General features: G+C 32.0%; 49 protein-coding genes (2 of these 49 only partly in view). 27 read left to right on the top strand and 22 right to left on the bottom strand.

All coding sequences use genetic code 11. The features are described 5' to 3' along the window. The 13 genes from U0D62_RS08620 to U0D62_RS08560 all read right to left on the bottom strand — a co-directional run. Window positions 1–334: the 5' portion of a DinB family protein gene (locus U0D62_RS08620; RefSeq protein ID WP_322286862.1), read on the bottom strand. The gene continues 179 nt to the left of window position 1, outside the view; the window shows 334 of its 513 coding nt (coding positions 1–334); it begins with the start codon at window positions 332–334; its stop codon lies beyond the left edge, outside the window. Between the two features lie 105 nt (window positions 335–439). Further along, window positions 440–793 (bottom strand): DUF1801 domain-containing protein, encoded by a 354-nt coding sequence (locus U0D62_RS08615; RefSeq protein WP_322286861.1) that lies wholly within the window; start codon window positions 791–793, stop codon window positions 440–442. Window positions 794–819: 26 nt separating this feature from the next. Continuing rightward, window positions 820–1560 carry a class I SAM-dependent DNA methyltransferase gene (locus tag U0D62_RS08610; RefSeq protein ID WP_322286860.1) on the bottom strand — a complete coding sequence of 247 codons (741 nt, stop codon included), beginning with the start codon at window positions 1558–1560 and terminating at the stop codon, window positions 820–822. Window positions 1561–1715: 155 nt separating this feature from the next. Further along, window positions 1716–2066, bottom strand: coding sequence for a BP74-related protein (locus U0D62_RS08605; protein ID WP_322286859.1), 351 nt, complete (start codon window positions 2064–2066; stop codon window positions 1716–1718). A gap of 120 nt (window positions 2067–2186) precedes the next feature. After that, on the bottom strand, window positions 2187–2612 hold the full coding sequence (locus U0D62_RS08600) for a hypothetical protein (RefSeq protein ID WP_322286858.1): 426 nt from the start codon (window positions 2610–2612) through the stop codon (window positions 2187–2189). Window positions 2613–2623: 11 nt separating this feature from the next. Beyond that, window positions 2624–3883, bottom strand: coding sequence for an MFS transporter (locus U0D62_RS08595; protein WP_322286857.1), 1260 nt, complete (start codon window positions 3881–3883; stop codon window positions 2624–2626). A 116-nt stretch (window positions 3884–3999) separates the two neighbouring features. Next, on the bottom strand, window positions 4000–4935 hold the full coding sequence (locus U0D62_RS08590; protein ID WP_322286856.1) for an adenylate/guanylate cyclase domain-containing protein: 936 nt from the start codon (window positions 4933–4935) through the stop codon (window positions 4000–4002). A 215-nt stretch (window positions 4936–5150) separates the two neighbouring features. After that, window positions 5151–5711 (bottom strand): carboxymuconolactone decarboxylase family protein, encoded by a 561-nt coding sequence (locus tag U0D62_RS08585; protein WP_322286855.1) that lies wholly within the window; start codon window positions 5709–5711, stop codon window positions 5151–5153. Window positions 5712–5784: 73 nt separating this feature from the next. After that, window positions 5785–6345 (bottom strand): TetR/AcrR family transcriptional regulator, encoded by a 561-nt coding sequence (locus tag U0D62_RS08580; protein ID WP_322286854.1) that lies wholly within the window; start codon window positions 6343–6345, stop codon window positions 5785–5787. Between the two features lie 158 nt (window positions 6346–6503). After that, on the bottom strand, window positions 6504–7223 hold the full coding sequence (locus U0D62_RS08575; protein WP_322286853.1) for a PA3715 family protein: 720 nt from the start codon (window positions 7221–7223) through the stop codon (window positions 6504–6506). Between the two features lie 100 nt (window positions 7224–7323). Beyond that, window positions 7324–9909: a phosphoenolpyruvate carboxylase gene (locus U0D62_RS08570; protein ID WP_322287604.1), complete on the bottom strand. Its 2586-nt coding sequence runs from the start codon at window positions 9907–9909 to the stop codon at window positions 7324–7326. Between the two features lie 154 nt (window positions 9910–10063). Further along, a complete protein-coding gene (locus U0D62_RS08565) occupies window positions 10064–10543 on the bottom strand; it encodes an Lrp/AsnC family transcriptional regulator (protein WP_322286852.1) in 480 nt (159 codons plus the stop codon). An 83-nt stretch (window positions 10544–10626) separates the two neighbouring features. After that, window positions 10627–11784, bottom strand: coding sequence for a M14 family zinc carboxypeptidase (locus U0D62_RS08560; RefSeq protein WP_322286851.1), 1158 nt, complete (start codon window positions 11782–11784; stop codon window positions 10627–10629). A 382-nt stretch (window positions 11785–12166) separates the two neighbouring features. On the opposite strand from U0D62_RS08560, the gene U0D62_RS08555 reads away from it, so the two are divergent. The 19 genes from U0D62_RS08555 (at window position 12167) to U0D62_RS08465 (ending at window position 29115) form a co-directional block, all read left to right on the top strand. Continuing rightward, window positions 12167–12658, top strand: coding sequence for a helix-turn-helix domain-containing protein (locus U0D62_RS08555; RefSeq protein WP_322286850.1), 492 nt, complete (start codon window positions 12167–12169; stop codon window positions 12656–12658). Window positions 12659–12740: 82 nt separating this feature from the next. Continuing rightward, the gene (locus U0D62_RS08550) at window positions 12741–13112 is read left to right on the top strand and encodes a DNA topoisomerase IV (RefSeq protein WP_322286849.1); all 372 of its coding nucleotides are present in this window, start codon (window positions 12741–12743) and stop codon (window positions 13110–13112) included. Further along, complete coding sequence (locus U0D62_RS08545; RefSeq protein ID WP_322286848.1) at window positions 13112–13912, top strand: TerC family protein; 801 nt, start codon at window positions 13112–13114, stop codon at window positions 13910–13912. Before U0D62_RS08550 ends, U0D62_RS08545 begins: the two co-directional genes overlap by 1 nt. Window positions 13913–14024: 112 nt before the next feature. Beyond that, a complete protein-coding gene (locus U0D62_RS08540; protein ID WP_322286847.1) occupies window positions 14025–15119 on the top strand; it encodes a helix-turn-helix domain-containing protein in 1095 nt (364 codons plus the stop codon). Window positions 15120–15220: 101 nt separating this feature from the next. Continuing rightward, complete coding sequence (locus U0D62_RS08535) at window positions 15221–16414, top strand: serine hydrolase domain-containing protein (protein ID WP_322286846.1); 1194 nt, start codon at window positions 15221–15223, stop codon at window positions 16412–16414. Window positions 16415–16538: 124 nt separating this feature from the next. Beyond that, entirely contained in the window at window positions 16539–17513 is a 975-nt protein-coding gene (locus U0D62_RS08530; protein ID WP_322286845.1) for an NAD(P)-dependent alcohol dehydrogenase, read from the top strand. A gap of 153 nt (window positions 17514–17666) precedes the next feature. Further along, entirely contained in the window at window positions 17667–18518 is an 852-nt protein-coding gene (locus U0D62_RS08525; RefSeq protein ID WP_322286844.1) for an ABC transporter ATP-binding protein, read from the top strand. Then, window positions 18502–19251, top strand: a complete 750-nt coding sequence (locus U0D62_RS08520) for a hypothetical protein (RefSeq protein WP_322286843.1) — start codon at window positions 18502–18504, stop codon at window positions 19249–19251. Before U0D62_RS08525 ends, U0D62_RS08520 begins: the two co-directional genes overlap by 17 nt. A 2-nt stretch (window positions 19252–19253) precedes the next feature. Beyond that, window positions 19254–19634: a GntR family transcriptional regulator gene (locus U0D62_RS08515; RefSeq protein ID WP_322286842.1), complete on the top strand. Its 381-nt coding sequence runs from the start codon at window positions 19254–19256 to the stop codon at window positions 19632–19634. Next, a complete protein-coding gene (locus tag U0D62_RS08510; RefSeq protein WP_322286841.1) occupies window positions 19621–20166 on the top strand; it encodes a GIN domain-containing protein in 546 nt (181 codons plus the stop codon). Before U0D62_RS08515 ends, U0D62_RS08510 begins: the two co-directional genes overlap by 14 nt. Before the next feature lie 95 nt (window positions 20167–20261). After that, window positions 20262–20744 carry a hypothetical protein gene (locus tag U0D62_RS08505; RefSeq protein WP_322286840.1) on the top strand — a complete coding sequence of 161 codons (483 nt, stop codon included), beginning with the start codon at window positions 20262–20264 and terminating at the stop codon, window positions 20742–20744. An 81-nt stretch (window positions 20745–20825) separates the two neighbouring features. Further along, window positions 20826–21527 (top strand): DUF4386 domain-containing protein, encoded by a 702-nt coding sequence (locus U0D62_RS08500; RefSeq protein ID WP_322286839.1) that lies wholly within the window; start codon window positions 20826–20828, stop codon window positions 21525–21527. Between the two features lie 28 nt (window positions 21528–21555). Then, entirely contained in the window at window positions 21556–22242 is a 687-nt protein-coding gene (locus U0D62_RS08495) for a DUF4386 domain-containing protein (RefSeq protein WP_322286838.1), read from the top strand. 76 nt (window positions 22243–22318) lie between these two features. After that, the gene (locus tag U0D62_RS08490) at window positions 22319–23155 is read left to right on the top strand and encodes a DUF2306 domain-containing protein (RefSeq protein ID WP_322286837.1); all 837 of its coding nucleotides are present in this window, start codon (window positions 22319–22321) and stop codon (window positions 23153–23155) included. Between the two features lie 350 nt (window positions 23156–23505). Continuing rightward, window positions 23506–26499 (top strand): GEVED domain-containing protein, encoded by a 2994-nt coding sequence (locus U0D62_RS08485; RefSeq protein WP_322286836.1) that lies wholly within the window; start codon window positions 23506–23508, stop codon window positions 26497–26499. Between the two features lie 224 nt (window positions 26500–26723). Continuing rightward, the gene (locus tag U0D62_RS08480) at window positions 26724–27146 is read left to right on the top strand and encodes a GNAT family N-acetyltransferase (RefSeq protein WP_322287603.1); all 423 of its coding nucleotides are present in this window, start codon (window positions 26724–26726) and stop codon (window positions 27144–27146) included. A gap of 247 nt (window positions 27147–27393) precedes the next feature. Further along, window positions 27394–27945 (top strand): hypothetical protein, encoded by a 552-nt coding sequence (locus tag U0D62_RS08475; protein ID WP_322286835.1) that lies wholly within the window; start codon window positions 27394–27396, stop codon window positions 27943–27945. A 47-nt stretch (window positions 27946–27992) separates the two neighbouring features. Continuing rightward, on the top strand, window positions 27993–28436 hold the full coding sequence (locus U0D62_RS08470; protein WP_322286834.1) for an SRPBCC family protein: 444 nt from the start codon (window positions 27993–27995) through the stop codon (window positions 28434–28436). Between the two features lie 100 nt (window positions 28437–28536). Continuing rightward, window positions 28537–29115: a PhnA domain-containing protein gene (locus tag U0D62_RS08465; RefSeq protein WP_322286833.1), complete on the top strand. Its 579-nt coding sequence runs from the start codon at window positions 28537–28539 to the stop codon at window positions 29113–29115. Between the two features lie 58 nt (window positions 29116–29173). On the opposite strand, the gene U0D62_RS08460 is transcribed toward U0D62_RS08465, so the two are convergent. Both U0D62_RS08460 and U0D62_RS08455 read right to left on the bottom strand, forming a co-directional pair. After that, the gene (locus U0D62_RS08460; RefSeq protein WP_322286832.1) at window positions 29174–31858 is read right to left on the bottom strand and encodes a DNA gyrase/topoisomerase IV subunit A; all 2685 of its coding nucleotides are present in this window, start codon (window positions 31856–31858) and stop codon (window positions 29174–29176) included. Between the two features lie 26 nt (window positions 31859–31884). Continuing rightward, window positions 31885–33744 carry a DNA topoisomerase IV subunit B gene (locus U0D62_RS08455; RefSeq protein ID WP_322286831.1) on the bottom strand — a complete coding sequence of 620 codons (1860 nt, stop codon included), beginning with the start codon at window positions 33742–33744 and terminating at the stop codon, window positions 31885–31887. A 340-nt stretch (window positions 33745–34084) separates the two neighbouring features. Here U0D62_RS08455 and U0D62_RS08450 point away from each other — a divergent pair, with 340 nt between their 5' ends. The 3 genes from U0D62_RS08450 to U0D62_RS08440 all read left to right on the top strand — a co-directional run bounded on the left by U0D62_RS08450 (window position 34085) and on the right by U0D62_RS08440 (window position 38580). After that, window positions 34085–34816, top strand: coding sequence for a carboxypeptidase-like regulatory domain-containing protein (locus U0D62_RS08450; protein WP_322286830.1), 732 nt, complete (start codon window positions 34085–34087; stop codon window positions 34814–34816). A 322-nt stretch (window positions 34817–35138) separates the two neighbouring features. Then, window positions 35139–37397, top strand: coding sequence for a glycoside hydrolase family 31 protein (locus U0D62_RS08445; protein ID WP_322286829.1), 2259 nt, complete (start codon window positions 35139–35141; stop codon window positions 37395–37397). A gap of 277 nt (window positions 37398–37674) precedes the next feature. Then, on the top strand, window positions 37675–38580 hold the full coding sequence (locus U0D62_RS08440; protein WP_322286828.1) for an SPL family radical SAM protein: 906 nt from the start codon (window positions 37675–37677) through the stop codon (window positions 38578–38580). Window positions 38581–38585: 5 nt separating this feature from the next. On the opposite strand, the gene U0D62_RS08435 is transcribed toward U0D62_RS08440, so the two are convergent. Both U0D62_RS08435 and U0D62_RS08430 read right to left on the bottom strand, forming a co-directional pair. Continuing rightward, window positions 38586–39437: a hypothetical protein gene (locus U0D62_RS08435; RefSeq protein ID WP_322286827.1), complete on the bottom strand. Its 852-nt coding sequence runs from the start codon at window positions 39435–39437 to the stop codon at window positions 38586–38588. 189 nt (window positions 39438–39626) lie between these two features. Next, window positions 39627–41519: a M61 family metallopeptidase gene (locus U0D62_RS08430; RefSeq protein WP_322286826.1), complete on the bottom strand. Its 1893-nt coding sequence runs from the start codon at window positions 41517–41519 to the stop codon at window positions 39627–39629. Between the two features lie 132 nt (window positions 41520–41651). On the opposite strand from U0D62_RS08430, the gene U0D62_RS08425 reads away from it, so the two are divergent. Together U0D62_RS08425 and U0D62_RS08420 are read left to right on the top strand one after the other, a co-directional pair. Beyond that, window positions 41652–42416 (top strand): alpha/beta fold hydrolase, encoded by a 765-nt coding sequence (locus U0D62_RS08425; protein ID WP_322286825.1) that lies wholly within the window; start codon window positions 41652–41654, stop codon window positions 42414–42416. Window positions 42417–42555: 139 nt separating this feature from the next. After that, window positions 42556–45009 carry an alpha/beta hydrolase family protein gene (locus U0D62_RS08420; RefSeq protein ID WP_322286824.1) on the top strand — a complete coding sequence of 818 codons (2454 nt, stop codon included), beginning with the start codon at window positions 42556–42558 and terminating at the stop codon, window positions 45007–45009. Window positions 45010–45078: 69 nt separating this feature from the next. On the opposite strand, the gene U0D62_RS08415 is transcribed toward U0D62_RS08420, so the two are convergent. From U0D62_RS08415 to ychF, 3 genes are all read right to left on the bottom strand, one after another. Continuing rightward, a complete protein-coding gene (locus tag U0D62_RS08415) occupies window positions 45079–47265 on the bottom strand; it encodes a response regulator (RefSeq protein WP_322286823.1) in 2187 nt (728 codons plus the stop codon). Between the two features lie 180 nt (window positions 47266–47445). Beyond that, window positions 47446–48339 carry a DMT family transporter gene (locus tag U0D62_RS08410; RefSeq protein ID WP_322286822.1) on the bottom strand — a complete coding sequence of 298 codons (894 nt, stop codon included), beginning with the start codon at window positions 48337–48339 and terminating at the stop codon, window positions 47446–47448. Window positions 48340–48462: 123 nt separating this feature from the next. Continuing rightward, window positions 48463–49557 (bottom strand): redox-regulated ATPase YchF, encoded by a 1095-nt coding sequence (gene ychF, locus U0D62_RS08405; protein ID WP_322286821.1) that lies wholly within the window; start codon window positions 49555–49557, stop codon window positions 48463–48465. Window positions 49558–49781: 224 nt separating this feature from the next. On the opposite strand from ychF, the gene U0D62_RS08400 reads away from it, so the two are divergent. The 3 genes from U0D62_RS08400 (at window position 49782) to U0D62_RS08390 (ending at window position 56156) form a co-directional block, all read left to right on the top strand. Beyond that, window positions 49782–50321 carry a hypothetical protein gene (locus tag U0D62_RS08400; RefSeq protein WP_322286820.1) on the top strand — a complete coding sequence of 180 codons (540 nt, stop codon included), beginning with the start codon at window positions 49782–49784 and terminating at the stop codon, window positions 50319–50321. A 157-nt stretch (window positions 50322–50478) separates the two neighbouring features. Further along, window positions 50479–53301 carry a TonB-dependent receptor gene (locus U0D62_RS08395; RefSeq protein ID WP_322286819.1) on the top strand — a complete coding sequence of 941 codons (2823 nt, stop codon included), beginning with the start codon at window positions 50479–50481 and terminating at the stop codon, window positions 53299–53301. Between the two features lie 230 nt (window positions 53302–53531). Beyond that, window positions 53532–56156 carry a TonB-dependent receptor gene (locus U0D62_RS08390; RefSeq protein WP_322286818.1) on the top strand — a complete coding sequence of 875 codons (2625 nt, stop codon included), beginning with the start codon at window positions 53532–53534 and terminating at the stop codon, window positions 56154–56156. A gap of 59 nt (window positions 56157–56215) precedes the next feature. Here U0D62_RS08390 and U0D62_RS08385 read toward each other — a convergent pair whose 3' ends face one another. After that, window positions 56216–57019: an alpha/beta hydrolase gene (locus U0D62_RS08385; protein WP_322286817.1), complete on the bottom strand. Its 804-nt coding sequence runs from the start codon at window positions 57017–57019 to the stop codon at window positions 56216–56218. After that, window positions 57006–57671 carry the 3' portion of an alpha/beta hydrolase gene (locus U0D62_RS08380; protein ID WP_322286816.1) on the bottom strand. 210 nt of this gene lie beyond the right edge of the window, so only the last 666 of its 876 coding nucleotides appear in the window; the start codon falls outside the window, past its right edge; it ends in the stop codon at window positions 57006–57008. The genes U0D62_RS08385 and U0D62_RS08380 overlap by 14 nt, the downstream gene beginning before the upstream one ends.

Below are 57671 nucleotides of genomic sequence, written 5' to 3'. Positions count from 1 at the left end.
TAAGTTCTTGCTTACTATAATTATTTGCATTAGAATTAGGAACAAACTGATCTTGATCAAACCCCATAATTGCAGTTTTATCATTTCTGGCAAATCGAAGTGCACGATATGAAAAAATACGTTCGGTATCAATAATATGCTGCAAAACTTCTGCCACTGTCCATTTTTCCTCTGCATACGCATGAGTTAACTTTTCTTCTGGCAAATTATTTACAAAATCAATAAAGTGCTGCCTTCCTATCGTCAAGGCTTCCTGAATATTTTGATTTTCAGCTTTACTAATATAAGTACCATAATAGGCATTGTATTCTTCTGGAGTAACTTGAGATAGCATACTATTAATTGTTGAAATGAAATCGAAATTTAATCATTCTTATGTCATTAAGTAAAATTCTTAACAGTTCTTTATCATCTATACTATTAACTATGTTAATGAGTACTATAGATTTACTTGTTTTATAAAAAAGATAGCTTGTTTTATTTCAATTTCATCAAATTCTTGAAATTTCAAGTGACGACGAAATTTCCCACTTCCTTCTAACATACTTTGAGGATCCTCAAATTTATATCCATTACTGAATTCAAAAGAAACATGGTTTTTATATACAAAAACACCTCCAAAATCCTCTGATAATGAGAATAAAATCCCGCCATACATCATTCTTTCTTTTACTTCTGGATAAGTCTCAAACACAATTTTACGCAGCTTCTCTAATATCTTATATTGAGTATCATTCAAAATCATTATTTTATTTATGAAACTCTGAACTTTTTCATCTTTAGAGGATATCATTATTTTTTAAATTTATGTGCTAGTTTTTAATTTACTTTTTCTGCTATTACTACATATGTTGAGAAAGCATATGCTTTTCTTGGGATACACTCAATTATTCTAAAACCATTAATAGAAAGAAAAATTTCTATTTCATTTTTTGTGAATGCCCTTACAACCGATGAATCCTCTCCTATTTTAATTAATTTATTTTCTTCTTCTTTATAAAAAACGGCGTCCCACCTAAAATCCATTGCATATTCAAGGTTGACATTCCAGATGCTTTTTCTAACATATTTTACATCATTATGAGTAGCTTCATGGATAACCTTTTTCTCTTTTGCAATTAATGGTATAAACTCATTAGCATCAATAAAATCAAAACACAAAATTCCTTTGGTTTTTAAATTGTCATAAATACTAGACATAGCTAAATTAACATCCATATTTTTAACCAGATAACTTACCGATCTACCGGTAATTATAACACTCTCTACAGATTGATGTAACTTAAAGTCTCGCATATCCCCTTTAATAAATCGTCCATTAGGAGTTTTACTTTTGGCAATAGAAAGCATTTTATCACTAAAATCTAATCCTATATAATCTAGTTTGTCTTTTATAAAACATCCAGCAAGATTTCCTGTACCACAACCTATCTCTAAAACATTTTTTTTATTATATCGTGTGATGATATTGTTATAATATTCATACTCTTCTTTATAGTCAATAAAAGTATAATACATAGCTTCATAAATATCTGCAAGATCTTTATATATGGTATTCATTGATTCTTTTTAAATGACATATTACTATATGTTTGATTAGGTTTGCGTTAAAGAAAAGATAATCTTCTATGCAACAAATCAAAATTAACCGATACTCTCTTAAAAGCTTGAAATATTAAAAATAAGTGTATTTTCTCTTCTCAACCATTAACTGTTTATATAAATACCTCTTTAACAAAACGTGAAGACCAAGGACACCAATGACAATCAGGTAACGTTGCTCCACACACTTCTTTTAAGTTATCTTCAATAAATTGTATAGAGGCATCGCACACTTCTATGCTCACTTGGAAGAACTCAATGGACTTAGGGTCCAGATGATAACTCCATTCTCTGTTATAATATGCCTGTTTTTTGACTATTGTTCCTTGTACATGTATAAATTGAGTTTCTTCACCACTAAGGATACGTCTTACATGTCTAATTTTTGATTCTTCTTCTAATTTTATAACGAATTTAGAATCATGGTTATCTCTAATTTCGAAGTAAGCTGTTTGTGTCTTCATAATACTATCATTAAATGTTTTTATGATGATGAAGGTACACCTGTTCTTTTCACAAAAATCTGATAAAAACACTTTGTTTAATAAGTAAAAACACTTGATTATCGTGATACAAAGACCTCGCTATAATCTATTTCTTCGAGATTTTTTCATCTTGAACCGAGTTGCTGCTTTCAATTCTGCTATTACCAAGATCAGTATAATTATAATCTCACAAAAAATATATGCCCAACCTAAATCGGTAATTTGTTGATAGTGATAAGAGATTAAACCTATAGAAATTAAACAATATAAAAAGTTAAGTACAGCAATTATTTTCAAAAAATAGTCGAGGTTTTTATTTACAAAGAAATAGCACAAAAGATCATAGACAAGAAAAAAACAAGGTAAGAGTGCAAGAAAATGGAGAATTTTAATGGGTATCCCAAATACATCTTCATACTGTACTAAAACGATGCCCAATAAAAATGCAGATAATAATGCTCCAGCACCATCTACTAAAAAGAGTTTTTTAGGATATACTAGTATATTGATTATTATCTTTTTCAAAACGATTAAATCTATTTCTTTTTTCTATACCAACAATAATAATACCAAGCTGCAATACCTCCAATAAAAGAAAATAATGCTAGCATCCAAAAAACATGTCGATGTCCTTCTATTCCTGGTGAATTTTCTAACAGATATCCCATTGCTGGACCGGCAAATATGTCTGGGGTATATCCAATAAGAGAAATAAGCCCTACTGCAGTTCCCGTAAGTATTAACGGAATCCGACCTCTTTGCATAACAGCAAAATAGAGAGAGCGCGCAGCATATACTCCCGTAGCGACCACCAATATTGACATAAAGAACAAGAACGTCTCAGAATCAGTAACCAAACCAAGTGCAAATAACAATGCTCCCAGAAATGAAACTATAAAACCAATTACCAACCAGAAGGTGGTTTGAGAACGATCTGCCAATATCCCTATTAAAATACCTACAACTGGTCGAACAAATAACAGAAAGGTACCAACCTGCGCAGATTCAACCTTATCATACAACATCACATCTGTAGCATATAGCGAAAAAACATCCGTTATCTTGTATCCTACATATGCACATAAAATAATAATCATTAACAACCAAACCGAGGGTAAACGTAAAACCTCTTTAATTTGTGAAGTTGTTATTCTTTCTAATGTAATTTCTCTTTCAGTTTTTTCATCCAATTTCATAAAAAACCAAACTAAAAGACCAACAAAAGCAACAATTCCAGAAGATACCAATATTACCTGCTTAAAGGCTTCTCTACTTTCAGTCACTGTTGCCTCAGAAACCTCTGAAGTAATAAATATGGAGAAGATAAAAACGCCCAATGCTCCAAACAGTGCTCCTACTAATCCACGACCACCATCTAAAAAACCAAATGCTTTTCCTTGTGAGCCTGCTCCACCCCAAACTCGAGTCGCTTTGATCATTGGAGCCCAGAATAAAAAAATAGTAGTAAACCCCCAATACCCATATAATATTTTTAATACCGTATACCCAGGAAAAGTAGCATATAACAATCCTCCTATTGCTGTCATCCACAATGCTACCGCAATTAATTTTCTTGGAGGAAATTTATCTGCCAAAGGACCACCAATAAGGTAAGATAATAACGCCACAACTCCATATACAGAGAAGCAGTAACCAAGTTCAAGATTATTCAGGTTAAAAGCTTCTAGAACTGTTGGTCTAAAAACCCGTGATAAAACAAAGGGAAGAATAAACACTGATTCTCCGGCCAGAATAAGTAGCAAAAGAAAATACCAAGGAGTCTTTTTTTGATTCATAAAGCTTACTAGAGATTATACTTATGAACATAAAAGTAAAGATTCTTATTTAAAAGAAGCCTTTTCCATTGGTTTTGGAGTAAGAAACCTTAATGACCTATACTCCCTATTCTTATTTATTTACCTGTACAACTGCTAATATCATACAATTTATATTTACCAGTTTTTCCTTTTAATTGGGTTTCAAAAACATCACATTTGGGATATATTGTTGCAACTTCTTGGTATGCTTCTTGAGAAAGTAACAATTGAGTTCCAAATTCTTTATTTGCAGATTCAATTCGACTAGCATAATTTACATTATCTCCTATAATCGCCATTTTTTTCATAGCTCCGGTATCAAAAGGCCCTATAATTACGCTTCCGTAATGAATTCCTGCACGTATTCCGAAATTCGTATTAAAATTCTCTTCGAGGTATTTATTAAACCTTTTTAATCTTTTATTCATTCCTTCAATAGTATGAATAGCATCTAAAACCGAGTTCTCACTAGTTTTATCGGTTCCAAAAACAGCTAAAATACCATCTCCTGCCACATCACTTATAACACCTCTATTTTCTGTAATAATTGTATTCATTATCCTATAATATCGATTTAACACATGAACGATATCATAGGGAGGAAATTTTTCTGCAAAAGATGTATAATTAACAATATCTACAAAAACAATAGTTAATTCTTGTTGTCTGCCAAGAGCAATTCCCGAATTTTCTGAAAACTGTTCTGAAATAAGGTCCATATCTAATTTATCAGATACCATTCTGCGAATTGAGATATCTCCTTTTATTCTTGTTTGACAAGCTAATCGAATTTCTAACGGAAAACTTAATTTATTAGCAATTTGCTGTTCTGCTTCATTTCTTGGGTTGCAGTTATCAATCCCCTTCATAACACTAACTCTACAGGTAGAGCATTTCCCTTGTCCTCCGCAAGCATGAGTATGATGTATATCTGCACTTAGAGTTGCATCTAAAATGGTACTATCTTCTGGACAATCAATTTGTAACTCTTCTTTAAATAAATGAATTTTGTTAGAAGTATTATGTTTCATTATTTTCTTTTTTAAAGATCACATCAGTATACAATCTTACTATAACAATTTTATTTTTATACTTATGAATCGTTTAAAATCCCTTATTAATTTATCAATCTACAATTAATTTTCCTCACAACATTGCACTATAGCATAAAATCCTATCAAAAAACCACAACAGTAATTGTTGTGGTTTTTTAACTCTATGAATCTAAGATAAATATGTTATAATCCTAAAATTCTACTTGTTTTACCCAAGAAAATTTTTGAAAAGGTTCATCAACAGGGGTTTTGGCTATATGATTTGTATAGTTACTAATTACCTTTTGAGATAATCCCAAAATTATCTCTAGCACCTGTTGCTGTCCGTATCCTGCGCTATAAAAAGCTTCTAATTCTGCTTCACTGATCTTTCCTCGGTTTCTTACTATACTAAGTGTAGTATCATGTAAAACCTGGAGTTTATCATTTGGCATTGCTGCTTTATTTCTTAATGCTTCTGTCAAAACAGGATCAACTTTCATCATATTTGCAATTGCGGTATGAGCTGGAACGCAGTAGTGACACTCATGCTCGACATTAATTGTTTGCCATACCACGGTTAACTCTTCTGCATTAAATGACGTTTTTTGAAATAAATCGTGTAATGATTTATACGCTTCTAATAAAACCGGTGATTCTGCTAAGACTCCATGAAGATTTGGGAGCATCCCAAAACTTTTAACAGAGTCTTCTAATAAGGGTTTACTGTTTTGTGGAGCAGAATTTATGCTGTGAATTTTTAAAGTACTCATAATTTTATATATTAAATTGAATGTTTATAATCACAATAACTAAACGATCATTTAGTTATTATATAAAAAAAAGTCAAAGACTTTTAAATACGTTTTCTATATAGTTTTTTAGCTGTTCCTTGTTAAACACTCTAGAGGCAGAAGCTAGTCCAAACATTGATATAAGCAAATAATCAGCTTGTTTTTCTAATACTAACGAATCCTTATTCTCTTGTTTTAAGTTATCAGCAAATACATTTCTAATATCGTTTGTGAATTTGTTTAAAGCTTCTTTTATAGCTGGATCAGCATCTTCTCCTATTTCATTTGCTGTATTAGTGATTAAACACCCTTTCCCATACCTCATTTCTTTAGAAAATTCAATAAAATCATAGAAATATTGTTTTAATCCTACAATACCATTTTGAGATGCTTTTAATTTGTTTATAATTTGTCCTAATTTCTGTTTGTAGCATTTAATACTCTCAAGAAAAACTCCATTTTTATTACCGAAACTAGCATATATTGAGAATTTATTGATCTCCATTTCTTTTTCGAGCATTTGCATTGATGTCGTTTGATATCCATTGCGCCAAAACAATTCCATAGCCTTTTCTATAACCTCTTCTTCTATGTATTCTTTTTTTCTTGCCATCAATTAAAAATCGAGATTCAAAACTAAACAACCGTTTAGAAATAAAAAAATAATTGTGTTTTTTTTAATATTTTAAGGAAGTAATTCTAATAATATTAAATAAAATAACGAATATAGGTTACCATCTAACATCTCGTGTTTAAGGCTATAAGACACTTTTATTTATAGTATCCATTTTCATATTTCAAAGTTTGGTTTTCTTTAGACAACACTTCTTCTTCTTCACATTGATTATTCTTATCAATAAAAGAAGTTGCCTTTGAAATAGAATTTTTCACAAGTATATTGTAGTAACCATTGGTAAGGTTTTCGGTAACGATTAAAGTTTTATTTTGTTCACTAAATTTTCCAGCACAATTTGTATCCCACTCTCCATTATATTGTGAGATAGGATAATTTTTTAATACTTGTTTTAGTGAATCTTCCTTCTTTATATACATTGTAATTGTTTCTTGTTCAAAAGGATTTGCATGAGAACTTCCTACATATCTCACTCTAATTCCAAATGCTCTATCGGTTTTGGTTATATTATAGGGAGCCGTATCAATTGAAATTCCTGCTAATCTAACGGCATCTGAATTCCATTTATTAGTTGTAGAGCTCTCAAAATACTTATGCTTTATTTCTCCTGTAGCACTATCCACAATCAAAATATAACTATTAAGATCAAAAAAACGTTCTCCTTCATTGACTATTTCAGGAATGACCACAATTGTCTCTTCAGGGTTATCAGGAACCGTTTTAGAGATCATCAAATCTGTTTTACATTTTGACTCTTCTATACTAAGTTGTGCCAAAATTTCATTTATATGTGATACTTTTTGGGCAAAAGAATTTAAACTCAATATAAAAAGCGATATAAGTATTCTATGTTTCATTTTATTTTTTATTTCATTAACTAAAGTAAAAGAAAATCCTTTAAATAAAAAAAAGAGGCTTTGTATAAAACCTCTTTAAAATTATGCTCCTTTTTCTATTTTAAGCAGAATTACGGCTAGCATTGATGTTACCAAACAATGAACGTGTTACCATCTTTTCATAAATCTCAAGTTCTGCCGGATCAGGATCTTCTGATCGATGTAAATCCTGAATTTTTTTCAATGCGTATTGCTGAATTGTTAATAGTGGTAATACAATGTTTTCTCGTATATCAATAGATGCTTTACCAGCTGGTTCATTTTGCATCAACTCTGAATATCCTGTTAGCTTAAACAATAATCGTTTGGTTAACATATATTCTTCATAAATAATTTCCCAAAACGCTCCATATTCAACATCTTCTTTCATATACGCTGTTAGTTCAAAGAAAGATTTGGTTAAACTCATCATACTATTACCGATCAAGGTTCTAAAAAAAGCTGAATCTTTATATAAAGCAACTACTTTTTCAAACTCATTCTGGTCTTCATAGGTTTTTAAAGCAGTACCTACTCCATAAAATCCTGGAACATTCTGTTTTAGCTGACTCCAACTTCCTACAAACGGTATGGCTCTTAAATCACCAAAATCCAATGTAGCACTTTGACTTCGCTTAGATGGGCGACTACCAATATTAGCTTTTCCGTAATACTTTAAAGTACTCATATGCTCCAAATATGGTAAAAATTTGGGGTGACTCTTAAAATCAACATATGTCTGATAGCTAATATCTGCTAATCGCTGCATAGTTTCTTTATTTTCTATAGAAAACAGATTACTTTCATTATTAGTTAATTCATTTTCTACACCTGCTCCTAATAACTGTTCTAAGTTATATTGACAAGAATCTAATGTTCCGAAATTAGAACTAATTGTTTGTCCTTGTACTGTTAATTGAATCTCTTCATCCTCTACGGTTGGTCCTAGTGAGGCATAAAATTGATTTGTATTTCCTCCACCTCTTGCTGGTGGTCCTCCACGTCCATCAAAAAATACTACTTTCACATCATATTTTCGAGAAATCTCGGTAAGAGCTTCTTTAGCCTTAAAAATCCCCCAATTAGCCATTAGATATCCTCCATCTTTAGTTCCATCAGAAAATCCTAGCATTATCGTCTGTTTCATCCCACGGCGTTTCAGGTGTTCCATATATACCGGATTGCTATATAAAGATTCCATCACTTTATGAGAAACCTGTAAATCAGGTACCGTTTCGAATAAAGGAATTACATCTACTGTAGGAGACTCCCAGTCACAAAGTCTGATTAGCGCAAAAGTTTCCAGAACATTTAGTTCGTTTCCATTATTACTAATGATATAGCGGTTTGCTGCTCGCTCTCCATTCTTTTCCTGGATTGTTTTGATTGCATATACTGATTCTAAAGTAGCTCTTACAATATCTTCTTCAAAAACAGAAGGGTCTAATTTGCCCGTTATTCCCGAAAGCACGTTAGTTTGTTCTGTTTCTGAAAGAGACTCATATCCTTCTGGAAAGATATTAAGTCCTAATTCATTGGTTTTACGAACTACTTCTGTAAGGACTTTATGGTGCACTCTTGAATCCTGACGTATATCGAGAGTACCAAAATGAAATCCAAAGATTTTTACTTTATTTATCAAGTCCTGGAGGTCTTCCAAAAATAATGATTGGTGCTCTGTTATAAGTTCTTCTTTGATCTCTAATAAGCCATTCATTAAGGTTTCTACAGATAAAGGTTCTGCGGTCTTCGCATAATAAAAGTTATCGTACAAAGCATTTTCTAATACAGTTATCTTTTCCTGGAGATTTCCAAAAGTGATTCTTCTTTTTAATTCTCGTATATCCCGATAATAATTGATCAATATTGTTTTACGTAGTCTTTTAGCTACCTTAAGTGTTGTTTCTGTAGTTACAAAAGGATTTCCATCTCTGTCTCCTCCAGGCCAGAAACCAAGATTTATTAGATCGTTATCAAGATCTTCACCTTCAAAGATATTTTGCTGAACATAGTTATAGATCGTACTTGCCGAGTGATAAAATACATTTTCAAGATACCAGATCAAACTTACTGCTTCGTCATAGGGTGTTGGTTTTTCTTTTTTAAAGAAAGCCGTTTTCCCTAATTGTGCCAATAACTTTTTGATACTTGACATATCGTTTTCTCGAATCGCGGCATCAAGATCATGAATGATTCCTAAAACTGTTCCCGGATAAAACTGTGTAGGATGCGCTGTTAAAGTAGGACGGATTTTAAAACGTCTTAAATATTCTTTAAGCTCTTCTAACTGCCCTTTTGCTTGGGCTTCTTCTTTGATACTTCTTAGTGTACCACGACCGTCCATATTATTTACGACAGGAAAAGCTGCATCTTCGATTGCATCAAACAATACTACTTGTCGTTCGATATACTGAATAAATCGAAATAAAAGATCATGTCGTTCTTTTTTTGATGGATTATCCTGATACAACTTAAAAAAGTCTTCTACAATCTCTGTTGGATTTTTGTGTTCATCATACCCTTTTTCGCATATTTCTTGAAAAAGTGGTAATAAAACCCCTGTATTTGTAATTGTATCAAAAGGTAGGGTCATAAATATACTATTGTATATCTGATACTTTGCTAGAACGTTATCATTGAAACGCTCGATTTTTGGTTTTCTAGCCATTGTGGTGGTGGTAAAAAAAGTTGTGGTTAATAATTTTAATATCAACAACGTTGACATTTCTGATGTTGAACTCATTGGTATTTTGATTGAGTTCAATAAAAAACCCTCTAAGAAGTTCTTAAAGGGTTTATATTACTTAATAAGAGAAATCCCTTTACATATCTTGAAAAATAGAATGCATCAAACGTTTCTTATCATTAATGCTTTCTTCTAAGGAGATCATAGTTTCAGTACGATATACTCCATCAATATCATCTAGTTTAAAGATAATATCTTTTGCGTGGTTAGTATCTCGTGCTCTTACTTTACAGAAAATATTAAACTTACCTGTAGTGATGTGTGCAACAGTCACAAAAGGTATTTCATTAATTCTCTGTAATACAAATTTTGTTTGTGATGTGTTCTGAAGGTAAATACCTACATAAGCGATAAACGAATACCCTAACTTCTGGTAATCTAAGGTAAGCGAAGACCCTTCAATAATACCGGCTTCCTCCATTTTTTTAACACGTACATGAACAGTACCTGCTGAAATCAAAAGTTTTTTAGCAATATCCGTAAAAGGAGTACGCGTATTTTCAATCAACATATCCAAAATTTGGTGATCTACTTCATCTAATTTAAACTTTGCCATAGTTTTTTTGTTAATTTTCTTATTTTTCCCGATTATTTACATTGCAAATTTAGCAGAAAATTGCAGTTTTCACATATTTTATTTTAAGTTTTTATCGAATATGTTAAGAATAATTCAGAATCTAGGTAAAATTTTAACAACTCTACCTCTGGAACTATCTGTACTATATCGTTATAGGGGCGAATTACTCTTTTTTTGCCAATAATTTCTTTATGTCCATGAAATTTTCTCAAATCTTCAATTTTAACAACCTTTGGCAAAAAATTCACATAATTTTTAGTCAATTCTTCAGTGTATTGGATGGCTATATCGACATTTCTGTCATTTAAAATAACATCTCTAATGATAATATCATAAAAGCACTTTCCATTTTCAGGAATCTCTAAATATGTCTTATACCCATCTTCTGTTATTTCATTTGTTGCGATATAATGTATAGAAACTAATAACGAATAAAATATATATTCTCTTGTTTTCTCACGATCATAATCACCAGGATAGTGTCCTGCTTCAAACAATATAGTTGGTATTTCTTGATTAGCCAAAGTATCCCCTATACAATTAATATTAAACCCATCATCATAACGTCCTACTTGATTGGGAATACATTTTTGAAGCATCGTATTCATCTCTGCAATGATTTTCATTGCTATTTTACGACTACTTGTTATTGTTCGATCTTTATCGCCTGCAGGTGATAAAAAAGACACTGTAGCTGGATAATTGGTTTCTCCTGCACTAAAAATAGTACGTTGTCCATGTAAATTAAAAGCTACATCTGGTTTTATTTGTTCTATAAGATTATTAAGTATCCGGCTTTCTCGTTGTGTTTTATCTTGAGCATCCCTATTAAGATCTACTTGATTATAATTAAGTCTTGTATAGGCTTTTGCTCCATCAGGACTTAAAATAGGTACTATAAACAGGGTACAATGTTTTAAAATATCTTTTACCAAATCATCTGTTGTATCAACCAAAAGGTTTAAAAGATCAAAAATAGCTTTGGTAGTTGTACTTTCATTACCATGCATTTGAGACCATAACAACAACTTCTTTTCACCATCACCAATCTTTATAAGATGTATAGGAGCATTATTTTCTGAAACTCCTATTTGTCGAACATCAAGTTTCTTAGACAAGTCATCTAATAAAGGATTAATATGCTCTGCATGAATATAACGGCCTAGTAGCGTAGCCTCTTTATAAGTAGTAAAGTAATTATGAAGTGTATTTATATCCATAGGTCATCCTTTAAGAGGCGAAATTACTATAGTTTACTGAAGATTCATAGTAAATGATTCTAATATTTACATATGTAAACTTAAGCAATGTTTACAAGTGTAACAACGGTTCTTTTACAAATGTAAACACTCTATATTCACCTTGCTGTTTACAATAATAAACAGTATTTAAGGTATCGTTTCCATTTGTATCCAAACTATTAATAGTTAAACCTATAATTAAAGTAATTAATTTGCAATTATCTTATTATCAATAGTTAAAGTATACTTATCTAATCTATTAGTTTATCATTAATTGTTTTATTGTTACAATTGTAAACTATGTTTTTTATATATTTTGTTTACCTTTGTAATCAATCTTAACTTGTAAATTGGTTTACAAATGGTAAACAGTAAAGACTTTGGTGGAAGGTTACAAAAACTGATGGACTACTATGGTTTATCTGCATCTGCATTTGCAGATTCTATGAGTGTAGGGCGATCTTCTATTTCTCATATTCTGTCAGGAAGAAATAAACCCAGTCTGGATTTTGTAATGAAAATTGAAGAAGCATTTCCTGAAGTGGAATTGCATTGGCTATTATATGGCCAAGGAACTTTTCCCAATTCTAAAAATGATACGACTCCAGAAAAAGATATTCCTAGCACGCAATCTCCTTCTACTCTTCCGGATACATCTGTAGTACAAGAAGAAGAAAAAGATTTATTCTCATTACCTATATCTGAAACAAAAATTACGACTGATGAAGATTCTCCTATTTCAAAGAGCACCACACCTATACCTTCTAGGATTACTAATGACAATGAAATAGATCGTATCGTTATTTTTTATGCCGATGGCACGTTTCATAGCTATCAAATCAAAAAATCTTGACAACTCCTTAAAAACTTTTCTTCTTGTTATTGCATACTTTCTCTAAATAGATTTATTTTCGCTCTATCATTTACACATTTCCATGAAGCGCATTGCTTTTTTATTACTCAGCATCACAATAGTCAGTTGTTATCAGCAAGAAAGGGACTGTAACAATTTTCATACTGGCACTTTTGAATTCGAAACTTTATTAAACGGAGAACTTGTTAAAACTACTTTTGTTAGAAATGATACTATAGAGATCGATTTTTTTCAAGGCAAGAGTGATACAGCCAGTATACGCTGGATTAATGATTGTGAATATATACTTCGTGAACTACACCCCAAAAGTATAGCCGAAAAGAAAGCTATACATATGAAAATCCTAACTACCGATAAAAACATCTATACTTTTGAATACGGATTGGTAGGTGCAACCAATAAACAACGTGGAACCGCTAAAAAAATAAAATAATGTTAGAAATTTTTACATCTGCAGATGCCTGGGTCGCTTTATTAACCTTAACTTTTCTAGAAATTGTTCTGGGTATAGATAATATTATATTTATTTCAATTGCGTCTAGCAAATTACCAGAGAATCAACAAAAAAAAGCAACTAATATCGGACTTGTTCTAGCAATGGCTATGCGTATTGTGTTACTTTTTGGTATTTCGCTCTTAGTAGCTATGAATGCTCCTTTTTGGCATTTTAATTTACCTTGGATCGAAGGAGGAATCAGCGGTCAGGCCTTGATATTGTTTGGAGGAGGGATTTTTCTTCTTTACAAAAGTGTACACGAAATACACGAAAAAGTTGATGAAGCTGGTGAAGAAGAAAAAGAAATTAAAGAAAAGAGCTCTTCTTCTCTATCAAATGCCATTGTACAGATTACACTAATCAATGTAGTTTTTTCTTTTGATTCTATTCTTACAGCGGTAGGTATGACCAATGGTATAAGTGATAATCCGAATGATGCACTAATTATTATGATTATAGCGGTAGTAATCTCTGTACTAATTATGATGATATTTGCTGCACCCGTTGGGAAATTTATTAGCCGCCATCCTTCTGTACAGATTTTAGGGCTTTCTTTTCTTATCCTTATAGGATTTATGTTGATTGCAGAAGCTGCACATTTATCACATTTAAAAATATTTGATTCTGAAATTGGAGCAATCCCAAAAGGATATTTATACTTTACAATTGCCTTTTCTTTGTTTATAGAATTCTTAAATTTCAAATTAAGAAAGAAGAAAAACAAAGCTAAACAATAGCTTGAGGTGACAGATGTAAACAACTAAAAAACAAATTAATACATAAAAAACATCTTATCTCACATAAGATGTTTTTTTATACCATTAATTATATAACGCAAAGATGGTAATATTGGATTTTATAATTATTGCAAGTTTACTTCTAGGGCTTTTTATAAGCGTATCGTTGTTTACAACTTCGTTTTATAAAAGTAAAGCAAATGATTATTTATCATTATCCCTATTCTTATTAGTTTCTATTGCTTTTTTAGGATGGTATGATGCAGAAAAAGGTGTTCTTGAATTTTTACAAGGTATAATGTGGGAATTTCTGGTTCCAGTTACCTTATTTACATATTTCTTAATTCAAATTCAACACCCATATCTTAAGAAACCCTGGCTACCTTACCTTTATACTTTCTTTTTCGTTACCCTACTCCTTGATGTTTTTTTAGATCTGGATTTTGTTTTTAACCTCTATCATTCATCTTTTGATGAAGAAGATCTTATCGTCGAAATTTTTTATACGCTAGAAGACAACTTATCTTTTTGGTACAATGTGATCTTAATTATTTGGTCAAGACGATTGATTCTAAAATCATCTATCATTTCTAGAGAGAAAAGAAACTGGTTATTACATCTTAACCTATTTATCATATTAATCCTTGCTATCTGGTTTATATATAACCTAGAGGATACATTTTTTGATTCAGAAAACTTCAGGAGTTTATTATGGACTACTCTATCGTTCTTTTGTTGGTGGTTGCTTTATTATGGAGTCTTTAAACTTCAAATCGTAATACAAAAAGATGAGATACATCGATACTTAAGTATACAACCACAAAAAAATAAAATAAAAAATGATAAAAATACTGAAACGATTGGTTCAAAACATATCGTCACATTATACACTTTAATGGATCAGGATGAATTATACAAAAATCCATTGTTGAGCAGGTTAGATCTTGCAGAGCGATTAGGCATCAGTGAAGGTTACTTATCTCAAATAATAAATCAGGAAATTGGAAAAAGCGTAATTCAATTTGTTAATGAATATCGTATTCAGTTTTCTAAACAATTGTTGCATAATCCCGATTTTAATAAATACTCCATCGAAGCTATTGGTATGGAATCTGGCTTTAAATCCAAGAGTACCTTTTATGATACTTTTAAAAATTACACAAAAATGTCACCTGGTGCTTATAGAAAGCTTCAGAAAAAGTCCTAATTCATCCACTTCTATCGTTTCCGGAATTCTCGAACTCAAAATATACCTTCTTTAGACTCAACCGTATATACTTTTACATCATTAATCTTAAAACAATAATGATGAAACAGTTAATGAATGTATTACTAATTTTCTTGATTACCTTTTCAAGTTGCTCAAATGATGATGACTCTATAGTTAATGTGACCAATGAAGAAAGTTTAACAAAAAGACTTAACCAGATTCTGGTGAACTCTAATTTTCCTGGTTTTACCATCGGTGTAATAAAAGACGGAGAGAACACGTATCAAGAAAGTTTTGGTTTTCAGAATTTGGAAAACAAAGACTCTTACTCAAATCAAACTTTACAACCCATTGGCTCAATCAGTAAAACCTTTATTGGTGTTGCTACGGTAAAAGCAATTCAATTAGGATATTTTACTTTGGACACCCCTATTAACAATATCTTATCAGAACCAATTTTAAATCCCAAAAATCCATCTTCTATAATACGGATAAAACATTTAGTAAATCATACCTCTGGATTAATTGACGAAGATCAAACTTATTTAGAATCTTATTATATTCTAGAAAACCAAACTATTTCTCCTGACGCAAATCAACTAATGCAAAATTTTGGGATTACTCAAAGAACTCCAAAAACATTAGAAGAATTTATAAAAGCTTATTACTATGAAAATGGAGATTATTATAGTACTGATAATTTTATAGGTAATGAACCTGGAAGTTTAGAAAGTTACACCAATGTTGGTGCTTCTTTAATGGCTTTTTTAATTGAGCAAACTTCAGGTATACCATATCAAGAATTTGTAAAAACTCATATTCTTGATCCTTTAGAAATGAACAACACTTCTTTTACATATCAATTACCTTCGGATAACTATGCAATTTTATATTTTAACAAAAACCTTCCTCTACCCTTATATAATTTAGAATCATTCCCTGATGGAGCATTAAAAACTTCTAATGAGGATATTATGAAGTACTTTATAAATATGCTTAAAGGACAACAAGGCAAATCTACTGTTCTGTTTCCAAAAAGTTATTATGAACTTTTGTTTGAAGCAACATCTTCCAATTACACAATATTTTGGGATATTGATCCAGGAGTTGATGCGTTTGGTCATTCTGGAGGCGATCCTGGTTTAACAACAGAACTTCATTTTAGTGGAGCTTTTAATGCAGGTTTCTTCATGCTTAGTAATTATGATACTTCTACTGATGAACACGAAGAACATTACGAAGAAATAATTAGTCAAATTAATGAGAGTATCAATAAATATTTATCTAATTAATATTTATTGACATTATAAATCGAATACCTATAGCCTTCTTTAAAAGAGAAGGCTATATTCTTTGTAACAATAAAACTCTCTATTCGTCATATATGTATAACCAATTTAAACACAACTATTCTGAATGAAAGCTGTAATATGGACAAAATATGGTTCTCCGGATCTTCTAGAATACACAGAAATTGAAAAACCTAATCCAAAGGATGACGAAATACTGGTTAAAATATATGCAGCAACAGTAACTGCCGGAGATTGCGAACTACGAAGATTTGATTTGGCTCCTTGGATATGGTTACCTGTACGACTTTATGTGGGTATAAGAAAACCTAGAATCAAATTACTTGGACAGGAGTTAGCTGGAGAAATCGAATCTGTTGGAAAAAATGTTACTGAACTCAAAAAAGGAGATCAGATTTTTGCAGAAGTTGGAATGACTGGAGCTTATAAAGAGTATACCTGTCTATCTGCTAATAAGCGTGTAATATCTATAAAGCCCAAAAACATGAGTTTTGAGGAAGCTGCAACTATTCCTACAGGAGGTATTAATGCTTTACATTTTCTAAGAAAAGGAAATATTAGTGCAGGACAACAGGTATTAATCAATGGCGCTGGAGGAAGTATCGGAACCTACGCGGTACAAATAGCAAAATCATATGGTGCAGAAGTAACATGTGTTGATAGTACAAGAAAATTAGATATGTTAACAGATATTGGTGCTGACTATGTAATTGATTATACTAAAAATGATTTTACAAAAAATGGTCAAACCTATGATTTAATTATCGATGTTGTAGGAACCAGTTCATATGCTCGTAGCATAAAATCTTTAAATAAAAATGGTCATTACGTCTTAGGTAACCCTAGGTTTTTAGGTATGATTCGTGGATTATGGACTTCTATGACAAGTACTAAAAAAGTTATTTCTCAACTAGCGAGTCCTAAAATAGGAGATTTTTTGTTTCTCAAAGAACTTATTGAAGAAGGAAAACTAAAATCTGTAATTGATAAACGCTACTCTCTGAAACAGGTTGCAGAAGCACATCACTATGTAGAAAAAGGGCATAAAACCGGTAACGTAGTGATAAACATAAACTCATAAACAACTACTAAACAGAGCCTTGTATCTAATCTATTAGTGACGATATATACTCTACTCTTTTTATCTAAATCCAAAAAAAAAAATCAAAAATCTTTGTTTTATTAATTTTACTTGATTAGTTTTGAGGTGTACTAGATAACTAATACACTAGATATGATTGCAATTGAAAACTTACAATTTAACTATCCTAAGAGTAAAACTATTCTTAACAATATTTCTTTAGATCTTACTCCTGGGAACATTTATGGGTTGTTTGGAAAAAACGGGGAAGGTAAAAGTACGTTGCTCAAAATCATGAGTGGTTTATTATATCCTAAAACCGGATTTTGTCGTTTTTTAAACCATGACATTTCTAAAAGAGCAGCAACTTGTCTTCAAGATATTTTTATTATACCTGAGGATTTTGAATTACCAGGACTCAAAATCTCAACTTACGAGCAAATAAATTCGGTATTCTACCCTACTTTTTCAAAAGATCAATTTTATCAATTACTCAAAGAATTCAATCTTTCTTCTAATGAGAAAATATCAACTTTATCTTTTGGTCAAAAGAAAAAGGTTCTTATTGCCTTTGGAATAGCAACCAACACCAAGTTATTACTGATGGATGAACCAACTAATGGTCTCGACATACCATCAAAAAGTCAATTTAGAAAAATAATGGCCGCTACAGTCGACCAAGGAAAGTGTATAGTAATTTCAACTCATCAAGTAAGAGATTTACACAGTCTAATAAATCACGTAATCATATTAGACCAATCAAAACTGGCTTTTAATTATTCACTATCAATGGTTTCTGAACATTTATGGTTTGGTAAACCTACACACGCTTCTGCAGAATCCATCATATATTCTGAAACCTCATTTGGAGGAAAAGCTGTTCTAATGCGACGTGGAAAAAACGAAACCGAAGTAGATTTAGAACTACTTTTTAATACTGTATTACACGAACCAGAGAGAATTAATTATGCACTAAATAAAAAATATAATGATACAATCATTTAGTTTAAAAAGGATAGGCCATTTTATTATTAGAGATATTACAATACTTAGAGCAAGTATTGTAACATCCTTATCTGTTGCCGCTAGTATTCTTTTTATAGTTTTTTTATTTTACCAAAGAGGGGATTTATTATTATCCCCAGATAGATTTGCTAGTGTCTTTGGAAAATTATATATCATACTAGGTATATTATTCACCTTCAAACTTTTAAAAGAAGCTCAATATCAAAAAACGAATCATTTATATTTTGCTCTTCCAATATCATCACTTGAAAGAGTTATAACTATTTGGTTTACTGCTTCAATATTATATACTATCGTATTTTCTATAGTAAGTTTTATAATAGGCCAATCAGCTATTCTAACAGCTAGTATGTTTTCTGATGCAGATTTTCATCTTTTATCAATTTCTGATAGTTATTGGAATACTGTTCGGTTTTATTTTTTGATCCAACCAATATTTTTATATGGTGCCCTTAGATTTAATAAAAACAGACTTGGAAAAACATTACTCTTCATACTACTACTCATTTTTACTTTAATCATCTTTAATATGATGCTGTATGGCATGCTAAACTATGGTTATGATGTATTTTCTGGAGAAGAATTAGCTTCTGAAGCATTTTATGAAGCTGGAGAAGATTTTTCGGGTGTAGGACAATGGGTTTTTACAGGTTTTTTTATAACGCTACTACTGCTCGCAAGTTATTTTAGGTTCATAGAAAAAGAAGTGTAACTATGGATTTTGACAACAGTAAACCAATCTATCTGCAAATAGTAGAGCTTTTTTATGAAAACATTCTTCTCAAAAGGTGGTTAGAAAATGAAAGAATACCGTCTGTACGAGAAATTGCTATGATGGTTGAAGTTAATCCTAATACCGCTATAAGAGCTTTTACTTATTTGCAAGAACAAGAAGTTATTTATAATAAAAGAGGAATTGGTTATTTCGTTTCAAACGATGGTTATAAGAAAGTATTAGAAATTAAAAGACAAGAATTTATGGAAGAAACACTTCCTGATGTATTCAAGAAAATGAAATTATTAGATATCCAATTCGAAGAAGTAAAAAGCTCATTTAATCAATATCTAAAAAACACAGACCATGAAGAAAAGTAATTTGATGATATTAATAACGTTAGGTATAATTTTCTTCTTTTTTATGGCTTTTCAGTTCAAAATTCACAGTCATATTCAAAAAGGAGCTATTGATGAAGATAGTGATATCATTTCTGAAACAAGATCGCTTCAAGCTTTTAAAAAAATCTCTGTTAACCACGGTATAACAGTGCTTTTTAAACAAGATAGTACTACCCAAATTTCTATAGAATCACCAGAAAGTTTAATGCCATATATAACAACAGAAGTAGTCAACAATGAGCTAATTATAAAAAAAACAAAACGTATAAAAAGTTACGATAGCATTACTGTATCAATAATCAATGATCAGCTTTATGAGTTAAAAGTAGATTCCTGGGCAAGTTTTATAACCAAAGGAATGATAACAGGCAAAGACATAAAACTTGATTTTAATAATAAAAGCACAGGTAATCTTGAGATATCTTATGCAACTGTAAAATGTAAAGCTTCTTCTAATTCTAAAATAAAAATTACAGGAAACTCTAAACATATTGATTTTTCAAATCACTAATACATAAAACAATGAATTAAAAACTTAAAACATCATCAATCACATCATCATCAATCATCAATCTTCCGTCGGTGACGGACAAAAAACGAACAGTTATGAATTTAAAACAAATTATAAATTATGTATTTGTACCTGACGCTCAGGGAACAAAAAAAGTATCTAGATTTAAATGGTACGCAATGAAAGTAATATACTTCCTTACCTTCTTCAGTTTAGGAAAAAGTACTTGGTCAGAAATTATCAACCCTAGTGAATTATGGGGTCCTTATGATGGCGTAACCTACAGTTTTTGGGCAGCTTATGCCACATTAATGGGGTTAGGAATACGATATCCTTTAAAAATGTTGCCTTTGCTCCTATTACAATTATTTTACAAATCAGTATGGCTTATAGGGATCTATCTAACTCTATCATCATCGGGTCAAGTTGATGAAACCTCAGCAAGTTTTTTCAAACCTTTTGCTATGGCAATTCCTATTGATTTAATTGCAATTCCGTGGGTATATGTTTTTAAAAATTACATAAAAGAACTTTTCAAAATTAAAGTACGATTGCCTTTTTCATCAAAAGGTGCTTAACATCAGTTTACATACTGATTTTCAATAATTATTTACAATCATTCATCTTCCGTTAATAACGGATAAAAAAAACGAACAGTTATGAATCCAATCAAATCAACTGGTAGGATACTAGGAATCCTATTTCTTTTTCAATTCTTAATCAGCATTTTAATTAATCTATTTTTATTAGGTCCCGCACTCTTTGATTCTGATTTTTTGGCAAATATTGCCGATAGCTCCTCAAAAATAGTGACCTCTACTCTTTTTAGTTTCGTATCCAGTGCAATAAGCATTGTAGGAGCTCTTTTACTTTTATCTATTGTAACATCTTTCAACAAAAATATTGCCCTAGCATATCTTGCTTTCAGCATTATTGGTTTTACTGCAACACTAGTAGATAACACCTTAATATTATCGATGCTTTCAATAAGTAAAGAATATTCGATATCAGATGCTGGTAATATAGAATACTTTAAGTTTTTGGGAGCTATACTGCAAGAAACAAGAGGCTGGACACACATCATGGATATGTTACTTGGTTGTTTCCCTCTTCTTGCCTTCTTTTATTTAATGTATACATCCAAATATATTCCCAAAGCTTTATCTATTTGGGGGATTCTAGGAGCCATATTAATGCTTATAAATGTAGTATTATCCTTTTATGAAAAAGGTCAGATGATATTGTACTCTCCTATCGGGTTGGCACAAATATTTTTATCAATATGGTTAATAATTAAAGGGTTTAAACCTTCTAACTCTCCTACTACTTCCTCTAAACAACAAGAAAAACTAATAAAATAAAAATTATTAACCTTTTAAACAAACAGTTATGTATTCAATTAAAAAAACCGGAAAAATAGTAGGATTATTATTCATACTCATGTTTTTGACTGGTGCTACTGGTACTTCATTAAGAGGGCTCTCTTCTTCTTTAATAGAATCACAAAATTTAATGAATCTGATTTACGAGAACATCTCACAGATGAAAATAGCTATACTTCTGGATTTTGTTGCCAGTATTATTGGAGTAGGTATTTCAGTTATATTATTTCCTATTCTGAAACAGCAAAACAAGGCTGTAGCTTATTGGTATTTTGGATTATGGGTAGTTGGTTTTGCCATTACTATAGTAAGTAATATTACTCATCTATCGTTAATTTCATTAAGCCAAGAGTTTGTTACTACAACAATATTAGATACGGCATATTTTAACACATTGGGGGTATTGAAAATAGAAGAATATTATTGGGCTCATTTTTTTATTCTAATAATTTTCTCCATTGGAGCTTTTATTTTTTACTACTCATTATTTAAAACAAAATTAATCCCCAGGTTTTTATCAATATGGTTCATGATATCCGTATCAATAGTCTTTATAGTAACCTGGCTTCAAATTTTTGGTTATAGTGTGAGTTTCGGTTTTTATGCACAAAACGGATTGCACCTAATTACTTTGGCATTTTGGTTAATCATCAAAGGGTTTAACTTTTCTAAAACCACTCCTGCACTTGAGTAATTCTCTGAAATACATTTAAAAAAATCAATCATCAATCATCAATCTTCCGTTTCTGACGGACAAAAAACGAACAGTTATGAATTCTATAAATCACATAACAGAACCACAGCATAAAAACATTTCCAAAATTGCTATCAAATCTTTAAATCTATCCGCAACATTATGGTTTCTGGTAGCAGTGGCCGGCCAATGGTTATTTGCTTACTATATAGCCCTTTTTTATGGAGGTACTGCGATAAAAGGAGATTGGGAATCCTGGACAAAAAGAATGATTCACGGGATTATAGAAGGCGACCTGATCGGAAATATCGCAGTTATGCTGCATATACTCCTTGCTTTTATAATTACTTTTGGAGGTCCTCTTCAATTAATTCCTCAACTCAGAAAACGAATACCAGTTTTTCATAGATGGAATGGTCGTATTTATATTGCTACTGCCGTATTGATTAGTTTAGGTGCATTATATATGGTATGGACCAGAGAAGCATTGGTAGGAGGCCTTTATGGTCAAATTGCCATATCGGGCAATGCACTATTAATCATTGTCTTTGCAGTTATCACCATTCGTACAGCAATCAATCATAATTTAAAAGCACATCGTCGTTGGGCGCTTCGTACTTTTATGGTTGTTAGCGGTGTATGGTTTTTTAGAATAGGATTTGGGCTATGGATTTTCTTAAATAATGGCTCTGCTCCAGGTTCTACAGAAGATCTTACTGGAGTATTTGATAAATTTCTATACTATGCGGATTACCTACTTCCTTTACTCTTTCTTGAACTATATCTAAGAGCTAAAGATATAACCAATTCCTACGGTAAGTTTATAATGACCGGAGTAACATTTATATTAACTATTCTTACCGGGATAGGAATTTTTATGGCTGCTCAAATATTCTGGCTATCTCATCTATAAGTTATAAAATACACCTCTAATTTTTTAGAAAAACAGATCTCTATAGACCTAATATTTTAGCTTTTATTTTGTTAATCTCCTGATTATAAATCAATACAAAAAATGTGTTAAATTCACTTGTACATTTTTTGTATTGATTTTTTTCATTTTTAAATAAAAATACATTTTTAGCGATACGTGTTAACCACCAAATTAATATTGCTTTATTCTACTTGCTCGCAAGTGGTTGATTATCAAAAACTTACAAAACACAAAACAATTTCATAACCCTCTAAATAACAACCTCTTAATGATGTCTGACTTACTCAATTTGCTTAATTTTAACCAACTAACTTTTAAATTTTACACAAATGAAATTAACTTATTTCTTAGTATCATTTTTGTTCTTAACGTCTTTAATGACTTATGGACAAAAAAATGAAAACAAAGCTTTTTATCACGGAAAAATATCCTCTGTAGAGTATGTTTCTCCTATGTCTTCCAGACCCCAGGATCTCAGACCTTCTGATAATTCATTCAAAGAAGCAAAAGATAAAAGGTCATTAGGAAATCTCGTCGTATCGGGTAAAGACCCACAGACTACCAATGACTATTTTGTAAAAAACAGACATCAGAAATCTGCTAGTATGAGTTTGTCTGCACCAAGTCTTGTATTTGACACCTATTCTTCAGGATCACAACCCACAGATCCTTCATTAGCTGTTGGACCTAATCATGTATTTGTAGTTTATAATACTGGATTTATGATATATGATAAAGCTGGTAATCAATTAGTGGGTCAGACTGCTCCTAATCCAGCAATTTTCCCATCAGGAGGATGTTGTGATCTTACTGTTTCTTATGATAATGCTGCCGATAGATGGGTGTTATCCTTTTTGGGATCCGGAGCACAGGTAGCTGTATCAGATGGACCTGATCCAGTAAATTCTGGGTGGTATGTATACAATATATCATCTATCAGTGATTACCAAAAATTATCTATTTGGAGTGATGGGTATTATATAACAGATAATACTGGTAGCAGCAATAAAATATGGGCATTGGAGCGATCTAAAATGCTAACTGGAGACTCTAATGCACAAATCGTAGGTTTCAATCTTCCAGGAATTGTAACTAGTGGTTTTTATAGTCCACAAGCACTTAATGTAACAGATGCTAATTTACCAGCTGCCGGTGGTGCTACTATTGTATATATGCAAGATAATGCCTGGTCAGGAGTTTCTACCGATCATATCAAACTATGGACGGTTAATGTAGATTGGAACAATTCTAATAACTCTACTATATCAAACCCTCAACAGATCAATACTACTCCTTTTATAGGTGTATTTGATGGAGGTAGTTTTTCTAACTTACCTCAACCAGGAGGAGGTGCTACTATTGATGCATTACAGGCTACAATTATGAATCAGGCTCAATTCAGAAAATTTGCCACTCATAATTCTGCTATATTCAACTTTGTGGTAGACACTGATGGAGGATCTGGTAAACTTGCCGGAGTACGCTGGTATGAATTCCGCCAAAGTGGTGATAATCAACCTTGGTCATTACATCAAGAAGGTACTTATACCGCTCCAGATGGCAGACATGCCTGGAATGCTAGTATGGCAATGGATGCTCAAGGTAACATTGGTATGGGATATACATCCATGTCTGGACCTAGTACCTCTTCAACTGTTAGAGTAAGTTCATATTATACCGGAAGATTGAGTACAGACCCATCAGGAGTTATGTCAGGTACAGAGCAATTGATCTCTAATGGAAATGCAAATATTCCTAGTTTACGATATGGGGATTATAGTAAAATCGATGTGGATCCATCGGATAACTCTTCTTTCTGGTTTATTACAGAGTATATGAAAAACGGTAGAAAAGGGGTTGTTGGTAAATTCCAAATTCAATCAGGACCAGCAGATACACAGGCTCCAACAGATCCTACCAATTTGGTTGCTAGTAATATCACCTCTAGCGGAGCTACACTTAACTGGACCGCTTCGACAGATAATGTAGGAGTTACTCAATACAATATTTCTATAAACGGTAATGTTGTAGGTACCTCTGCAAATACGTCTTTTAATGTTACAGGTTTATCACCACTAACTACTTATAATGCTTCAGTAACCGCTCAGGATGCTGCCGGAAATATTTCAGGAAGTGCTACTGCTTCTTTTACAACATTAGAAGGAAGTGGAGTAACCTATTGTGATTCTGCCAGTACTAATGTAAATGACGAATATATTAGTAGAGTACAACTTAATACTATAGACAACAGCTCTAATGCTCAATTTTATTCTGATTTCACTGCGATTTCTACAACTCTGAATGAAGGACAAAATTATAGTATTACGGTTACTCCTACGTGGACTGGAACTACATACTCTGAAGCTTATGCAGTTTGGATTGACTATAATAACAATGGTGATTTTACTGACTCTGGTGAATTAGTTTGGTCTAAGGCTCCTTCTACAGATACACCTAACACTGGATCGTTTACAGTACCTAGCGGGACTTCGCAAACAGCTGTACGAATGAGAGTATCTATGAAGTACAACGGTATTCCTACTTCTTGTGAAACTTTTACCTATGGAGAAGTTGAGGATTATACGGTAAACCTGGAAACCGGTAATACTCCAGTGACCTATTGTGATTCTGCCAGTACTAATGTAAATGACGAATATATTAGTAGAGTACAACTTAATACTATTGACAACACTTCAGGAGCACAGTTTTATTCTGATTTCTCTTCAGTTTCTACTGCTCTAAACGAAGGACAGAACTATAATATTACGGTTACTCCAACTTGGACAGGAACTACGTATTCTGAAGCTTACGCAGTTTGGATTGACTATAATAACAATGGTGATTTTACTGACTCTGGTGAATTAGTTTGGTCTAAGGCCGCTTCTACAGATACACCAAACACTGGATCCTTTACAGTGCCAAGTGGAACATCACAAGCCTCTGTTAAAATGAGAGTATCTATGAAGTACAATGGTATCCCTACTTCTTGTGAAACTTTTACCTATGGAGAAGTTGAGGATTATACAGTAAACCTGGAAACTAATCGTAGTGAAACAGGAGAGTTATTGAGAACATTTACAGAAAATTCTCTTAACAATATTAAGTTACATCCTAATCCTGCCAACGCTCAACTTAACATTGAGATTTTAGGTGGAAATTTTGAGGAAATTACTATATTTTCTTCTACAGGTGCTATTGCAAAAAAGATCAATCCTGAAATTGATTCTTTATCTATAGACGTATCAGAGTTTGCATCAGGAATGTATTTTGTAAGATTTGTTTCTGACGGGCTAGCAGTAACTAAACGATTTATCAAAAAATAATCGTTATTCTTTATATTAAAGAAAGGCTATCCTAAACGGATAGCCTTTTTATATACTTTTAAATCAATATTAAATCTACATTACGACATGATTAAAAGGTAAATTAATTACATCAGATAGTTTAAAAACTTTAAAGAAGTTTGTGTTTATAATCGATGATTTTTAAATAACTCATTACATTTGATTGTAGTAAGATAACCGATAGTTATGCCTGATCAAAAAACATAATAATTCGAAAAGCAAATCCTTCAGAAATTGATTGGATCAACAATAAGTACAAAGAAGTAGATTTTACTCCCTCTAATCTTACAAACGACTACAATTTTATTGCAGAAATTGATACTATTCCTTGTGGATTGGGTAGATTAACAAAAATTGACAACAACAATATAGAACTTGGTGGTATTTATGTTTTTGATTCTCATAGAGGATTAGGCGTTGCTGGTAAAATTGTAAATCATTTATTAAGTAAAGCCAATCCAGGTGTAAATATATGGTGTTTGCCTTTTAAACATCTAGAATCATTTTACATCAAATTAGGTTTTCAGATTTCTAAAAATAATCAAGCTATACCAGATAAAGTAGTATCAAAATATGAATGGTGCAATAATACCTATAAAGAAGAAGTGCTTTTGTTATTTCAATGATTTATAATTATGAATTCTATGACCTTATTGAACATATAGTATAACAAAAACTATAATAAAATCCCATCAAACTTTCCTGTTTCTGTTTTATTCATATAATTGAAATAGGAAGAGATTCAAATGTTTATTTCGAAACAATATTATCTTATAACGTCTTAAAATTTGTATATTTAACTAACTGAGTATCAGAATCAGATATTTCTCCTATTCTGACGCCGTCCTATAAAAGTAATCTAAACAAACTGCTATGGAGGAATCTCATGAAAAGTCGAAAAACAGACATTATAAGACTAGTGACCTACCCTTATTCAATGAAAAATATAAAAACACTAAAAATGATTCTGATATCATAAAAGAAATGTACGCAGAGATTAATTCTAATTACAGGCATTTAGCCGATATTCGTTTTAAATTATTAGGCTTAGTTCCTGCTATCTCTATTATTGCATGGATAGAAATAACAGGAAGACTTTCTCCAGATAATATTCAAAATATTATAATTGGACTCATAATTGGTATTCTTGGGATAAGAATAACCTATGCAATTAGAATATATGACAAAAGAAATGATCGATTATATAATGATTTAATTAGCCGTGGTAGAAAGCTAGAAGATATACTTAATATACATACAGGTATTTTTAAAGGAAGAAAAAAGCCTTATAAAGATAATTGGTTATCAAATAAACCGATAAGTCACGGAAGAAGTTTATCTTTAATATATTCTAGTGTTTTTATTGGATGGTCATTATTAATCTTATGGTATTTATATCATATGATTCTTTATATATTGACATAAATCTATACTCATCTATAATAACAATTGTACAATTAAAAACTAATCACATGAAGTTCATTTGTAATGTAGAAATCAACGTACCAATTGATAGAGTTATCGAATTATTTGACAATCCAGATAATTTAAAAGAATGGCAAGATGGTTTTATAAGTTTTGAGCATTTGAGCGGAACTCCAGGCGAACCGGGAGCAAAATCGCTCTTAAAATATAAGCATGGAAAACGAGAGATGGAGCTCATAGAAACAATCACAGTTAAAAACTTGCCAGAAGAGTTTAGCGGGACGTATGAACATAAACATATGGAAAACTCTATTAAATGCTCTTTTATCTCCCTTTCTTCAAATAAAACCAGGCTAGATTATCATATTGATTATTTCAAATTTAAAAGTTTCATGCCTAGATTAATGGCCTTCTTATCTCCCGGAATTTATAAAAAATATACTCAAAAATGGTTGGATCAGTTTAAGGCTTTTGCCGAAAAGTCAGCCTAAGTGATCTTTATAGGGTAAATAAGCTTTATATCACTATCATAATTATAATTTTTAACGCATTTTTGCGAAAACAGTTTAAAATATAAATTATAGATATTATATGAGCACCCAAAAGGAATTACAAGTACGTAGTGGATCAATTTGTGAATTATGTGGTAGTACAGATAATCTTAGCGTATATAAGGTTCCTAAATCTCCTAATGTTGGTTTGGATTCTAGTGTGCTAGCCTGCTCTACTTGTATTGAACAGATGGAGGACCCTGAAAAAATGAATCCTAATCATTGGCGATGTCTTAATGATAGTATGTGGAGTCAGGTACCTGGTGTACAAGTATTAGCTTGGCGTATGCTTACGCGATTACGTGCAGAAGGATGGCCTCAAGATTTATTAGATATGCTATATCTTGATGAGGAAGCATTAGAATGGGCAAAAGCAACTGGTGAAGGTGAAGATTCTGAAGATACCGTAAAACACGTTGATGTAAATGGAGTTATATTGCAAGCAGGAGATTCTGTAGTTTTAATTAAGGATCTTGATGTTAAAGGAGCTAATTTTACCGCTAAGCGTGGAACGGCAGTGCGAAATATTTCATTGGTTCACGATAATCCAGAACATATTGAAGGACGTGTAAGTGGACAACATATCGTAATTCTAACAAAATTTGTAAAAAAATCGTAACGATACTTACATTGTATAAAAAAGAAGAGTGACTTTTTCAAATCACTCTTCTTTTTTTCTAAAATAAACTAGCTTGTTCTCCTCCTTCGCCAGAATCTTTATCTGTGTCATCAGAAATACTTGGAGGTTTTGAAGTCGTATCTTCTGCGGAATTTGATGATTCTACGGATACATTTTCTTCTTCTATAACTTCTATATCCTCTGTAGGAATTGGTTCAGGTTCCTCATACGGCAATGAATCTAACAAATTGATTTGTCTCACCTTATGAGTAGTTAACTGATTTCCTAAAGCTTTAATTCCTTTAATAGATATAAAATCTTCAAAATTTATTTCTTCATTAGGTCGTTGATCTTTGCCTCTAAGCTTTGTAAATACAATTTCAGCTACAGGTCTAAAATCGGTAGATACTACTTCAAGAAAAGACTTAGGGCTTTCAGAAATAAAATTCTCTTCTCTTTCTGCATTTTCAATAAGGAATCGTTTCACGTAATAACGTTCTTTTTCTCCATCCCAATAAATTGCAGAAATTGGTTTTTTAGGGTTCCATTTTTCCAATACTACCATATCAGAATCAAAATGTACTGTAATCTCAGGGATAATTGTTTTTACAAACCCTTTCTGGTTAATTATCAGCAACCTATCTTCTCCTCTAAACTCTCCTAAAAGCTCTCCTCTACCATCTACATTTAAACGCTGTACAGCATCATCAAACCATATTTTACGAGGTTTTAAGGTAGAAACTCCTTGCTCTTTAAGCTCTATTTTCTTTATATTATACTTCGTAACAATATTTCCTTTTACTCCTCTCCCTTTAATTAGAAGATCAGCAAAATCAAGATCAAATTTTAACTTTTTAATACTACCAGCTTGTCTCAATATTATTGTCACTACTTCTGCTTCTCCATTAGGGTTTGCAGAAAAATAAGTCATTTTTGATGATTTTTTTCCTTGTGAAAGATCATACTCTTTATCTCTTGTTACTCCTGTGACAGCAAATCGCTTTACATAAGACGCTCCTCCTCTACCATCCTGATAAATCATATTATAAATAGTACGTTTATCTTTTTTCTTAAAAATGGCAACATGAATAATATTTTTCCCAATAAAGGTCTTTGTACCGACTTTGGTAATCATCATTTTACCTTCTGCTGTGAAGCAAATAATATCATCTATATCAGAACAATCTGTTACATACTCATCTCTACGTAAAGATGTTCCTATAAATCCTTCTTCTCTATTAACATACAACTTTGTGTTACGAATTACTACTTTGGTAGCTTCTATATCATCAAATATTTTAATCTCTGTCTTACGTTCTTTTCCTTTACCGTATGTTGTTTTTAGTCTTTTAAAGTAATCAATAGCAAACTCGATAAGATGTTCTAAGTTATGTTTTACCTGCGCTATTTCTTCTTCAAGAGCTTCTATTTTTTGTTGAGCTTTGTCAATATCAAATTTAGAAATACGTTTGATTCGGATTTCTGTAAGACGAACTATATCTTCTTCGGTAACAGCTCTTTTTAAATGTTTAATATGAGGTTGTAATCCAGCATCTATTGCTTTAATAACACCTTCCCAGGTTTCTTCTTCTTCTATCTCACGATAGATTCTGTTTTCAATAAAAATTCGTTCAAGAGAAGCAAAATGCCATTGTTCTTGAAGTTCTCCTAACTGAATCTCAAGTTCTGATTTTAGCAATTCTACAGTATTATCTGTAGAACGTCTTAGCATTTCTGAAACACCAATAAAATTGGGTTTATTATCTTCGATCACACATCCTAAAGGAGAAATAGATACTTCACAATTCGTAAAAGCATATAAGGCATCAATTGTTTTATCTGGTGAAATCCCTGAAGGTAGATGTACTAGTATTTCAACCTCTGCCGCTGTATTATCTTCAATTTTTTTGATTTTGATCTTTCCTTTGTCATTAGCTTTAAGGATAGAATCTATTAATGAAGTAGTCGTTGTAGAGAACGGTATTTCATTAATTATCAATGTATTTTTATCTAGCTGCGAAATTTGTGCACGCACTCTGGCTTTTCCTCCACGATTACCATCATTATAATTTGTAAAATCTGCAATCCCAGCGGTAGGAAAATCCGGAAGTATTGTAAAGCGTTTACCTTGCAAATGCTTAATAGAAGCCTCTATTAGCTCTATAAAATTATGCGGTAGAATCTTTGTACTAAGCCCTACTGCTATTCCTTCTGCTCCCTGTGCTAATAATAAAGGAAACTTTACTGGTAAATTAATAGGCTCTTTCTTTCTTCCATCATAAGACAGCTGCCAATCGGTTACTTTTGGGTTATATACTACATCCAGCGCAAACTTTGACAAACGAGCTTCTATATAACGAGAAGCTGCAGCTCTATCCCCGGTAAGGATATTACCCCAGTTTCCTTGCATGTCGATTAGTAATTCTTTTTGACCAATCTGAACCATTGCATCAGAAATACTAGCATCTCCATGTGGGTGATATTGCATTGTATGTCCAACAATATTAGCTACTTTATTGTATCGTCCATCATCCAGATCTTTCATAGAATGAAGGATTCTTCGTTGTACAGGTTTTAACCCATCTTCGATTGCTGGCACAGCACGTTCCAGGATTACATATGAGGCATAATCCAAAAACCAATCTTTATACATACCAGTAACCTTGGTAATCACCTCTTGTGGTTGGTGATCTTCTGGTATTGAATCGTGATTTAGTTCTTCGTTTTCGTTTTCCAAATCCATATATTAATGTACGGGGCTTGTAATAATTATAATTCTTCCTCTAACGTGTCTAGTTCTACTTTTAGATTATCTATAATAAACTCTTGTCGTTGCGGTGTGTTTTTTCCCATATAAAATGACAATAGTTCTTCAATAGATTTTTCTTTATCTAACATTACCGGATCCAGCCGTATATCATCTCCAATAAAATGCACAAATTCATCTGGTGAGATCTCCCCTAATCCCTTAAATCGAGTAATCTCAGGCTTTCCTGATAATTTTTGAATAGCATCTCTTCTTTCCTGCTCAGAGTAACAATAAATTGTTTCTTTTTTATTTCTGACTCTAAATAGAGGTGTTTGTAGAATATATAAATGTCCTTCTTTAATTACCTCAGGAAAGAATTGTAAAAAGAAAGTGATTAATAATAATCTAATATGCATTCCATCTACATCGGCATCTGTAGCGATTACAATATTGTTATATCGCAAATCTTCTAAGGATTCTTCAATATTTAAAGCAGCTTGTAAGAGGTTAAACTCTTCATTTTCATACACAATTTTCTTACTCATATTATAGCTATTTAGAGGTTTCCCTCGTAAGCTAAAAACGGCTTGTGTATTCACATCTCTAGATTTTGTAATAGATCCACTTGCAGAATCTCCCTCGGTAATAAATAACGTACTTTCTAGATTGCGTTCTTTTTTACTATCCGTAAGATGAACACGGCAATCTCTTAGTTTTTTATTATGTAAACTGGCTTTTTTTGCTCTTTCTTTGGCCAATTTTCTAATTCCCGATAGATCTTTTCGCTCGCGCTCAGCTTGCAGTATTTTTCGTTGTAAATTCTCTGCTGTATTTGGATTTTTATGTAAGAAATTATCAAGTTTTGTTTTCACAAAATCATTAATATATGTTCTTACAGTGGGCAAATTACCACCCATATCTGTGGATCCTAATTTGGTTTTTGTTTGACTTTCAAAAACCGGTTCCATCACTTTTATACTTATAGCAGAAACAATAGATTTACGAATATCACTAGCTTCATAATTTTTGCCATAATATTCTCGTACTGTTTTTACAATTGCTTCTCTAAAAGCAGCCTGATGTGTTCCTCCTTGTGTAGTATGTTGTCCATTTACAAATGAATGGTACTCTTCACTATATTGTGTTTTACTATGCGTAATAGCAATCTCTATGTCATCACCTTTAAGATGAATAATATCATATAACCGATCATCTTCTTTAATATTATCAGAAAGTAAATCTTTTAATCCATTCTCTGAAAAATATTTTTCTCCATTAAAGATAATGGTTAATCCTGGATTAAGATACACATAGTTCTTAAGCATTTTAGCTACATATTCTGCTCGATATTTGTAGTGCTTAAAAATTGTATTATCAGGTACAAACGATACTTTGGTACCACGTCTTCTTGATGTTTCTTCAAGAGTATCTTGATTCGTCAGATTTCCTTTTTCAAACTCTGCAGAAGCTGATTGTCCATCTCGTGTAGATTCTACCCTAAAATAGGTAGATAGTGCATTTACTGCCTTGGTACCAACTCCATTTAAACCAACCGATTTTTTAAAGGCTCTTGAATCATATTTACCTCCAGTATTCATTTTAGAGACCACGTCTACTACTTTCCCTAAAGGAATTCCTCGCCCATAATCTCTAACAATAACTTTATCGCCTTGAATAGAGATTTCGATTGTCTTTCCTGCACCCATTACATATTCATCTATTGAATTGTCGAGTACTTCTTTTAATAAAATATAGATTCCGTCATCTGCAGAAGATCCATCGCCTAACTTACCAATATACATCCCTGGACGCATACGGATATGCTCTTTCCAATCGAGGGATCGTATATTATCTTCGGTATATTTGGTTTCCTTGCTCATAAAATTTTGGGTAGAATGCCTGCTAATATAATGTTTCACTAACAAAATTAAAACACACCTACAACAAAGTAATTAACAAATCCTAAACGTATTTTGTTGATTATTGGTACACAGTAATTAATAAATTCTTTTAAGCCTCATAATTGTCATCTTCAAAAGCAAAAACCGTAAAAACATCAAAAAACAAGTAAAAACCGCATTTATTTTCAGGTTTTCACATCATATTTTTACATCAATAACCCTTCTAATCTCCAGAATTATATAAAAACAGCTATTGCTGGCTATTCTTAGTCACTCAAAATAACTAGTTACTTAACGTATAATTTAAAACACATTTATTATGAAAACAGCACAAATTTTTATTTTATTTTTTGTTGCAATAGTAATAATCGGTTGCAATAATGATGATAATTCGATCGCTATACCGACTTCAGATATTATCGGAAATATTAGCTTATTTGATGATGAAATGACTGAAGTTATTAATTCTGGAATGATAGTTACTATAGAAGAAACTACACCACCAATAACTACCCTTACTGATATCGACGGTAATTATTTATTAGAAAATGTACCTTTTGGCATCTACACCTTAAGATTTGAGAAAGAAGGTTTTGGCACTCATAAGGTTTTTGAAATTGACCATGAAAACAGAGGTGATTTTACATTAATCCCTAATGAATTGAAACTGGGACAAATCTCTAACAGCCTTATAACAGAAACAAGTGTAGTTCTTAATGGTAATTTTATCATACTTACGGTTCGTCGTTCTGACACAGAGAATCTTTTAGTAAAAAGAATGAGGGTTTTCTATCATACCAGTGATGATGTAAGTAGTACTAACTACACAAGTTTTTCTCCAGTAATTGGTACTACGGCTAATCCTGCTTCACTAACTTTTTCGGTAGCTTTCTTTACTAGTTTAGGGTTTGAATCTGGTAGTACGGTATGGTTTAGGGTTTATGGTGATAATTTTTATAGTAATATGTATGAAGATCCTAATTTGGGAAGATCTGTATTTCCTAATGTAAATCCAAATACGGTAGACGCTGTTTCTATTATACTTCCATAGTATTTTATATAGAAGATCAAGTAGTAGTATTAAAAAGATTATTTAAAAAGTTACTTGTTAAGTCTAACTTAACTTATCATGTTTTTAAAACGTTTGATTTTTTATATAACCTTTAACCTCTACACGATAATTTGTGGTTTCCTCTATTTTAAAACCTTATTCAGATCAGAAAATCGGGAATTGTTTATAGAGTAATCTGGCTTTCACTAACTATTATAACACAATATCATTTATTGAATTTTCTGTAAAAAATAAAAATTAGAGACCTCTGCAGTAAATTAGTACATTTGAAATCACCATTGATTATACTTAAATCCAAAACATGAAAAAACACATACTTATAATTTTCACTATAGTATCCATTTTTAATAATAGTATTAGTTTTAGTCAGGATAACCCCATTGTTTTAGGAAATGCCAGATTCACTGTTATCACTCCAGAACTTGTACGCCTTGAATACGCTTTAAATGGCGAATTTATTGATGAACCAACGCTTTTTGCGGCAAACCGCGATATACGCTCTAATGATTTCAAGGTAATCGTTAAAGATAATGGTTGGACTCATATCTCAACTTCACAAATGAGGGTAGAGTATTATAATGATGGCTTTCCTTTTGGGCAAACTAATTTTAGAATATTCTATAAGAAAGGAAAAGAGGAAAAGAGGTTTATGATCTATCAAACAAATAATAAAGAACAAAATCTTGGAGGTACTATTCAAACATTAGACGGAAAAAACGGCCCTGTAGATCTTGATAATGGACTACTAAGTCATGATGGGTGGTTTATTATAAATGATGATTTTAAACCTGTATTGAAAAATGGTTGGATCGAAAACCGCTCAAAAGAAAGCGTTATGGATCGTTATTTTTTTGCCTATGACAAAGATTTCAAAAAAGCATTAAAGGCCTTAACAGCAATCAGTGGTAAAGTACCACTTCCTCGTAAATATGCACTTGGCACCTGGTATTGTAGATGGTGGGATTATTCAGCTGATGAATACCGTCAAATATTAAAAGAATATAAGCAACACGATTTCCCTTTGGATGTTATGGTATTTGATATGGGTTGGCATACACAAAAAAATACTACCGAAGGAACTGGTCATGCAGGAAATAGAGGTTGGACAGGGTATTCCTGGAATAAAAAATTATTTCCCAACCCCGATCAACTTATAAAAGAGTTTAAAGATGATAATATTTATGTATCACTAAATGATCATCCTCATGATGGTATACGTACTCATGAAACAACTTATAAAGCTTTTATGAATAGTTTGGGAAAAACACCAAAAGACCCTACTCCTATTTTTGATGCAGGCGATAAGACTTATATGAATGCTTTTTTTAAGTATGCCCTAAAACCAAACGAGGATATCGGTGTTGATTTTTGGTGGTTAGATTGGCAACAAGATTATTTATATCCTTTTGTAAGAGGTATTCATGGGTTAACCCATTTAGAATGGTTAAACCACCTATATTATCTACATTCTCAAAAAAATAATAAAAGAGGAATGCACTATAGTCGTTGGGCTGGATTTGGAAGTCACCGTTACCCCATACAGTTCTCTGGTGATTATAACGGAAGTTGGGAATCTCTTGAATATCAAATACCATTTACGGTAACCAGCGGTAATTCTGCCTGTTTCTTTTGGGCACACGATATTGGTGGGTTCTTTGGTGAACCAAAAGAAAAAGCCTGGGAGCTTTATGCTAGATGGACTCAATTTGGGTTAACAAACACCTCTTTACGTATTCATTCTGTATATGATGCCAATTTGGACAGAAGACCCTGGTTGTGGGGTGAAACTGCAGAGAAAAGTATGCGTATTATTTATCATATGCGTTCAGAATTGATGCCTTATATATATTCTACAACATGGCAAGCACACAATGAAACACTTCCTGTATTAAGAGGAATGTATTTAGAGTTTCCGAATAATGAAGAAGCATATAAACAAGAAGGGCAATATTTTTGGGGTGATGCTTTTTTATCTGCCCCAATTACAGCTCCTGGTTTAGGAAAAAATAAAATAGCAGAAAAAAAGGTATGGCTACCAAAAGGAATCTGGTACAATTTTTTTGATAATAAAAAATACGTAGGAGATCAAACGATTATCACTAAATCAGATATTTATGAATTTCCTTTGTTTGCAAAAGGAGGTATCCCAATCCCCATGCAACCATATACTCCTCGTATGACGAGTAGTCAACTTGATCATTTAATAGTAAAATGCTACCCCGGTATTAATGGACAATCCTCGTCATTTGAATTATATGAAGATGATGGTATAAGTGATGATTATATACATGGTAAAAAGGCAATAACCAAATTAAGTTATAATCGACAATCAAATAGCCATACTATTGTCATTCATCCAACACAGGGAGTATATAAAGGTCAGTTAAAAAAACGATCATATCAAATTGAATTACCTGCAACCAAAAAAGCATCTTTGGTTACGGTTAATGGTAAAAAAGTAAAATTCGATTACGATCAAAAAGAAAATATTAATAAAGTTCAGGTATCTGAAAAAGATATAAGATCAAAGATTACTGTTGTAATTACTGCTTTTGAATAGTTACTGATATTTTGAAGATTTAAGTATAATTTCAACCAGGTATACATTGTGCAAAAAAAAGGGAGCTAAAAACTATGTAAATGATACTTTTAGCATTCTGCTACCGAAAGCTAATAACAATGATAAAGATATTAGACTAGGAATAGGATGCAGTAAAAAACCACTGCCAAATTTCATCCCGAGAGTATTGATCATTATCAAAGTAAAATCCAAGATACTGATCTTGTTATAAATTGATTTAGAAACAAAATTAATATTGGATTAGAAAGAAGTAAGTATGCCCAGAGAAATAGAAGTCAAATCAGTTTTAAACAAAACAAAAAAGCGTGATAGCTGGTTTCTGGATGATTATACTGTTAACTTATATAGCAGTTGTTCCTTTAATTGTCTTTACTGTTATATAAGAGGTAGTAAATATGGAACTAATCTGGAAAAAAGTCTCTCGGTAAAAATAAATGCTATTGAAATATTAGATCGTCAATTATACAATAGGGCAAAAAAAAACCAATACGGAATCATAGTACTTTCCTCGGCTACAGATCCTTATTTGCAGATTGAAAAAGAGTATCAACTAACTCGAGAAGCTCTTAAAGTAATTTTAAAACACAAGTTTCCGGTTCATATCATTACAAAATCAGAACTTATAAAAAGAGATTTTGATCTATTACATCAAATTGATAAAACCGCAATTTTGCCTAATGATTTAAAACATTTAAGAAGAGGGGCTATTATTTCTTTCTCCTTTTCAACATTAAGTGATTCTGTTGCTAAGATTTTTGAACCTGGAGCCACACCACCTTCTCAAAGACTCAACACTCTTAATTTATGTTTAAAAGAAGATTTTTTTACAGGAGTAAGCTTGATGCCATTACTCCCTTTTATTTCGGATACAACAGAACATCTTAAACTGTTATTTTCTACTTTTAAATCCAGTAATGTCAAATACCTACTTCCTGCAACGCTAACTCTTTTTGGTCAAGGTTCAGCTGCAGACGGCAAGACATTAATGCTTAAAGCGATCAAAAAACACTATCCTGAATTAGAATCTCGATATATAAAGTATTTTAATATTGGCTATGAAATGCCGAAGTATTATAAAGAAGCTTTTTATAATAAAATGAACGAGTTATGCTCTTTTTACAAAATAAACAATAGCATCTTAAAAGCTCTAGAACAACACTGATTTAATTATCTGCTATATTTAAATTTTTGAATATGAAGGTGTTTGATCAATTCACCATTTTCATAAATTATGTCAAGGTCATATTTTAGATTGTGTTCTCCCTTTAAGTTAAATTCTGAATATGGTATAAATACTTTAGCATCATTAAATGTAGCTTGATTATATATAGGTGTTAATTTTCTATATAGGGAGATCTGTCCAGATTTATTGGCATATTTTAATTTTTCTGTTTTTAAAAATTCATCTTTATCATTCATAAACCTTACTAATAAAAAGCATTCGCCGTCTTTTAAATTATGTATTGTAAATTTTGCGTGAATATTCATCCCCAACTCTCCAGCATCGTTCTTTACATGAAAATCAACCCAGGTTTTAATATATGTTGCCTGAACTACAGGTTTTTCTTTTTCTACGACTTTATCTTTTAATTTAATATCATAAAAATTCCAACATCCATCTCCTTTACAATTAAGCTCTGTTAAAGAATAAATTTCATCAAGATTGTCAAGTTTATTAAAAAATAGTTTTACATACTTTTTTTGATTAGCTGGTAATTGAATTGTACCATAACCTCCTGTATCAGGGCCTTCCCATCCCATTTGAGTCTTTAAAGCATAACGATTACCTCTTTGATCACTTAGTATAAAAGGAGATTTTCCTGTGGGAGCATGCAACGTTCCATTTACTGTACTTGTAGGGAGTAATTCTAAAGATATTTCTGTCCACGATCCAGCATTTTGGACATCTACTAACTTTACATAGTTAGAAACTGCATTACCAACTTCTACTGTTTTCTGCTGTGCAACTATTTGTAAAGAAATTAGAAAAAGACCAATTAAAAAGTATTTTCTCACCATAAACATCTAATATATTGATTCTTACTCAAATATAAGAAAATATTAATAAGTGATTTCTTACAATCTAATTTTATAATAATATAAAACTCAGTTTTAATCCTTCTTAAAGTTTCAGTTAATTTTATCTTTAAAAACAGATCATAAAAAAAGACCCATATTGGGTCTTTTTTGTTCTATATCTTTTTCTATTTATCCTTTAAGCCAGGCTTTTTTAAGATCGGTTTGCTTTTGAGTAGCATTATCTACTGGTTTCAATGCTTTTCCTTGGGTATATGATTTAGCAATTTTAGTATTTATTACTACTTCTTCTCCTCCTCTAGTTAATTTTACTTCTAGATCATCTCCTACCTGCCATTGAAAAGAAGCTGTTAACACGCTATTAGCGTTTGCAAGCGTTACTTTAGTACCATTAATTTCAGAAATTACATCATTAGGTTTTGCTCCATTATCTGCCCAGAAGCTATTATCTGCCACAAGATCTGTAAAAAATAATGTTCCATTTTCCTGACTTCCTGCTACGATAAGAGTACCGGCATTTTGAATATAATTTGTTTCTACTCTTTCTTTTTTAATTTCCAGCCCTACCTTATTAAAAAATTCCTGATAGTTAATAGGAGTAGTTCCTTCTACATGTTTCTTTAGAAAATCTCCTATAGAAGGATACGTCATTGCTGTAATTTCTTCTATAATTTTATCATCTTCAAAAGGTTTATTTTTACCATATTTTAAGGATAATTCTTTCATCAATGATAAAATTCCTCTTTGTCCATTACTCTCTTCTCTCATCAAAATATCAATACACATACCTATCAAAGCTCCTTTTTGATATACATTAACATAATTCGTTGCATAAGGCTCTTCAAGAATATTTTCACTCATTACGGTAAAACTCATCGTATCATCATATCCGGCAGCAGATTGAATTTTACCCATCATTTTAGTATAAAACTCTTCTTCAGTTACTAAATCCTGATCAATCTGGAAAACACTGGCAAAATATTCTGTAACTCCTTCATACATCCATAAATGTTTAGAGAATGTAGGAGCATCATAATCAAAATAGTGAACATCTTCAGAATGAACACTCAGCGGAGTAACAATATGAAAAAATTCGTGAGAAACTACATCGATCATTGCTTCTGCTAATGCTTCTTTAGGCATTTGTTCTGGTAATACTACTACAGTAGACGTATGGTGTTCAAGCGCTCCAAAACCACCAGGTGCATCTTCTGCTCCAGAAGCTAAATATAGGTATATATCATATCGCGGTGTACTATTTATATCTCCTAAATATGTCTTTTGAGCCTTCATCATCTTAAAGACAGTCTCTTTAATGCTTGCAGCAGTATGAGTATTATTTGGTGAATACACACTTAAAACAATTTTAATGTCTTCTACTTCAAATTCTTCAACATCTAGATTACCATACATCATTGGGTTATCAGTAATCTCAAAATACCTTGTTGCAAAATACTTTTCTGTTACTGTAGCTCCATCTTTACTTTTTTCCTCTCCTACTTTCTGCAATGCAGAAGTTCTTTTCATTGATGCAGGAGATTTTATTTCCAATGCGTATTGGTTATTTTTTAAAATGTCAAAATATCCTATAAATCCATGAAGATTCAATACAAAATTATCAGGTTCTATATTGGTTCCAGAAGGAGAAAAAGGTTCTCCATTGTTAGCTCTCTCTACATCAAAAGTATCATTAATATTATATGCTATTTTATCTAGTTGCTTTGCATTAACAATTACCCAAGTATTATTATCGGTCTTTTCAGCTTTAAGCTCATTTCCTTCATAATCCAATGCTTTAAAATCATCAACATATTTTCCAAAATCACTTACTGAATAAGTTCCTTGTACTACCTTAGGTAGACGATACTTTACAGTATCCTGAGTAAAACGACCTGGATTAATAAGTACAGGAGCCTTATCATCTATAATTTGAGATAAATCTATAGAGGTTGCAATCGGCACATTGGTTGCAATATCATTTGATTGTTTTGTAGATCCACATCCTACCAACAAAAGACTAATAGCTCCGATAGCGATCGGAAGTGTGGCTAATGTATTTTTCATGTTTTAATATTAAATATATACTTATGCTAGACGCAAAAAGTACAAACGTGTTACAATTTTAGCATTGCAAATTATATATTTTGTTAAGACTTTAAGGTATTTTTGGGTTTTATTTATCTTTAATTCTTCATTTTGAATAGTATAATCAATTCTTGTCAAATTAAATTTTCACAAAATCCTCAGCTATTAGATTCTAACAAAATAACAATCGTTTTTTTACACGACTCATTAGGTTGTATAGAATTATGGAGAGATTTTCCAGAAAAAATAAAATCTGCTACTGGATATAATGTTCTTTCTTATGATCGCCAAGGATATGGACAATCAGCTCCTTTTGAAGTAAAAACCAGAAAACTGGATTATTTAAAGAATGAAGCTATAGTACTAGCAAAAATCATTGATCAATTAGATCTTAAAAACATCGTATTATTTGGCCATAGTGATGGTGGGAGTATAGCTCTATTAACTGCAGCCTTATTTCCTGATAAAATCAAAGGTATTATCACCGAAGGTGCTCACGTTTTTGTAGAGGAAGAAACTCTTTCAGGAATCAGACAAGCAGTAGAAGCATACCAAAATACAAATCTCAAAGAAAAGCTTTCCAAATATCACGGAGTAAAAACTGATGAAGTATTTAGAATGTGGGCAGAAACCTGGTTATCAGCTGATTTTAAAAATTGGAATATTGAAGAGTATTTATCAAAAATCACTTGCCCTTCATTAATTATCCAAGGAGAAAAAGATGAATACGGTACTATAGCCCAAGTACACTCTATTGTAGGAAATACAGGAGGGATATCTACTCCAATGCTAATCCCAAACGTTGGTCATACTCCTCATAAAGAAGTTCCAGATCTTATTGTAAATAAGACTAATGATTTTCTACTCAGTTTATAAAATTATCGTTAAAGAAATCATAAAATTTATAATTCTATTAAATTATTTAAAAACTTGTAACGAGTACAACACACAGATCTTAATTGTCTCTTATAAAGAAACAATATACTTAACCCTATAAAACCTAACGTTCTAAATTATGAAATTCATCAAATCAATCTTTTTATTTCTATTAGTATTACTTACGACATCACATATTCAAGCACAAGAAAGTGTTGAATATCAAAAGCCTCCTAAAGAAATTTTAGACCTTGCAGATGTTCCTCTGGCTCCTTCGGTAAGAATAGATGACCTGGGAGAAAACCTAATTTTCCTTTACAGAGATGGATATAAAACCATTTCAGAATTATCAGAAAAAGAAATGCGTCTTGCAGGATTACGAATTAATCCTAAAACCAATATTTCTAGTAGAATTACTTACTATAACAATATTAAGATTAAGAAAACATCTGATAAAGAAGCCATTCAAGTACAGGGGCTACCAGATCAATCAAGGATAGCCTATTTAACCTGGTCTCCTGATCAGAGTAAAGCTGCATTTACAAATACCACATCTGATGGTGTTTCTTTATGGATTCTTGATGTTAAGCAGGTAAAAGCACATAAAGTTACAGACGCACAACTTAATGCCAATATGGGTTCTCCTTTTAAATGGTTTAGAAATGGTTCTGCTTTATTGGTTAAGTTTTTATCCAAAAACAAAAAAACACTTATTAATACTCAAGAAGCAATCCCTACAGGGCCAACAATATCAATGAGTGAAGGTACCAAGGCTCAAAACAGAACATATCAGGATCTTTTAAAAAACCCTAATGATGAATATAATTTTGAGCAATTAGCCATTTCTGAAATTCATAAAGTTACAACTGATGGTACTATAACAAAATGGGCACCCGAAGCTATGTACGGGCGATTTTCATTTTCTCCTAATGGAGAATATGTAATGGTTACATCGGTTCAAAAACCATTTTCTTATCTTGTTCCTTACAGACGTTTTCCTCAAGAAACTAAGCTTCATAAAAATAATGGAGAAGTTATAAAAACCATCAACAAAGTTGGTTTAGACGAAGTGCGACCTAAAGGCTTTATGGCAACAAGGGTAGGTAAAAGATCTATGACCTGGCGTACTGATCAACCATCAACAATCATATGGGCAGAAGCGTTAGATAAAGGGGATCCTAAAATAGAAACCAAGTATCGTGATGAAGTATTTCAACTTAAAGCACCGTTTACTGATGCTCCAACCTCGATTCTTAAAACTATAAATCGATATTCTGGGATTAGTTGGACTAATAATAATAAACTGGCTTTAGCCTATGACTATTGGTGGAATACAAGAAACACAAAAACTTACGTATTTGATCCAGCTAAACCTGATCAAGAACCTAATATCATTCAGGATAGAAACTATCAGGATCGATATAATGACCCTGGAAATCCAGTGTATGTAAGAAATGAGTATGGTTATTCTGTAATCAATATCGAAAAAAACTCAATGTATCTGATTGGAGCTGGTTATACAAAAAATGGGCAATTTCCATTTATTGACAAATTTGATTTAAAATCTAATAAAGCAACAAGGATTTATCAATCAGAATATACAGATAAGGCTGAAAACATATATGATGCTATTGATTTAAAAAAAGGAGAGTTTCTTGTACGAATTGAATCTCCTAGTGAATACCCTAATTTCTATATTCGAAATATTAATAAAAAGAATAATCTTAAACAAATTACAGCATTTAAAAATCCTTTTTCCGGAATTCAAAATGTTCATAAAGAGGTTATCAAATACAAAAGAGATGATGGTTTAGATCTTTCTGGAACTCTTTATCTTCCTATCGGTTATGACACTTCTAAAAAAGAAAAAATGCCTATGATTCTTTGGGCGTATCCAAGAGAGTTTAAGGACAAAAACAGTGCTTCTCAATCTACATCAAACCCTAACAGGTTTACGTACCCGTATTGGGGATCTATGATTTATTGGGTTACAAGAGGATATGTTGTATTAGATGGTGCTTCTTTTCCAATTGTAGGAGAAGGAGATGAAGAACCTAATGATTCTTTTAGAAAACAATTGGTTGCTAACGGTAAAGCTGCTATTGATGCTGTAGATAAACTTGGTTATATTGATCGTGATCGCGTAGCCGTAGGAGGGCATTCTTATGGAGCTTTTATGACAGCAAATTTACTATCACACTCCAACTTGTTTGCTGCTGGTATTGCCAGAAGTGGTGCATATAACAGAACCTTAACTCCTTTTGGTTTTCAAAGCGAAGAACGTAGTTATTGGGAAGCGCCTAAGGTATATTATACAATGTCTCCTTTTATGCATGCTGAAAAAATGAAAACACCTTTATTATTAATTCATGGCGAAGCTGATAATAATTCTGGAACATATCCTTTACAAAGTGAACGTTATTTTAATGCTTTAAAAGGTTTGGGGGCAACCGCAAGGTTAGTAATGTTACCCAAAGAAAGTCACGGGTATAGAGCTAAAGAATCTATATTTCATTTATTATGGGAACAAGATCAATGGCTAGAAAAATATGTAAAGAACAAAAAGAAAATCAAACCCGAAGGAACTAATTAAAATACATTAAGCTCTAAAAATAAAAGCCTCTAGATCTAGTCTAGAGGCTTTTATTTTTTTAAAAGGAATTCAAACCAATAAATTTTTGACGATAATATCTCTTAAGTCGTTCTTATTAAGAGGTTTATTGATAATATCATTCATTCCTATGGCCATACATTCATCTCTAACCTCTCCTAATTCTGCTGCTGTTAGTGCTATAATAGGCGTAGTTTGATCAAATTCTCTTATTCGCTTGGTTGCCTCATTACCATTAACATAAGGCATATTAAGATCCATTAATATAAGATCAAAATCTTCTTTTTTAACCATTTGTATTGCATTAAATCCATTTTCTACAATGGTACAGTCATAGCCAATAAGGTTTAATAAATTTTTAGTTACAATCTGGTTAATCTTATTATCTTCTGCTACTAATATTCTTCTGTACACTTGTGTTTTTTCATTTTCAGTACCATTAACACCAAGTTCATCGTTTTCATCAATGATTTCAAGATTAAGATCAAAATAAAACATAGTGCCTCTTCCCTCTTTACTATCCAAGTTAATATCACTATCCATCATCAATAGAAGGTTTTTCACAATAGATAGACCTAGCCCTGTTCCTTCTAATTTATTAGATTCTCTATCAATCTGAGAGAATTTTTCGAATACAAAATCTTTCTTATCCTCAGGAATTCCAAGTCCATTATCTTCTATTTCATAACGTATATGTATACTTTCATTTGTAGTAGAAAGGATTTTAATACGCAACCATATTTTACCGTTTTCAGTAAATTTAGAAGCGTTTCCTATCAGATTAATTAAAACTTCTGATAATCTAAGAGAATCTACGTTTAAGGTTTCAGGAAGCTCATTTGGTACTTCTAGAATAAGCTCATTATTTTTACTTTTTGCCTGATATTCAAAAGAATTTAATAAGTTCTGTGATAGTTTGAACAAGTTTGTTGGAGTTTTTGACAACTCCATTTTCCTAGATTCAATTTTACTAATCTGAAGAACGTTATTAATCAAATTCAATAAATAATCTCCTGAAAATTTTAAAGAACCTAGTAATTTTTTATGTTTTTCCAAAACATCTTCATCTTCTAATAAAAGTGAAGTAATCCCAACCACGCCATATAATGGTGTTCTTAATTCATGGCTTACTGTGGAAATAAATTGAGATTTTACCTGAGCCAGATTTTCGGCTTCAGCTTTTGCTTTAAATAGTTGATCATTCTTATCCTTAAGCACATCACTAAGTTTTTTCTTGGATCTATATCCTTTATAAAAGAAAAAACCGATACCCGATAAAAAAATCAGACTTACAATTGCAATTATATTAATTGTTCTATTATTTCTAGCTATGCCTGCCTGATACTCCTTTTCTCCTTTTGCAGCAATCAATTCTCTTTCATACTCATCTACTTCAAAACGAATTTTGGTGTTTTCAATTTGTAATAATTTTTCTTCGTTATATAACTTATCTTTATAATGATAATATGTTTTAAGGTCTGAATAAGCTTTATCAGTATCCTTAATACTTTCATACAACTTTGATCTAGCTTCATACAAATAAGACAATTCTAAAGTCAAATTTTTCTCTTTTGCAGATTTAATAGCTTTATTGTATTGCTCTAGTGCCTTATCAGGTTCGTCTTTATTAAAATAATAGCGTCCTCGTAAATATGTAATCTCACAAGTAGTTATTGTATCTTTTAAAGTTTTTAATAATGATTCTGCTTCAACCAGATATGGATAAGCCTTATCAGGTTCTTCTCGATCTATGTAAGTCCAGGCAAGGTTAATAATTGGAGTTATATATTCATCCGGAGCTTTTAATTTTTCTCCTAAATACTTAGCTTTCTCATAATAATGCAACGAAGTTTTTAAATCTTTATACCCATCAGAATAAACATTTCCGAGTCCATTATAACTCCAAAGAATCAATAACGAATCTTGAGATATCTCTGCATACATTAAAGATTTTCTAAAATTTTCTTCGGCTGCTTTATAATCCAACAGCGTATTGTAGTTATACCCCATTAAATAATATGCCTGACCTTTATAGTAGTTGTTATTGATCAGATGAGCATAATTAGCAGCTTTTACGGCATATTCGATCGATTCTTTAATCTTATACTCATAGGTTAGTTGATTTGATTTATCAACCAAAACCTGAATACTATCAACAACAGGAAATTTTGTTTTTTCCTGAGCTATAGTACAAGTAACATACCCTATACAATATGTGACTATTAATAGTTTCCTCAAAGTGAATATTTTTATAGAATATCCTGTGTATCTTCTTGTGAATATAGCGCTATTGCTATTCCCCTCACTAAGTAAAATGGCCCCATACCATCTTAACTTCAGAAGTTAATTTACTAAAAATATGGGAGAAAGCCCGGAAATAATTCAATAAAGATGTAAAAACCAATAGTATAGAGGTCATTATTTTTTCTTTTTTGAGATCATATATATTCCATAAATTACAATAGCCGCTCCGATCATTTGAATCCCTGATAATTGTTCTCCTAGAATAAAAAAAGCTAATACAATGGTAGATATTGGCCCCAAACTGGCAATAATCGAAAAATTAGAAGCCCCAAGTTTTGCAATTGCTGCTGATACCAAATATGATGGTATAATCGTTGAAAATATAGCCATAGTAATGCCGAGTATATATATTTCTATTGGGTAAGAAAAGATATCTCCTCTATCAAAAACCAAATATTGAATAATTATACAAAGTGATGAGACTATCATCGCATATGACGTAAAAGTTACAACACCAAATTTAGGGATCAACCATCCGCTTCCAACTAAATATGTGGCATAGGTAAGAGCACTTAGAAATATTAAAAACACTCCTAATTCTAAATAATCAGAATCTAATTGCAATTCTCCCCAAAAAGTAACAATAACGCCAATATAAGTTAACAGGATGACAATAAGTTGTCGTTTGGTTATCGTTTTTTTAAAAAAGAGTTTTGACAATATAATAACCAATGTAGGGTATATAAATAAGATGATACGCTCTAGTCCCGCCTTAATATATTGTAACCCTAAAAAATCAAAATAACTAGCAAGATAGTATCCAACAAAACCAAAAAACAAAATCCACAAATAATCTTTTGTTTCTATTTTCTCAGGAGATGTAGGAGTGCTCATAAAAGCAATAATCATATAAAATGGTAGAGAAAATAGCATTCTAAAAAGCAACAAATGTTCTGAGCTTATATCGTATTGATACGCTAGTTTTACTAATACGGCTTTGGCAGAAAATAAAACTACACCTAATATTGCCAATACTACTCCTGAAGAAAGGGTTTTAGAATATTTCATTCGCCAAAAATAGTCCTACGTATTTGTAACCATTACTGTTTTATTCTGAAATTACGATATCCAAAAAAAAAACCTCTTGACAAAAATATCAAGAGGTTCTTATAACTTATTTGTATATATTTTTTAGACGTTAAAAAGGAAATGCATTACATCACCATCATTTACTATATAACCCTTTCCTTCAACTCCCAATTTACCAGCTTCTCTCACTTTAGCTTCGCTTCCAAGAGAGACAAAGTCGTCATATTTAATAACTTCTGCACGAATAAACCCTTTTTCAAAATCAGTATGAATTACTCCTGCCGCTTCGGGAGCTGTTGCTCCTATATTAACTGTCCAGGCGCGAACCTCTTTTACTCCAGCCGTAAAATATGTTTGTTGATTTAATAATTTATATGCTGCACGTATAAGAACTGAGGATCCAGGTTCTTCAAGCCCCATATCTTGTAAAAACATTTGTCTTTCTTCATAATCCTCAAGCTCTGTAATATCTGCTTCTGTACCAACAGCCAAAACAATTACTTCTGCATGTTCAGAAGCTACAGTTTCTTTTACTTTATTAACATAATCATTTCCATCAACTGCAGCACTTTCATCCACGTTACATACATATAGCACTGGTTTATCTGTAATCAATTGAAGAGGTTTTACATAGGCTACACGATCATCGTCGGATATTTCTATTGCACGAACAGAAGATCCCGCTTCTAATCCCTCTTTAAGCTTTAATAAAACCGCCTCTTCTTTCTGCGCTTCTTTCTGACCAGTTTTTGCAGCTCGTTTTACCTTATCCAGCTTTTTCTCAAGACTTTCAAGATCTTTTAGTTGTAACTCAATATCAATAGTTTCTTTATCTCGTATAGGATCTACAGAGCCGTCTACATGAACAACATTATCGTTATCAAAACAACGAAGTACATGAATAATAGCATCTGTCTCACGAATATTTCCTAAGAACTGATTCCCTAAACCTTCTCCTTTACTTGCTCCTTTTACTAATCCAGCAATATCTACAATTTCTACGGTAGCAGGAATAACTTTCTCAGGATCCACAAGCTCCTCTAATTTCTTCAATCTCGGATCTGGTACATTAACTACCCCAATATTAGGTTCGATTGTACAAAAAGGAAAATTAGCACTCTGTGCTTTTGCATTAGACAAACAATTAAACAAAGTAGATTTTCCAACATTAGGTAATCCAACAATTCCTGCTTTCATAGTATTCAAATTATAATAATTGAAATAAGAAACCTTATTCCATTTTTTAAGAGTGCAAAGATAACGGTATTCATACAAAGTACACAAATGCAAAACCATAAGATTCATAACAAAAAAACAGATCAATAAAATCATATTAAAAATGTTCTTTACAGTATGGATGTACTACGATAAAAAGCAACTTATCATTTTTTTGTAATTTTGGATAACCAAAAAATACACAAATGAGAACTTTACAAATTCTAATCACAGCATTATTTATGGTTTGTGTTAATATGAATTATGCACAATCCGAAGAGAAAAAAACTGAAGAGAGTATTACTCCAAAAGAAAATTCTTCTAAAGAAACAGTAACCAAAATTATTCGCATTAAAGGACCTAATGGAGAGGAAAAAGTGATCAAAAAAGAAGAAGTGATCACTAAAAAGAATAAAATTAAATTAAATCCCGAAGATGAAGGAAAAACAAATCAAACTGCTATTTATACCGATGATGAAGTAGTTGTTCAAAACTCTGATTCTGCAACTTCTACTACAGAAGGGTATTCTATGGTAGAAGATGGAAAAGGCTATATCATTACATTTACTGACAAAAATGGAAGTAAAGTCGCTAAAGCTCGTCGATTAAGCAACGGATATTACATTGTTAATCAGGGAGAAAAAGATAACGTTATTGGTCACTTTGATGAAGAAAAAAATTTTATTGTAGAAATGTATGATACAAATACGGATCAAGTAATAAGCGTAACATACAAAGCAAATTAGATAATATAATTGATCTAAATCCTTTTAATATTTTATCATAAAAAAGCCAGATTTACTTCTGGCTTTTTTATTGCTTTTAAAAATTGTGTGAAAATTCATGTTAATTAACAATTATTTTTAGATAAATTTAACCCACCAACTTATTAAAATTAATTACATGAAAAAATTCACACTCATTTTATTTGGGCTATGCATTGCTATGTCTTATTCGCAGCAAGCCGTAACCGGAACAGTCACCGATGCCGAAGGGACTCCTCTTCCTGGAGTAAACATTGTCGAAAAAGGTACCAGTAATGGTGCCACAACAGATTTCAACGGATCTTATAGTATTGAAGTTAACCCCGAAGGGACTTTAGTATTTAGTTTTGTAGGATTTGAATCCAAAGAAGTAGCGGTCAACTCGCAATCTACAATTAATGTAACTCTCTCCAGTGGATCACAACTAGAAGAAGTACTACTAGTAGGTTCCAGAGCCCTACCTAGAAGTAACACAACCTCTTCCTTACCAATTGATGTATTACCTGCAAAAGAATTAGCATCAACCGGTCAAATTACCTTTGATAAAGCGCTACAGTATAAAATACCTTCTTTCAATACTGTTCAAACCCCTGTTAATGATGCAACATCATTATTGGATCCTTATGAAATAAGAAATATGGGGCCAAGTAGAACGTTAATTCTTATTAATGGAAAACGTAAAAACTTAAGTGCCCTTTTATATACTCAAACTTCTCCAGGTAGAGGAGAAACAGGTTCTGATATTTCTGCAATACCAACTGATGCCATTAAAAGAGTAGAAATATTAAGAGATGGTGCTTCTGCGCAATATGGTTCTGATGCCATTGCTGGTGTAATGAATATTATTCTTAAAGATAATCCAGGTGATGGTTCTGTAACATTAAGAACAGGTGTTACCTCAGAGGGTGATGGAGAAACAGTAGGGATCAGTTTAAATAATGGAGCTGTTATAGGAGATAGCAAAGGCTTTTTTAATTATACCGTAGATTTCTCTAAGGTAAACTTGGCAAATCGTCCTGGAACTGTAGATGCACTTGGAGAAGCTACTGATTTTGGAGCTGACATAGCGGATGTACAGGCTTTTTTAAATTTATTTCCTGATGCAGGAAACATTAATGGATCTCCTGAAACTTCTGCAGCTAAATTTTTGGTAAACGGAGGTTATGATATTAATGAGAATACAGAAGTATATATGAATGCTGCTTATGTATATAAGAAAGTAAATAGTTTTGCTAATTATAGAACTCCATATTGGAGAACAGAAGCTGATTTTCCTTACCTGGCAGATTTTTTTCCAAATGGACCTAATGGAGAATACATAGGATATGTTCCTACTTTTGAAGGAGATCTTAATGATTATAACGCAACTATTGGATTTAAAACCAAAAAGAACGGATGGAATTATGATCTTAGTTATACTACCGGTGGAAATTCACAGGAATATACAGTAAACAACTCACATAACAGAAACTCTGTATTATCTCCTTCGACCTGGGTAGATGCTAATGATAATGGCATTGTAGATCCTGGAGAACTTACTGAAGGATCAGAGTTATATCGCGAAAATAGCCCTATCTCATTTGATCCGGGAGGAACAAAATTTAGACATAGTGTAGGAAATATTGATATTGCCAAATTAATTTCAGATCAGATTAGTATAGGTTTTGGTGCCGAATTTAGAACTGAAGTATTTGAAATTACCGAAGGAGATCTCGCTTCTTATGATGGTGGTGGAGCCGATTCTTTTGCAGGAAACAGACCAGAGAATTCAGGAAAATTTAATCGATACAATTTTGGTGGTTATTTTGATATTTCTGCTGATATTACTGAAGACTTTTTAGTAAACGGAACTATTCGATTAGAAGATTATAGTGATTTTGGTGAGGCTTTTGTATGGAAATTAAGTTCTCGATATAAATTCTTAGAAGATAAATTTACTGTAAGAGCATCACTATCTACAGGATTTAGAGCACCAACATTACATCAGATCTATACGCAAAGAGCACAGTTTAGTTTTGTTCCAGGCCAAGGAATCCAGGTAGGTGGTTTAGTAAATAATGTTTCTCCACAAGCACGATTACTATCCATCCCTCAATTAGATGCTGAAGAATCAACAAACTTTACCATAGGATTTGGTGCAAAAATTAATAAAAATATTAATGTTACTGTAGATTACTACAATATCCAGGTAGATGATAGAATTGTTTTAAGTACCGAAATAGGAGCTACAGCAGCAGGTAACACACCTTTGGACCAAGTATTACTAGACAATAACTTATCAGATGTGAGTTTCTTTGTTAATGCAATTGACACAAGAACCTCTGGAATTGATGTAGTTGCTAATTATCGAAACATAAACATAGGACCAGGAAGGCTTAATCTTAGTTTATCTGGTAATTATACGATAGAAAACGAAAGAGATGGGGCAGTTAATAACCCTCAACTCGTTGCAGATGCAGGGCAATCTGTTGTAAATGATACGCAAGAAGCTTTATTTTTCACATCTCGCCCAGAGTATAAAGCAATTCTAGGTGCTAACTACGATATCGGAAAATTTAGTTTTTCTTTAAATAATACTCTGTTTGGCCCAACAAAATTCAGAAATCAAGGGTTACAAGATTTAGAAGGACTTGTAGGTGGAGATCCAGCAGATAGTGATGGTGGTTCTGACCTAAGTGTAGAATTTATGACAAAGGTAGTAACAGACCTGGGCATTAATTATAATGCTACCGATAAAATAACTATTGCACTTAATGTTAATAACATTCTGGACGTATTACCAGAATGGGAATTCAAGTCTTTAACACCTACAGGAGATGCTGTGCTTAATGATCCAGCTGCAGAAAAAACAGCTTTCAACCTTATAACATTTAATGGTAGGTATTCTCAAATGTCATATGACGGATATCATTTCAGCCAGTTAGGTACACTGTTTAATTTATCATTAAACTATAAATTCTAATTAAATAAACAGACAACTCTTTTAATAGAGTTTAAACATCTAAATTTTTAAAATCTCAGAGGATAAACCTCTGAGATTTTTTATTTCTACTCGATTATATGGTTTTAACATAAATACAATATTATTAACAAGTAGTTTACAACTTATTTAAAATTACCTCAATACTTTATGTTAAATAATATGCTTTTAAATATATTTAAAGTCACAAATCAATTTAAATAAACACTTAGATGAAAAAACTCACACTCATTTTATTCGCACTATTGGCATGTAGTTGGTCGTATGGTCAGCAGATTGTCACTGGAACTGTAACCGATTCTTCGGGTTCACCATTACCGTATGTAAATATCTTAGAAAAAGGTTCTGAAAAAGGAACTACAACCGATGAGCAAGGTAATTACTCTATTGCAGTAGATGAAAATGCAACATTAGTATTTAGTTTTATAGGCTTTGAAACTCAAGAAATCGAAGTTGGAACTCAAGAAAAAATCGATGTTGTATTATTAGAAGGTGAAGCTTTAAGCACTATTGTTGTTGTAGGTTCAAGGAGTCCAAAACGAACAGCCACAGATACTCCCGTAGCCATAGATATTATCGACATGCAAGATGTTGTTACCAAAAGTGGTAAAATAGAGATCAACGAACTTTTACAATATTCTGCTCCTTCATTTAATGCTAATAAACAATCAGGATCTGATGGTGCTGATCATATTGACCCGGCAACTTTACGTGGATTAGGACCAGATCAGACGCTTGTATTGATTAATGGAAAAAGAAGGCATTCATCTTCTTTGATCAATATCTTTGGTACAAGAGGAAGAGGAAATTCTGGTACGGATCTTAATGCAATTCCTGCTTCTGCGATTAAAAGAATTGAAGTTCTTAGAGACGGGGCTGCCGCACAATATGGTTCTGATGCTATTGCAGGTGTAATCAACATTGTATTAAAAGATAATGTAAATAAACTTACTGGTAGTATTAGCTATGGAGCATATAATACTAATGCCAAAGGTGATTTTCCTGCCGGAACACCAAATACTGATGGCAATCGCTTAGATACAGAAAATGATGGTAATCGTATTGCGGATGATAAAAATTTTGATGGAGGATCAGTAAAGATTACAACAAATTATGGTGTAGAAATTGGAGAAGGTGGTTATGCTAATTTTACAGCTGAGTATTTAAGTAAAAATAAAACCCTTAGACCTGGGTTTGATTTTAGAAGAGGATTTGGAGAAGCTGCAATTGATGGTTTCAACTTTTTTGTAAACGCTGCAGTACCTTTAGCAGAAAAAACCGAATTATACGTTTTTGGAGGAAGAAATTATCGTGATACAGATGCTTTTGCATTTACAAGAAATGACGGAGAACGAGTGGTTACTTCAATATTTCCTAATGGTTTTACTCCTAGAATTACTTCTAATATTATAGACAACTCTGTTTCGGCTGGAGTTAGAACAGAAACAGCCAGTGGATGGAAAATTGATGTTAACAATACTTGGGGAAAGAATAACTTTCATTACTTTATTAAAGGAACTCTTAATGCGTCATTGCAAGAATCCTCTCCTACTGATTTTGATGCAGGAGGGCACAGTTTAAGTCAAAACACAACGAACTTAGATTTCTCAAAATATCATCCTAATATTATGAAGGGACTTAATGTTGCCTTAGGAGCAGAATATAGAACAGAGAATTTTATCATTTTTGCGGGAGAAGAAGGGTCTTATGCTACCTATGATGTAAATGGATTACCTATTACAGATCCTGCAAACCAAACACAACCAATAGATCCTGATTCTGGTAATTTACGACCTGGTGGTTCTCAAGGTTTCCCTGGATATAGTCCTTCTAACGAGGTAGATCGTTCTCGTTCTAATTTATCTGTATATGCAGATGCCGAATTGGATTTTACAGATAACTTTTTACTTGCTGCAGCTGCCAGATTCGAAAATTATAGTGATTTTGGAAGCACAATCAACGGGAAATTGGCTTTTAGAGCAAAAGTTACAGAAGGTATTAATTTAAGAGGATCTGTGAGTTCTGGATTTAGAGCTCCTTCATTAGCACAGATATACTACAATCTAAGATTTACCGATTTTCAAGGTGGAGTTGCTACAGAAACATTATTATCGGCAAATAACAGTCCCGTTACAGCTTCTTTTGGGATAGAACAATTAAAAGAAGAAACAGCAATAAATGCTGCTTTTGGTGCTAGTGCAAACCTAGGAGACTTTACTGTAACTTTAGATGGTTACTATATCAACGTAAAAGACAGAATTGTATTAACAGGAACTTTTGCTGCTCCTCAGATTCCTAACGTAGCAGAAGCACAATTCTTTGCCAATGGTGTGGATACTGAAACAGTAGGGTTAGATCTTATAATATCCTGGAAAGGAAATTATGATTTTGGTAATTTGTCTGCTACACTTGCAGGAAACATCAATAATATGACCATAGAAGACATTAATAATGGTGCTCTTGATGAAGCAACTTTCTTTGGAGAAAGAGAAAGAGCATTCTTATTAGCTTCTGCACCAGATAGCAAATTCACTTTAAACATGAACTATAGTAAAGAAAAGTTTAATGCAGGAGTTGGGCTTACTCATTTTAGTGAGATTGTATTGATTGATTTTGCTGATACCGAAGATGTTTATGGTGCTAAGATTACAGCAGATCTTAATCTAGGATACAAACTAACAGATAACCTTAGATTTACCGTAGGAGGTAATAATATCTTCAATGAATATCCAGATCAACAGGTTGATGGGGAAACCGAAGCTGGTGGATATTGGGATGCAGTTCAGATGGGGTTTGGTGGAGCATATTATTATGCTAGATTGGACTTTAATTTCTAAAACAAGATTTTCAGATATATATAAAGCGTTATACCTATTTGGTATAACGCTTTCTTCATCTATTGATTCTCTAATATATCATCTATCGTTTTCAGGTATTCTCTATACATAATCAGATCGTTATGACCTCCACCTTCTACAGTAATTAGTCTCTTATTTTGATTAGAAATACTATCAAACAATTGCTTTCCGGATTCATATGGCACCACCTTATCTTTTGTACCATGGTATATCGTAGTTCTACACGATACATCTTTTATAAAGGCATTTGATGGAATCTTATATCGTAACAACCACTTAACAGGAAAAATAGGTAACCAGTTCTTGGCAACGTTTTCTAAATTATAATAAGGAGTTTCAAGAATTAAATTACCCGGATTATTGACTGAAGCTGTTTTTACAGCAATTCCAGTTCCTAAAGATCTTCCGTAAATGTTGATTTTATTTTCAGGGTAGTACTGCTTAGTATATTCATAAAATTGCTGGGCATCACTATACAAGTATTCCTCTGTCATTTTTCCTTGGCTTTTTCCATATCCTCGATAATCCATAATGACCACATCATATTGTTTTTCTACAAAAAAAGTAGCAATACTTCCCCATCGTCTTAAACTCCCCTTGTTTCCGTGAAAATACAGGATTACACCTTTTGAGTTTTCTACTTTAAAATGAAGTCCATTTAATTTTGCACCATCAGAAGTTTCAAGAAAAAGTTCGTCAAAAGAATAATCAAACTGAAATGTGTAATTATTATCCAGCTTTTCTGGATGAAATAAAAGTTGTTCTTGAAATATATACAGTAATAAGGAAATAACACCATAGATCGCAGCAATCCATAACACAAATTTCTTAAGCTTGTGCATTCATCTTCTTTTTAGTGTGCATTACTCCTAAACTGGTATTAGAAAGATTTATGCGTTTCATTTTAGAATTAATAATTTCACCTAACATTTTATGATAAGATTCAAAATTATTGAGGTTTTTATGTCCTCCACCAATAACAGTATAGAGCCTGGTAAGTTTAGGTCTTATCTTTGATAATTTAATACTTGATTTAAAGGGGATTAATTTATCCTGAGTCCCGTGAATAATATGAATAGGGCAATTTACATATTTAAGCCATTTATAAGTGGGTATAGGATATCTCATAATTAAAGAGACAGGCATAAAGGGAATAAACTTGCCAGCCACCTTACTCAAACTATAATATGGAGCATCTAATATCAACATTTTGGGGTTGTTTATAGATGCTAGTTTTGCTGCGAACCCAGATCCCATAGATCTTCCGTAAAGAATAATATATTTTTCTTCTACTCGTTCTTTTAACTTATTATATACAAATTGAAGATCTCGTTTTAAAGCTTTTAAAGAACGTCTTCCTGTACTCTTACCAAATCCTCTATAGTCTAACATAACTACGTCATACTTATGCCTGGTAAAATCTACTGCAAACTTACCCCAGCCTTTAATACTCTTAGAGTTTCCTTTAAGGTATAAAACTACTCCTTTTGGATT

This window comes from Aquimarina callyspongiae, from assembly GCF_034322225.1.
GTDB lineage: Bacteria > Bacteroidota > Bacteroidia > Flavobacteriales > Flavobacteriaceae > Aquimarina.
The sequence above is the reverse complement of the archived record's forward strand: the minus strand, read 5'-3'. Positions and strand labels throughout refer to the sequence as shown.

Excerpts from the sequence above, each read along its gene's own strand:
- U0D62_RS08615 (WP_322286861.1), bottom strand. The coding sequence starts at position 793 with ATGATATCCTCTAAAGATGAAAAAGTTCAGAGTTTCATAAATAAAATA.
- U0D62_RS08610 (WP_322286860.1), bottom strand. The coding sequence starts at position 1,560 with ATGAATACCATATATAAAGATCTTGCAGATATTTATGAAGCTATGTAT.
- U0D62_RS08605 (WP_322286859.1), bottom strand. The coding sequence starts at position 2,066 with ATGAAGACACAAACAGCTTACTTCGAAATTAGAGATAACCATGATTCT.
- U0D62_RS08595 (WP_322286857.1), bottom strand. The coding sequence starts at position 3,883 with ATGAATCAAAAAAAGACTCCTTGGTATTTTCTTTTGCTACTTATTCTG.
- U0D62_RS08590 (WP_322286856.1), bottom strand. The coding sequence starts at position 4,935 with ATGAAACATAATACTTCTAACAAAATTCATTTATTTAAAGAAGAGTTA.
- U0D62_RS08585 (WP_322286855.1), bottom strand. The coding sequence starts at position 5,711 with ATGAGTACTTTAAAAATTCACAGCATAAATTCTGCTCCACAAAACAGT.
- U0D62_RS08580 (WP_322286854.1), bottom strand. The coding sequence starts at position 6,345 with ATGGCAAGAAAAAAAGAATACATAGAAGAAGAGGTTATAGAAAAGGCT.
- U0D62_RS08575 (WP_322286853.1), bottom strand. The coding sequence starts at position 7,223 with ATGAAACATAGAATACTTATATCGCTTTTTATATTGAGTTTAAATTCT.
- U0D62_RS08570 (WP_322287604.1), bottom strand. The coding sequence starts at position 9,909 with ATGGCTAGAAAACCAAAAATCGAGCGTTTCAATGATAACGTTCTAGCA.
- U0D62_RS08565 (WP_322286852.1), bottom strand. The coding sequence starts at position 10,543 with ATGGCAAAGTTTAAATTAGATGAAGTAGATCACCAAATTTTGGATATG.
- U0D62_RS08560 (WP_322286851.1), bottom strand. The coding sequence starts at position 11,784 with ATGGATATAAATACACTTCATAATTACTTTACTACTTATAAAGAGGCT.
- U0D62_RS08555 (WP_322286850.1), top strand. The coding sequence starts at position 12,167 with ATGGTAAACAGTAAAGACTTTGGTGGAAGGTTACAAAAACTGATGGAC.
- U0D62_RS08550 (WP_322286849.1), top strand. The coding sequence starts at position 12,741 with ATGAAGCGCATTGCTTTTTTATTACTCAGCATCACAATAGTCAGTTGT.
- U0D62_RS08545 (WP_322286848.1), top strand. The coding sequence starts at position 13,112 with ATGTTAGAAATTTTTACATCTGCAGATGCCTGGGTCGCTTTATTAACC.
- U0D62_RS08535 (WP_322286846.1), top strand. The coding sequence starts at position 15,221 with ATGAAACAGTTAATGAATGTATTACTAATTTTCTTGATTACCTTTTCA.
- U0D62_RS08530 (WP_322286845.1), top strand. The coding sequence starts at position 16,539 with ATGAAAGCTGTAATATGGACAAAATATGGTTCTCCGGATCTTCTAGAA.
- U0D62_RS08525 (WP_322286844.1), top strand. The coding sequence starts at position 17,667 with ATGATTGCAATTGAAAACTTACAATTTAACTATCCTAAGAGTAAAACT.
- U0D62_RS08520 (WP_322286843.1), top strand. The coding sequence starts at position 18,502 with ATGATACAATCATTTAGTTTAAAAAGGATAGGCCATTTTATTATTAGA.
- U0D62_RS08515 (WP_322286842.1), top strand. The coding sequence starts at position 19,254 with ATGGATTTTGACAACAGTAAACCAATCTATCTGCAAATAGTAGAGCTT.
- U0D62_RS08510 (WP_322286841.1), top strand. The coding sequence starts at position 19,621 with ATGAAGAAAAGTAATTTGATGATATTAATAACGTTAGGTATAATTTTC.
- U0D62_RS08505 (WP_322286840.1), top strand. The coding sequence starts at position 20,262 with ATGAATTTAAAACAAATTATAAATTATGTATTTGTACCTGACGCTCAG.
- U0D62_RS08500 (WP_322286839.1), top strand. The coding sequence starts at position 20,826 with ATGAATCCAATCAAATCAACTGGTAGGATACTAGGAATCCTATTTCTT.
- U0D62_RS08495 (WP_322286838.1), top strand. The coding sequence starts at position 21,556 with ATGTATTCAATTAAAAAAACCGGAAAAATAGTAGGATTATTATTCATA.
- U0D62_RS08490 (WP_322286837.1), top strand. The coding sequence starts at position 22,319 with ATGAATTCTATAAATCACATAACAGAACCACAGCATAAAAACATTTCC.
- U0D62_RS08485 (WP_322286836.1), top strand. The coding sequence starts at position 23,506 with ATGAAATTAACTTATTTCTTAGTATCATTTTTGTTCTTAACGTCTTTA.
- U0D62_RS08475 (WP_322286835.1), top strand. The coding sequence starts at position 27,394 with ATGGAGGAATCTCATGAAAAGTCGAAAAACAGACATTATAAGACTAGT.
- U0D62_RS08470 (WP_322286834.1), top strand. The coding sequence starts at position 27,993 with ATGAAGTTCATTTGTAATGTAGAAATCAACGTACCAATTGATAGAGTT.
- U0D62_RS08465 (WP_322286833.1), top strand. The coding sequence starts at position 28,537 with ATGAGCACCCAAAAGGAATTACAAGTACGTAGTGGATCAATTTGTGAA.
- U0D62_RS08460 (WP_322286832.1), bottom strand. The coding sequence starts at position 31,858 with ATGGATTTGGAAAACGAAAACGAAGAACTAAATCACGATTCAATACCA.
- U0D62_RS08455 (WP_322286831.1), bottom strand. The coding sequence starts at position 33,744 with ATGAGCAAGGAAACCAAATATACCGAAGATAATATACGATCCCTCGAT.
- U0D62_RS08450 (WP_322286830.1), top strand. The coding sequence starts at position 34,085 with ATGAAAACAGCACAAATTTTTATTTTATTTTTTGTTGCAATAGTAATA.
- U0D62_RS08445 (WP_322286829.1), top strand. The coding sequence starts at position 35,139 with ATGAAAAAACACATACTTATAATTTTCACTATAGTATCCATTTTTAAT.
- U0D62_RS08440 (WP_322286828.1), top strand. The coding sequence starts at position 37,675 with ATGCCCAGAGAAATAGAAGTCAAATCAGTTTTAAACAAAACAAAAAAG.
- U0D62_RS08435 (WP_322286827.1), bottom strand. The coding sequence starts at position 39,437 with ATGGTGAGAAAATACTTTTTAATTGGTCTTTTTCTAATTTCTTTACAA.
- U0D62_RS08430 (WP_322286826.1), bottom strand. The coding sequence starts at position 41,519 with ATGAAAAATACATTAGCCACACTTCCGATCGCTATCGGAGCTATTAGT.
- U0D62_RS08420 (WP_322286824.1), top strand. The coding sequence starts at position 42,556 with ATGAAATTCATCAAATCAATCTTTTTATTTCTATTAGTATTACTTACG.
- U0D62_RS08410 (WP_322286822.1), bottom strand. The coding sequence starts at position 48,339 with ATGAAATATTCTAAAACCCTTTCTTCAGGAGTAGTATTGGCAATATTA.
- ychF (WP_322286821.1), bottom strand. The coding sequence starts at position 49,557 with ATGAAAGCAGGAATTGTTGGATTACCTAATGTTGGAAAATCTACTTTG.
- U0D62_RS08400 (WP_322286820.1), top strand. The coding sequence starts at position 49,782 with ATGAGAACTTTACAAATTCTAATCACAGCATTATTTATGGTTTGTGTT.
- U0D62_RS08395 (WP_322286819.1), top strand. The coding sequence starts at position 50,479 with ATGAAAAAATTCACACTCATTTTATTTGGGCTATGCATTGCTATGTCT.
- U0D62_RS08390 (WP_322286818.1), top strand. The coding sequence starts at position 53,532 with ATGAAAAAACTCACACTCATTTTATTCGCACTATTGGCATGTAGTTGG.
- U0D62_RS08385 (WP_322286817.1), bottom strand. The coding sequence starts at position 57,019 with ATGCACAAGCTTAAGAAATTTGTGTTATGGATTGCTGCGATCTATGGT.